The sequence below is a fragment of the Salinivibrio sp. MA440 genome, from assembly GCF_001996265.1.
Lineage (GTDB): Bacteria > Pseudomonadota > Gammaproteobacteria > Enterobacterales > Vibrionaceae > Salinivibrio > Salinivibrio costicola.
Genome location: NZ_MUFI01000015.1, coordinates 1 through 56,805, shown reverse-complemented (window position 1 = coordinate 56,805; position 56,805 = coordinate 1). Strand labels below are relative to the sequence as shown.

The following is a 56,805-nucleotide window of genomic DNA, read 5'->3' as shown; positions in this document are numbered from 1 at the left end:
AAGGGTCGATTTTCCCGCGCCCGACACGCCCATTAGCGCAATCGACTCACCCGCCTCGATTTGTAGCGAGACATCCTGCAAAATGGTAAGCGGCTGTTCGCGTGTCACGACATGTTTTGCAATTTTTTCGGCTCGAATAACAGGAGAGGCCATGTTACGCATCCTTACTTTGTTGTGTTTTTTGTGGGTGAGCAGTGCCAGTGCACAAACGCTCCTCGTCCTCGGTGATAGCCTAAGCGCTGGCTACCAAATGGCAGCTGAACAAGCCTGGCCTGCCAAGCTACCGCGCGCGCTGCAAGATCGCGACCTTGATGTTAAGGTGATCAATGCCAGTATATCGGGTGACACCACAGGCAATGGCCTACAACGTTTGCCGCAACTGCTTGAGCGCCACCAACCTGAGTGGGTGCTGATCGAGCTCGGCGGCAATGATGGCCTGCGGGGTTGGCCGTTCAACCGTATACGAGACAACCTTAAGCAATTGATCACTCAGGCACATACGGGCGATGCCAAGCCGCTGTTAGTACAAATCCAGATCCCGCCCAATTACGGCCAGCGCTATGCGCAAGGGTTTGCTGATATTTATCCTACACTGGCAGAGCAAACACAAACCCCCTTACTGCCCTTTTTTATGGAGTCTGTGATCCAAAAGCCTGAATGGATGCGTGATGATGGCATTCATCCGATGCCGGCCGCCCAAACGTGGATTGCCGAGTTTATGGCAGAGCAACTGGTACCGTATCTGTCACAGCCTGACAGTTAATCAACAATAATCAACCAATAGAGATAACGATGACAGCCACCCCCCCTTTAAAAAACGCGATCCTTATCACCGGTTGTTCAACAGGGATCGGTTTTGCCTGTGCCAACGCCTTGCATGCTCAGGGCCACACGGTGATCGCAAGCTGCCGAAAAGCGGAGGATGTCACACGGTTGCAGCAACAAGGATTAACCTGCATTCAGTTAGATGTCTCGGACAGCAACAGCATTGATCGCGCGGTGGCCACGATTGATGAAATGACCGGTGGGATCTTGTTTGGCCTCTTTAATAATGGCGCTTACGGCCAACCTGGCGCGCTGGAAGATTTGCCCACCGATGCGCTGCGCGCTCAGTTTGAGACCAATGTATTTGGCTGGCACCATTTAACCCAAGCCTTATTGCCGATGCTGCTCAGTCATAGCGGGGGACGGATTGTGCAAAACAGCTCGGTGCTTGGCATTGTCGCGCTCAAATACCGTGGAGCCTACAATGCGAGTAAATTTGCGCTTGAAGGCTGGACCGATACCCTGCGTTTAGAGCTGAGCGATACGCCGATTAAGGTGAGCTTGATTGAGCCTGGCCCGATTGAAACGGCGTTTCGTGCCAATGCGCTCAGCGCCTTTAAACACTGGGTCGACCCGAATAAAAGTCGCCACCAGCAAGCCTATCAAAGCCAAATCGACCGTCTTGCTGCAGACGAAGGTGGCAACAAATATACCCTACCCGCCGACGCGCTGGTTGCGCCACTGACGCATGCCTTGTTCTCGCCTCGCCCCAAGGTGCGTTATCGCGTCACTCAACCCACCGTATGGATGGCGATTCTCAAGCGAGTGCTCCCTAGCGGTTGGCTGGATCGGGTCTTGCTCAAAGGCAGTTAATGCAACAATAAGCCGTCACGGTAAAAAATGTGCTGACTGCCTCATTTGTCATACTTTTGTCACAGAGGTGGGCTAATCTAATTTGTAATGACGACAAAGGCTTTGGGCAACGGGGCCTTCTTGTTAACAGGTAGCATTATAAAGACAAACACAACAACAGGAGCCGGCGGATGACCTTACATCAGTTAAACTGGCTCTGCTTGAGCGTCGCATTGTGCGTGGTGCTCTTGTTCTAACCCGCACGTGTTATTGTTAAAACGTCGCTTGTTTGCAGACCGACGAAATAGGCCACCAAAAGGTGGCTTTTTCGTTTCTCGCCCCCTTGTCGGCTTTGCACATTCCATCGAGCTTAAACACGCAATTACAGGGCCAGTTGCTTGAATTTCTGCGCGTTTGCCCCCACCCTTAGTGAAAATCCATATCGTCAGGATCCATGATGAACGCAAACTATATCGTCGAATTAACCGAGCATAATTTTCAGCAAATTCTCGAATCATCGTCACGCACGCCTGTGCTGATTTACTTTTGGGCCAATATGATGCCCGAAAGCGTGGAGCTAAAACCCACCGTCGAACAAATTGCTCACGACAGTCATGGCACCTTTACCCTTGCAACCATTGATTGTGAAGCGCAACAAATGATTGCCGCCCAATTCGGTGTCCGTGCGCTTCCAACGCTGGCATTGTTCAAAGATGGTCAGCCAGTGGACGGTTTAGCTGGCCCACAAAACTACGACACAGTGCGCGAAATGCTTGATAAGCACCTACCTAGTCAAGAGAGCCAAGCCTTTGATCAGGCGCGCCAGTTAATGGCAGAGGGCAATTATACCGATGCGCTTGTGATCATTAAGCCGCTGGAGTCCAGCCTTGGCGATAAAGCGGAATACAAGCTTGCCCTTGCAGAATGCTTGGTAGAAACCCACCAGTTTGATGCCGCACAAGCCATTCTTGAGACCATTTTGCTGCAAGATCAAGACGCGACTTATAAGTCATTGATCGCAAAAATTGAATTGCACCATCAAGCCGCAGATGGCCCCGAAATTCGACGCCTGCAAGCGGCGCTTGAAGAAAATCCAGGGGATGCAGGTGTCGCGTACGAGCTGGCTTTGCAGTTTAATCACATTAACCGCAGTGAAGATGCGCTTGAACTCTTGATGGGTATTTTGCGTCGCGATCTTAATTACGCCGACGGTGAAGCCAAGAAAACCTTTATGGATATTTTAGCAGCACTCGGCCAAGGCAACGAGATCGCCTCACGCTATCGCCGCCAGCTCTATTCACTGCTTTACTGATCGTTTAATTGACCGCTGGCGATTGGGTCCCCGATGCGCAACAACTTGTGGCATCGGCTTTTAAATCGCCTAGCTCACTGTCACCGCGCAGTGCTTCGATAATCGGACACTGCGCGTCACCATCGCCCGGACAAGCCTGAGTCAAGGCATGCAGTGTGGTTTTCATCGCCGCCAACTCTGCGATTTTTTCATCAATTTCAACCAGTTTACTCTCTGCTCGCGCTTTGACATCGGCACTACGCAAAGACGGATCGCGCGATAACGCCAATAAATCGCCACTCTCATCTAATGTAAAACCCACCAGCCGTGCACGGCGAATCATTTGTAGCTCACTGACATGCTGTTCGCCGTAATCCCGGTAACCATTATCGGCACGATGCGGCGGGGTGATCAGTCCTTTTTGTTCATAAAAGCGGATGGTTTTGCTGGTTAAGCCGGTTTTTTCGGCCACTTGTTGAATTTTCATATTCGTCGCTTGACCTTCCAGTAACTATAAGGTTTACAGTTTAGCTTAACTGAAATTGCGACAACCGCCAACATCTCACGATGAGAGGCTATCAAGGAGAAGCAATGACGACGACCGACACCAAGATCACCTATTACACACTGCCGTTAAGTGGCCTAAGCTGCCAAGGCTGTGTGAAAAAAGTGACGAAAGCGCTCGAGGATATCGACGGCGTTCGCATTGAGGACGTTGACACCCAATCACTCTCGCTTGAGACCTGGGGCGAAAGCGAACAATATTCTCTTCGCCAAGCCGTCTCAGCAATTGAATCGCTTGGCTATCATGTCGGCTACCGCCATCATTTCACGTTAAGTGGCTTAAACTGTGGCCGCTGTGTCGCTAAAGTAGAAGCAGCATTGGACGAGCAGCCCACCGTGTTTACACACGCCGTCAGTAAAACCCATGCCGAGGTGCACACGAGCTTGAGTGCTGATGCACTGATTGAGATTATCCACCAGCTGGGTTATCAAGCGGCGCGCGTATCTGATAATGACGCAAACGTGAGCACTGACAACGAATCACCAGCGCAGACAGACGCACGTAACGCGAATCCAGAAACCTCAGAAGCATCAGAAGCATCGGAAGCCAAGTCATCCTCGGTCGATAATCCTGCAGATTCAAGCAAGGCCAGCCGTCAGCAATACGTATTATCCGGTATGACCTGCGCAAGCTGCGTGCAAAGCGTAGAAAACGCGATTAGCGGTGTGGATGGCGTGGCGAACGTGAGCGTTAACCTAGCCGAGCGTAGCGCGATTGTTAAAGGCAGTGCATCGTCAGACGCCATTGTTGCGGCAGTAGCAAACGCTGGCTATGGCGCGGAAAAAGTCGAAGACGATAATGATCGGCGTGAGCGCCAGCAAACCCAGCAAGCCAACGAGCTAAAAAACTTTAAACGCAGTACGTTCGCAGGCTTAGGCTTGGGGGCGCCACTGATGGCTTGGGGCGTATTCGGTGGCAGTATGACCATTCAATCGAGCCAAGATCAGTGGGCGTGGGGCGCCATTGCGGTGGTAACCCTCTTGCTTCTTGCAACCGGTGGCCGTCACTTCTTTGCCAATGCCTGGCAAGCGCTGATGCACAAACGTGCCACCATGGATACGTTGGTGGCGCTCGGTACCGGTGCCGCGTGGCTGTATTCCACCGCGGTGGTCATCGCGCCTGCATTATTCCCAGAGCAAGCCCGTCATGTGTATTTTGAAGCCTCAGCCATGATCATTGGTTTGATTAGCTTAGGCCATGCGATTGAAGCACGTGCCCGTGCCAATACGTCTAAAGCACTCGACCAATTACTTGATTTACAGCCACCTACAGCCTTAGTCATTGAAAACGGACAAGAAACAGAGCGTCCGCTTGATGAAGTGAAACAGGGAATGACACTGCGGGTTAAACCTGGCGCTAAGGTACCGGTTGATGGTGAAGTGGTTGATGGCAGCAGCTATATCGACGAATCCATGCTGACCGGTGAGCCTGTGCCTGTTCATAAAACAGCGGGGGACACGCTTCATGCCGGGACCGTGAACCAAAAAGGTGGCTTAACCTTTAAAGCCACTGGTGTGGGCAGCGATACCATGTTGGCACGTATTATTGATTTAGTGCGCGAAGCGCAAAGTAGTAAGCCTGAACTGGCGAAGCTTGCCGACCGTATTTCAGCGGTATTTGTGCCTATCGTGGTCGCCATTGCCATTGTTACCGCGGCTATCTGGTATTTTGTCGGTCCAGAGCCGTCGGTCAGCTACATGCTGGTCACCGCGACCACGGTGTTGATCATCGCCTGCCCCTGCGCGCTTGGCTTGGCGACCCCTCTATCCGTTACCGCTGCGGTGGGTCGCGCCGCCGAAGTCGGGGTCTTAATCCGTGATGCTGATGCGCTGCAAACCGCGGCAAAACTGCACACCTTGGTGTTTGATAAAACGGGCACACTGACCCGCGGCCAGCCCGAAGTCACGCATGTGAATGCTATTCACGGCGACCAAGAGCGCCTCATGGCAATTGCTGCCTCACTGGAGCAACACTCCGAGCACCCATTGGCCCAAGCGATTGTTGGCTATGCCAAGCAGCAGACACTTGCGTTGCCGACATCAAATGACTTTAACAGTGAATCTGGCAAAGGGATCCAGGCCAAGATCGAGGGTGAACGTTACTACATCGGCAACCAAGCGTGGATGCAGGCACAAGGGATAGATACTGACGCCCACCAAACCGATATCGACGCCATGACTCAGCGTGGCGAAACGGCGATTTACCTTGCCAATGCGGACAGCGTACAAGCGCTTATTGGTGTCAGTGATCCGATTCGTGATGATGCCATAGACGCTATCGCTCGCCTGCAACAACAGGGGCTTGAAGTGATCATGCTCTCTGGCGACCACCCAGATACCGCCAATGCCATTGGCCGTCAGCTGGGCATTGATCACGTTATTGCCGGTGTTCTGCCTGATGGAAAATCGGAACAAATCCAGTCTCTCCAACAGCAAGGTAAATGCGTTGCCATGGTCGGTGATGGTATCAATGATGCGCCGGCACTTGCGCAAGCCGATGTCGGTGTGGCGATGGGCAGCGGCAGCGATATTGCGATAGAAAGCGCGCAAATTACGCTGATGCACCAACACCTTGGCGCCTTGGCAGACGCCATTGGGCTATCTCAAGCCGCGGTACGCAACATGAAACAAAATCTCTTTGGTGCCTTTATCTACAATACCTTGGGGATTCCGATCGCTGCCGGCATCCTTTACCCCTTTACCGGCATGTTGCTCAGTCCGGTGATCGCGGGTGGCGCAATGGCGCTCTCTTCGATCACGGTGGTGACCAATGCAAACCGATTACGTTTTTTCAAAATAAAATCAGACGATAAGTAACAAGGAGCGATAATGAAGCGTTTACAACTACTTGTAGCAACAGTAGGCCTAATGAGTGCCTCGGCGATGGCCGCGAGCGGTGTGGTGTATAAATCCCCCAGCTGTGGCTGCTGCGACGATTGGGTTGAGCATATGGAGCAAGCCGGCTTTGAGCTAGAGGTAAAACCGCATGACAACATGGCGTCAGTCAAGCAAGACATGGGCGTCCCAGCTGATATGCAGTCATGTCATACCGCACGTATTAATGGCTATGTGATTGAGGGACACGTTCCTGCCCAAGAGGTGAAAAAGCTCCTGGCCACCAATACGGGGTTAGAAGGACTGGCCGTTGCAGGCATGCCGATTGGCTCACCAGGTATGGAATACGGCGATCGTCAACAGCCTTATACGGTCATGGCGTTTGATAAGGCAGGCAATACCCAAGCATTCCAGCACTACCCTAAGCCTTAAGTGCTGGACCGAGAAAACGAAAAAACCCCAGCCAAAAGGCTGGGGTTTTACGTTGGTCGGTGAAGAGGGGTTCGATTGGACCGGCTCCCGGCCCCCGACCAAATACGCTCTCCACTACCTGAATAGTGGTCGGTGAAGAGGGATTCGAACCCCCGACCCTCTGGTCCCAAACCAGATGCGCTACCAAACTGCGCTATTCACCGTTAATGCTTTTTACGTCAACCAAGTAATCTTAGTTTACTCAGTTTTAAAATAGTGGTCGGTGAAGAGGGATTCGATTGGACCGGCTCCCGGCCCCCGACCAAATGCGCTCTCCACTACCTTAATAGTGGTCGGTGAAGAGGGATTCGAACCCCCGACCCTCTGGTCCCAAACCAGATGCGCTACCAAACTGCGCTATTCACCGACATATGACAAGTTTTACGAACTGATGTTCGCCTTGTCAAGCACAGAGCTATGCGATCAAATGCATCCCCGTGCTGAGGTCGACTATCATACTCAAGCATCACGAAACCTCAAGCCCTAATCACGTATTTTTTCTCCCCTCTCAGTTAAACGGTGAAAGTCGCATCAGTTGCGAGCAAATTGTGATCGCATCGTGGTTAACAAGTGTTGATAAATTGTTCGACATTTCTATTGATCTTGATCAGTATTCAACACAGTTCCTATTGGCATTCTGACCCTACATTAACGGACACGAGGGTACAGACTATGGACTTTTGGCTTGATCTACTTTTCGGCAACGCCGTGGGCTTGTCATCCATGATTGTCATCATCTGTACATTTGCCCTGATCAGTTTCTTTGGCGGCTATTTTGTCTACAAAGTGATGACATCTAAACCTCAATAACCTGTTTTATTGCCTACCTATCTTTAAGCAAACTTGCTTAACCTAGTGTTACACGGTTGGTCACAGAGTGTGGCGCTAGGTTTCTTTTTTTATTTTCGTTTATACTGTCCCAAATGACTCCACGACGTAGATGGCCCTGTAGTGATGAGTGATAAAAACGAATTTGAGCTATTCCGAGAAATGATGTCTGACGTGGCGCCAATCGAACAGGACACGGTTGAGGACCAAGCCGGACCACACTCGCCGACTGAAGCGCAACTTGCCCGTCAGTACGCAGCGCAAAGGTTAGCTCACAGTGATCCTGAGTATCTATCACTGGATTATGCCACCATGGTTAAACCCGACGACGTCATGGCTTATAAGCGGGATGGCGTGCAAGACGGGGTCTTTCGTAAGCTACGCTTGGGTAAATATGACATTAATGCTCGACTTGATCTGCACAAGATGTCGTTGGAAAAAGCCCGTGATGAAATTCTCCGCTTCCTAAAGCAGTGCCAACGAATGGACGTGCGTACCGTGATTATCGTTCACGGTAAAGGCGAAAGGAGCAACCCACCGGCAATGATGAAAAGCTATGTCTGCCAGTGGCTGCAACAAATTTCTGACGTGCTCTGCTTTCATTCTGCTCTGCGGCATCAAGGCGGATCGGGTGCGCTGTATGTGATGCTCAAAAAGAGCCAAGAGAAAAAGTTAGAAACCCGCGAACGACATCTCAGTCACCGTGCCTGAACAACAAAAAGACTGGCGAGTTGCCAGTCTTTTTGCTTTATTGCTTTGTTGCTTTGTTGCTTTATTGCTTTATTGCTTTACTGCAGCGTAAATACCACGCGTATTGCTAGCGCGATTAAAACCACCCCTGACAGCTTGTCAATCCAAGCGCCACGATGACGGATTTTGTCAACAATGGTGGGGCTTGAGAGCAAAAATGCCACCAATGTATACCAAAGCCCGTCAATCAATAACGGGGTTAGCACAATCACACTGCGACTGAATAAGTCAGACCCTACTGCGACGAATTGACTGAATAAGGCAATAAAAAAGAGCGCCAGTTTAGGGTTTAGCATGGAAATCATCGCGCCATCACGCGCCGCTTCGCTAAGGCTTGCGGTTTTGCCCGCCTCTAGCTTTGCCGCGACGCCGCCTTTGCTCAGGAGTGATTTGATCCCTAACCAACCGAGATACGCCGCCCCTGCGTAGGCGATAATCGTGAACAAGATAGGCGATTGTTTAAAGATAACCGCTAACCCTAACATGGTAATTAACGCATACAGGCCAACACCAAACGCATGGGCCCATGAGGCGACAATGCCATGTAGGCGGCTGTTAGCGAGGCTATGTTTTGCCATCACCACCAAGCTGGGCCCTGGTGACATCACTCCCAGCATACAAACTAAGGCTAACGATGCCCAAGTGGTCAATGTCATGCTTGTTTATCCTCTTTTTTACTCGCCAATCGCGGCATACTGCCCCGCGGTTAACGTCATCAGATCGTCCGGGGATAGTTCAATTTCTAAACCGCGACGGCCCGCGCTAACGCACAGGGTTGAAAACTGTTTTGCTGAGGCATCTAAAAACGTCGGTAGACGCTTTTTCTGTCCGAGCGGACTAATGCCACCAACAAGGTATCCGGTTGCGCGTTGTGCCACCTGAGGGTCGGCCATGGTTGCTTTTTTCCCGCCCGCGGCTTTTGCGGCGGCTTTAAGGTTTAAGCTTCCTTTTACCGGCACAATAGCAACGGCCAGCTGTTTACTGTCACCATTGATACAAAACAATAAGGTTTTAAAGACTCGGGCCGGATCCTGCCCCAACGCTTGAACCGCTTCATCGCCAAAATTTGGATTATTTGGATCATGCGCATATTGATGAACCGAGAAGGCAATCCCCTGTTTTTCTGCCAATTTTATTGCTGGCGTCATAATGTTTCTCTGCTACTCCAACACCGCATTATCATTACATAAAAAAAGCGGCACTGCATCGGTGCCGCTTTATCTTTATCGCCATTTTATCCGGTTTTATTTGTAAACAATCTCACCTTGTGGCGCATAATCGTTGACGTCGATAGGGCTGTTTGCTTCAAGGTAGTCTTTAAGCACTTCCGCATCGACAAAACCTGTGTTGACGTTACCTGGGTGGTTAGTCAGTTTTGGATAACCGTCACCGCCGGCCGCATTAAAGCTTGGCACGGTAAAGCGATAGGTTTTTTCCATATCAATCGGTTCGCCGCCAATTTTCACATCGTGAACGCTGCCGTTTTCAACCACCATTGAAACGCCGGCAAATTGGACATACGCGCCAGAGTCTGCAGGTTTGGTGCCAACCACATTGAGGTAATCCATCACTTCTTTACCGCTCATGTCGGTGTAAGTGACCATGTTGCCAAATGGCTGCACTTTAAGCACGTCTTTGTAAGTGATATCACCGGCGATAATAGAGTCACGCACACCGCCTGAATTCATCACCGCAAAGTCAGCGTTAGCGCGTTCCATATGCGACTTAGCAATTAAGCGGCCTAGGTTGGTTTGCTGGAAGCGCACCACATCACGATCGCCTTCTAGCTTGCCGTTACTCTCAGCAATCTTAACGTTGAGCTTCTCTTGGCCTTTGTCTTGGTATGGCTTCAAGAAGTCATACAAAGCTTGGTCTTTTGCGATTTCATCTTGAATAAAGACGCGCTGGCTCTCACCATCAACCTTGATTTTCTTTTTCAGGTTCACAGGAATAAGATCGTAGCTGACAAGATTTAAATCGCCATTCTGGAATTCAAACTCGGCTTTACCGACATATTTACCCCATTCATGGGCTTGCATGATCCACGCGCCGTTTTGCTGGTCTGGGGTACACGCATCACCGGGCTCGAAACTCTCGTTATACGTGTTCGGTCCTTCCATACAAACCGGCTCTTGTGAATGGCCGCCGATGATAAGGTCAAGGTCGCCATCATCCATATAGCGCGCCAACGCCACATCACCCGGGGCGTTTACACCGCTTTTGCCATCGGCATAGTGGCCCATATGGGTTGCCGCAATAATGATATCCGGCTTTTCGGTTTCTTTGAGCTTGGCGATCACTTTTTTCGCTTCTGCTTTCGGATCACGGAAATCAAGCGAGCCAATGTACTCAGGGTTACCAATTTTCGCGGTATCTTCTGTGGTCAGACCGACAACCGCAATTTTTAAGCCATTGCGCTCAAACATCTCGTAGGCCTGGAATTTACGCTCGCCCGTTTCTTTATCGTAAATGTTGGCAGACAGCATTGGAAAATCGGTCCACTGCATTTGCTGCTCGAGCACGCTCAATGGGTTATCAAACTCGTGGTTACCAATTGCCATGGCGTCATAACCGATGCGCGTCATCCCTTTAAAATCCGGTTCCGCGTGGAGTAGATCAGACTCTGGGACACCGGTATTGATGTCACCGCCTGAGAGCAGTAGCACTTCACTGCCTTCTGCTTGTGCTTCTGTACGCAGCTCATCGATCAGCGTTTTGCGCGCGGCCATGCCGTATTCGCCATAGCGGTTGTGCCAGAAACGACCGTGATTGTCGTTGGTATGAAGAATGGTGAGTTTATAAGTGGTATCTGGCGCCCAACCTTGCTCTGGTGTCTCAGAGCCTGAGTTGGCACACCCTGCCAATGATGCAATTAACGCAGCACTAACCGCTGCCTTTAAACAAAGACGTTCCTTCATGATCATAGACCTTTTTAGCGAGGGATAAACCACCATCGACATCATTGTCGGTGGTTAGAAAACGCTGTCTAGTCTAAAAGAATTGTTGCTATAGCGCTGAGCCATTTCATATTTTTGTTGCGATGATCACTATACGATATCCAAAATTACTGACTTTGGTGATCGGGGCAAAATTTCTAGAGCCAAGACTCTAAGCCATTAAAAAACGGTGCAGCCTTTGCTTATCTAATGAGACAGGCAAAGCCAGCACCGTGGTTTTATCAAATGACGGTTACGCGCGGCGCGCTTGCCACCAATGACGACTACTGACAGCAATTAAGGCAGAAGCGGCTAAAAAGAAACAGTAGTAAGAATGGCTGACAATCACTAAAGGAGATAGCCCAAAGCTTGCACCGAGTAACAGAATTTGTGCGCCATAAGGAATCATGCCCTGCACGACACATGAAAAGATATCCAACAAGCTTGCACTTCGCTTAGCCGGTACGGAATGCTCAGTTGCTATATTTTTAGCCACTTGGCCCGATACAACAATGGCCACGGTATTATTGGCCGTACATAAGTTAGCGAAAGACACTAACAAGGCGATGCCAAACTCGCTCGCACGAGAGTGATGCTGACCTTGGTTTTTCTGAAAGCGGACAATCACTTTATTGACTGTGTTGGTCAAAAAGCTTAATCCACCTTGGCAACGCATCAATTCAGCAATACCACCAATCATTAACGAGAGTACGAAGATTTCTTGCATGCTGGCAAAGCCGTCTTTGACCTCTTGGCTAAACGTCATCAAGGTAAAGTCAGGCGTGCTCATCAGACCCACACCCATCGCCAGCAAAATACCTGAAGTCAGGACAACAAACACATTTAGTCCCGCCAGTGCCAATACGATGATCGAAAGGTAAGGGATAACCGCCAAGTAGTTAATGCTCTCAGGCGCTTCAACTGGCGCACTTTGATTATTAAATACAAACAGAATGATCGCAGCGATGGCAGCAGGAATGGCAATGCCAACGTTCTCTTTAAACTTGTCACGCATGCTACAGCCTTGTGAGCGCGTGGCCGCGATTGTGGTATCAGAGATAAACGATAAGTTATCGCCAAACATCGCGCCGCTCAGCAATACACCTGCCATGACAGCGGGCGATTGACCGGTTGCAGTGGCCATGTTCAATGCAAAAGGCGCAAGCGCGGCAATGGTGCCCATCGAGGTGCCCATTGCGGTGGAAATAAACGCCGCAATCACAAACAAGCCCGGCAGAATAAGGCTTTCGGGGATCAGCGCTAACCCAAGATTGACCGTGGCTTCCACGCCCCCGGTTGCATCCGCCACCGAAGAAAACGCACCAGCCAGCAAATAGATTAAACACATGGCAATAATATCACCATGTCCCATGCCACGAATGAGCTGCTCAATGGCCGTATTCAGGCGCTCACGGCTTAGGCCAATGGCCAAGATCACCGCGGGTAAAATCGCGACGTGTGCAGGCAATTGATAAAATGCGTAGTCGACACCTTCTAAGGTAAAATACACGCCCGATCCAATAAAAAGGATTAAAAATAAAATCAGGGGAAGCAGTGCAAGCGCAGAAGGCTTCGGTGTGGTGTTTGCTGATGTTGTCATGGCAGTTTTGTTATACCTCTTATAAAACTGTCAACAAGATTACAGCCCTCTAGCCGTCCAGTCAACAAATAGACGTCTAAACATCTAAAAACCTCAACGGCTCGTACTCACTGCTAGACAGTGTTTCGCAACCAAAGCTGATCTTTCCCGCAAGGCGACCCTGAACAAATGACACTGTGGCAGACGAAAAGACAGCGACAATAGCCGAATGCATCGGACAACGCTGTTTGTCGGTCAAGCTACTTGAACTTATCAGGAAGGATAGCGAAGGAAGCGGCAGTACACCGCTCCCATTTTGCGTGGTGACTATCGAGCGGGAGTTAGTCTTCGAGCGAGAGGATCACTACGGCTGCCAATGCTAAAAAGCCGGTCATCACAATAAAGGCATCGTTGTACGCCATAATCGCGGCGTCACGTTGCATCACACTCAACACGCTGGCTTGTGCTTGATGCAACGCAGTGGTGGCATCACTGCCTGTGGCGATAAACCAATCTGTTTGTTGGTGCAAACGCTGCCAACCTTGCTCGCTCACTGTGGACAAGGTGGCTTTGATGTTCGCCAAGTGCAAGCGTGTTTGGTTATCTAGCAAGGTAGCTATCATGGCAATGCTAAACGCACCGCCCAAATTACGCATCACATTGGTGAGTGTGGAGGCATCTGGCGTGTCATCACGCTGGATATGCTTCAGTGCCACTATCGACAAAGGCACCATAATAAATGGACTACCAATGGCACGCAGGATCATGGATAAAACCAGCTGCTGACCACCAAAGTCGACGGTCATGTGTGTATTGACGTAACAACTTAACCCAAACATTACAAAGCCAAATGTCACCATGTGAGTTGGGCGAAACACGCGCATTAACTTAGGCACGAGCGGAAAGAGTAACAACTGTGGCAGCCCCATCCACATCAGCACTTGGCCAATTTGCATCGCGTTGTAGTGTTGGATCTGGGTGAGATACAGCGGCAACACGTAAATCGAGCCAAGTAAGGCCATACCCAAAATTAAATAGGCAAAGCAGGATAAGGCAAATTGCTTGTCTTTCAGTAGCCGCAAGTTCACCAGTGGACGGGGGTGCTGCAGCTCGTTAATCACAAAGTAGACAATGTTCACCACGGAAATCGCACTGAGCGTGATAATAAATGACGAGCCAAACCAATCTTCACGATTGCCCTCTTCAAGAACCACTTCTAAGCAGCCGAGCCCTAACGCCATAGTGGCAATTCCGACCCAATCGGCCTTTTTCAGCAATGACAATGATAACGGCGAATCCTCAAGTCCGTAGCGGATCATGGCTATCACCAGCATTGCTGGTGGAATATTGATGTAGAAAATATAGTGCCACGACAGATTTTCCGTCAGCCAGCCACCAAAGGTCGGTCCAATGGCAGGCGCAAACGTCGCCGTGACACCGAACATCGCCATACCAATCGCCTGTTTGTTGGCGGGTAACAGTTGCACCACCAGCGAGAAAGCCAATGGGATCAGCGCGCCACCGCTAAAGCCTTGCATCGCTCGAAACACGATCATCGCGCTCATATTCCAAGACAGTGAGCATAAAAAAGACGAAAGCGTAAACACCGCAGTAGTCCATGTCAGATAGCGCCGTACGCCCAGCGCCCGCGACAACCAACCACTGAGCGGGATCGCAATCATCTCTGCCACCAGATAGGACGTCGAGATCCACGAGCTTTCGTCCAAGGTCGCCGACAGCGCCCCTTGAATATCTTTTAGCGATGCATTGGTGATTTGAATGTCGAGAATGGCCATAAAGGCCCCAATCAACCCACCCAAGAGAGCAATCCAGTTTTTGAGCGGCACCTGCTCGCTGTAGGCATCAGCCGTTAACGTAGTCGCGGTCATCTTCAGCCTCGTGTATCTACCGTTGCAATCACGGATAACCCTGGCAATAACTTGGCTTTAAGTGGCTGATCAGGGATCCGGACTTTAATCGGCACCCGCTGAACAATTTTCGTAAAGTTCCCCGTGGCATTTTCAGGGGGCAGCAGCGCAAACTGTGCGCCCGTGGCTGGCGAGAAGCTATCGATCACGCCATGTAGTGCTTGTCCGGGAAACGCGTCCACTTCAATATCCACCGATTGCCCCGGCTGGATATGCGCGATCTGTGTTTCTTTAAAATTCGCTTCAACCCACACCTTCCCTTGAGGCACCAAGCTGACTAACGGCATACCCGGCTGAACCAGCATGCCAACGCGCAAACTCCGTTTACCAATCACCCCATCAACAGGCGCATAAAGGCGGGTGTCATCCAAGTTAAGCTGCGCTTGTGTCAGCTTAGCGGTGGCATCATCAATCGCAGCTTGGGCTTGTTTCAGCTCACTGGCTAATACAGCTAATTGGTCACTGGCGGCATGATGCGCGGCTTTAGCTTGTTCCAACTGGGCGAGTCGTACTTTTTGCTGCGCAAGTTGGGCATCCAGTTCATCTTCAGAGGAATAATGTTGCGCGATTAAACGCTGGGTCCGGGCCACTTGCTGCTTGGCACGATCGTACTCGGCTTGCGCGGATGCCATCTGACTCGCGGCTTGACGGATCTTACTGTTCTGCAAGGTTTGTTGTGCGTGCAGATGCTCGACACTAGCGCTTGCCGAGGCGAGTGCTGCTTTAGCTTGTGAGACCGCGGTGCGATAATCGCGATCGTCAATTTCGGCCAGTAAGGTCCCGGCTTTTACAAACTGGTTATCGTCGACATATCGGGCAACGATATAGCCAGCGACTTTGGGACTGATGGTGACGATATCCCCTTTTAGGTAGGCGTTATCGGTCGAGACATGGTACTGCCCCTCCATCCACCAGTACCCGGCACCAAGCACACCAATCACGAGGAATATCAAGGTCGCCAATAGCGGCGCTTTAATGCGTTTCGAAGCGGTTGAGGCTGTCATGAGGTCTCACTAATGTTAGTTAAATCAATACCAAGCAAAGTATTTCGAATTGTAAACCAATCGTATTAATTAATAATCGCGCTATAATCAAAAACACTGTTGCAAAAATAAACTTAATTAGAGGAAGGATGTTGGACTTCAATGCGCTCGCTATCTTGGTGAAAGTGGTGGAATTAGGCAGTTTCACGCAAGCGGCTGAGGCACTGGGAATGACAAAATCGACGGTCAGTCGAAAAGTCTCTGATCTTGAGCGCAATCTAGGTGTGCGTTTGATCACGCGCTCCACGCGCAGTTTAAAGCTGACCGCAGAGGGCGAGCGCTTTTACCAATCGTGCCTGTTGGCGAAAGACATCATGGAACAGGCAGAAGTTGAAATCACCGCTCACCAAGAATTGATCCAAGGGGATTTAAATGTGGTGATGCCCGTTGAGCTCGGTCATCAGGTATTGGGGCCTTACATCAACGAGTTCATCAAACTGCATCCGCATATCCGCGTGCACCTTGAGATGAGTAACCGTGAAGTCGACATTATTGGTGAAGGCATTGACCTCTACGCGCAAGTGGGGACACGCAAAGACTCAAACCTCGTTTCACGCCTGCTCACCAATTCAACCCGTGTGGTAGCGGCAAGCCCAGCGTATTTAGCCGAAACTGGCATGGTGCAAAGCCCTGCCGATCTTCGTTCACCGCATCGCCAAGTCAAAGTGTATAACCAAGCGGTGAAGCTGTTAGCGTGGGAGTTATTTGACAAGCAGGGGCAGAGTTTTAGTGTCGACCTCCCCTATCAGCTGCGGGTCAACACCATTACAGCCTCGTTGCAGGCATGCCTTGATGGCCTCGGCATTGCGGTATTGCCGACGTTCTTATGTCGTCCTCACTTTGAGTCAGGTCGTTTGGTCCAACTGCTTAGCGACTGGCAAATGCCGACGGTACCCATCAGCTTGGTGTATGCCAATCGTACCTTGATGCCCAAACGACTCCGCACTCTGATTGATTATTTAGTAACGCGCCTAAACGAAGACATGCAACAAGGTGTGACTCCTTGAAAAACTGTCTAGCCAGTTCAACATAAAAATAAATTACTGGACAATAAGTAAAAGTGTGCTAAAAACTTTGTCTATTTTTTTCTACGCTACAGGAGTAAAAATGAAAGGGGTAATAAAGAGCTTTGACAATACAAAGCGCGAAGGTCTGATCACCGGTGAAGACGGTATTGAATATAATCTAACAATGGACGAGTGGAAATCTGGCACGCTACCAGAGACTGGTATGAATGTTGATTTTGCGCTATCCAATGGAAAGGCTACCGCTGTATTCGGTGAAGCAGTATCCTCGACCAGCTCAAAGAAAATACCAGCAGCCTTGTTGGCTTTCTTCTTTGGGGCATTTGGCGTACATAAATTCTATCTTGGCTATACCAAAGAAGGCCTAATCATGTTGTTAGCCTTCCTATTTGGCTTTATCTTGCTTGGTATCCCTAGCATAGTTATAGGGATTATTGCTTTTGTTGAATTCATCATTTATCTGATCAAAACAGATAAAGAGTTTGAAGCGACCTATGTAAATGGCCACAAAGGCTGGTTTTAACAGTACTCTCTGACTACACGTTGTCACCTTTACAGCATCATATTTACTTATGAGTCCAAAAAAGCTGCCAATAGGCAGCTTTCTGGGTCTCGGTCATTCGCCAATTAGCGAATATCGATATCTGCAAAGCTTTTGATCACATCATCCAGGGCTTTCATTTGCGCGAGGAAAGGCTCGAGTTTATTAAGCGGCAGGGCTGAGGGGCCATCACAACGGGCATTATCTGGGTCTGGGTGCGCTTCGATAAACAAGCCGGCAATTTTAGTGCCTAGACCTGCACGTGCTAAATCAACGGTTTGCTGACGACGGCCGCCGGATGCAGCGCCTTGCGGATCGCGGCACTGGAGCGCGTGGGTGACATCAAAAATAATTGGGCTACCGTTTGAGGCTTTTTTCATCACATCAAAACCCAGCATATCAACGACCAGGTTATCGTAACCATGGCAGCTACCACGCTCACACAAAATCACCTTCTCGTTGCCGCACTCAGCAAATTTATCAACAATGTTGCCCACTTGCCCCGGGCTCATAAATTGAGGCTTTTTCACGTTAATCACCGCATCAGTTTTGGCCATGGTTTCGACCAAATCGGTCTGGCGAGCCAAAAACGCCGGTAACTGAATCACGTCGGCGACTTCCGCCACGGGCGCAGCTTGGTATTGCTCATGAATATCGGTGATCACTTTGACGCCAAAGGTACGCTTGAGCTCTTCAAGAATCTTTAACCCTTCTTCCATCCCTGGGCCACGATAAGAGTGCACCGAGGAGCGATTCGCCTTATCAAACGACGCTTTAAAGACGTAAGGAATGCCAAGTTTGTCAGTCACTTTGACGTAATGCTCACAAATTTGCATCGCTAAATCACGTGACTCCAGCACATTCATGCCAGCAAACAAGGTGAACGGGCGATCATTCGCAACAGGTGTATCGCCAATATGGACGGTTTTTTGCGTCATAGGGGTATCCTTTATCATGCGTTAATACGCATTAATGTAACGTCGGTTGCTCTTCGTTAAGCGCTTTCACTTGCATTTTTAACAGCTCAGCGGCCGGATCGTCCGGGCACTGCTCAATAAAATATTCATAGTCGGTCGCCGCTACGCGATCGCAATCCAACTGCTGAAAAATATAGCCACGATCACGAATTTCGTAAGGATCGTCTGGGCTAAAGGTCAACGCAAGCTCACTACAACGCAGTGCCAGGGCGTACTTTTCTTCGCGTAATAAAGCACTTTTGGCCACCGTCAGCCAACGACCAATAATGGTTGGATTGTCGCTCGGCAATAAGTGTGAATCTTCAAGCTCCGCCAGCGGCCCTTGGCTCCCTTTTAACCAGCCGCGTAAAGTACGTTGGCTCACACGTTCGCCATTGAAGGGGTTAATAAACACAGGAGCGTTATCCAGTTGATCAATTCTCAACACTAATTGACTGGGAAAAGCGATGGGTTGAACGGGTAAAGATAAGCGCTCACAGAGGTATAAAAACACTGCCCCCAGTGAAGCGGGGATCCCGGTTTTACGCGCTAAGACTTTATCCAAAAAGACATTATCGGAAGAAAAGTACTGTTCGATATCGCCTTTAAACTGCCATTGGTGATAAAAAAGACGGCATAATCCCTCAAGACGCAGCGCCATATCGGGCTCGGCGCCGAGCTGATGCTCCGCTTCATCCGCGAGACGATCGAGAGAGGCCTTCACTTGATGAGCGTCGATCGACGCATCAATGGCATGGTTGAGGCTGATAGCCCCTTCTGCCAGTGTTAGCGAATCTAATTGTTGATCGGTTAATGGCATCATATTTATCCCATTAGGTGTGGAACTTTAATCAGTGCTAAGTTAGCGGCGGCATAGGCCCACCCTAATGCACCAAAAAACGCCAGTGTCCGGAACAGTTTGCCGCGGCTGTAGTGTAAAGCAACAAAGCCTAATGCAATGTAAGCCAGTACACAGGTCAGCTTTTCGGTTAACCACGCACCAGACTCTGTAAACGGTATAAAACCGGTGACAAAAATCAATGCGACACCGGTGGTCAATAACAAGGTGTCGACCACGTGCGGCGTGACCTTGACCCATTTTTTGTTCATCATCTCGCTATCACGCATCACCCATACGAAACGGATCACGAATAAAGAGAGGCTTAATACCACGGTCAGTAAGTGGGTGTGCTTGAGGGCCATGTAGATCATAATGATTCCTGCTTCCTGTCAGTCTCAATTAACGTCGCTGTGCCAAGGTGATTCTATCGAGCCCAGCGTAATCTTGTTGGGTTTGGAGATTGTGCCAACCCGCTTCTTTCCATACACGACGCACCGCTTCTCCCTGGTTGTAGCCGTGTTCGACCATCAACCAGCCAGAGGCGACTAAGTAATCGGGGGCGGATTGACCAATATAACGAATATCTGCCAACCCACTGTCTTCAGCCACCAGCGCACTCATGGGCTCAAAACGAACATCCCCTTGTTGCAGATGCGGATCCGTCTCATCGATGTAAGGCGGATTACTGACAATCAGATCAAACCGATGCATATCGCTTAACGCCTTAAACCAGTCACTTTGAATAAAGTGGACGTTGTTAATTTGATGCGCATCCGCGTTTCGGCTTGCCAACATCACTGCTTCTGGCATCAAATCAACGCCCACAACGGTGATATCGGGGCGCTCACTGGCAATGGCTAATGCCACCGCTCCCGTGCCGGTGCCTAAGTCTAACACCCTACAAGGGGTCGCTGGCAGAAGCGCTAACGCCTGCTCTACCAAGAGTTCGGTTTCTGGACGCGGGATCAACGTCGCTGGCGACACATTCAGTCTCAGGGTCCAAAAGTCACGGTAGCCGAGAATGTATGCAATCGGCTCTCCTTGCAGTCGGCGGGCAAACAGCTGACGAAATTGCGCCAGTTGTGCCGCGGTGAGTTTGCGCTCGGGCCAGGTGTAGAGATAGCTGGTAGGTTGCGCTAACACATGGCAGAGCAAGGCTTTGACATCAATGCCCGCTGAGCCACCGGATAATGCGGTGAGCTCAGTGGTGCTATCGGCCAGCAACGCGCCTATCGTGACTGTCATTATGGGTGCTCAGACAAGGCCGCTAATTGATCCGCTTGATGCTCTTGAATCACAGGATCCACCAAGCTATCGAGATCCCCTTGCATCACATCGTCTAAACGATACAAGGTTAAGTTAATGCGATGATCGGAGACGCGACCTTGCGGATAGTTATAAGTCCGAATCCGATCGGAACGATCGCCCGAGCCAAGCAGGTTACGACGGGTTGAGGCTTCCTCGGCAGCGCGTTTTTCTTCTTCCGCTTTAATCAAACGTGCTGCCAGTACTGACATGGCTTTGGCGCGGTTTTTATGTTGTGAACGCTCATCTTGGCATTCCACCACAGTGCCGGTCGGCAAGTGAGTAATGCGAATCGCAGAGTCCGTGGTGTTGACGTGCTGCCCGCCCGCTCCTGAGGCTCGGAAGGTGTCAACTTTCAAGTCGGCCGGATTAATTTCAGGGGCTTCCGTTTCTGGCACTTCAGGCAAAATCGCCACGGTACACGCTGACGTATGGACGCGACCTTGCGACTCGGTGGCAGGTACGCGTTGTACACGGTGACCGCCAGATTCAAATTTCAGCACACCGTAGGCGCCTTCGCCAGCCACACGTGCAATGACTTCTTTAAAGCCGCCGTGCTCTCCTCCACTGGCACTGATCATTTCCAGCTTCCAACCGCGTTGCTCGGCATAACGGCTATACATGCGGAACAAGTCACCCGCAAAAATCCCGGCTTCGTCGCCACCGGCCCCAGCACGAATTTCCAAAAAGCAGTTACGGTCATCGTTCGGGTCTTTCGGCAACAATAAGATTTGCAGCTGATCGGTCAACGCAACAATGCTTTGCTCGGCTTGCGCGACTTCTTCTTGCGCCATCTCGCGCATGTCAGGATCATCTTCGTTAGCCATTTCTTGCGCAGCCGCGAGGTCTTCTTTGGCTTGCTTAAACGCCGTAAAACATTTGATCACTTCTTCCAGCTGCGCGTACTCTTTCGACAGCGCACGAAATTTGTTCTGCTCACTAATGATTTCAGGCGTTCCGAGCAGGTGTTGTACTTCCTCGTAGCGCTCCGCCAGCGATTCTAGCTTCGCTAATATTGATGCTTTCATAAATCTCTTCGTTAGTTGTCGCTGTCCAGCCCCAAGCACGTACGCATCACGGCCAGTTTATCGGGCTCACCATTTTGGGCAGCCTGCTGCATCGCTTGTGTAGGAGGGTGGATCAGTTTATTGGTCAGGCGGTTACTAAGCTGGCGTAATACGCTTTCTGCGTCAGCCCCATTGGCAAGGGCTTGAATACTCTGCGCCAGCTCCGCCTGTTTAATGTGTTCGGACTGTGTCCGGTATTGCTTGATGCTATCTACCGCTTCGCGTGAACGTAACCAGCGCATAAAGTCGGCGCTTTCTTCGGTGACAATGGCTTCTGCTTGGATCGCGGCCAACTTTCGTTGTTCTCGATTGTGCTCCACGATGGATTGTAAGTCATCCACACTGTACAAATAAGCATCCGATAAGTTGCCAACTTTCTCGTCTATGTCTCGTGGTACCGCGATATCGATTAACAGCATGGGTTGGTGGCGTCGCTGTTTCAAGGCTTTTTCAACCATCGCTTTTTCAATCAAAGGCATGGGCGCCGCCGTTGAACTGATCACGATATCGGCGTGGCAAAGCTGCTCGGGTAACGCGTCTAAGCCAATCACTTTGGCATCAAACTGTTCAGCTAAACATTGAGCGCGCGATTGCGTACGGTTCGCAAAGATAATTTGGCTGCATTGATGCTCATGCAAATGTCTCGCAACCAGTTCAATCGTTTCTCCCGCGCCAACCAACAATGTGGTGACGTCCGCTAAGGATTCAAAAATCTGGCGGGCCAACGTACAGGCCGCAAATGCAACAGATACCGCGTTGCCACCAATTTCGGTCTCGGTTCGTACCCGTTTTGCCACCGCAAAGGTTTTGTGGAACAATTTTTCCAACGAGCCGGAAATCATATCGGCATCACTGGCACTCGCGTACGCTTGTTTAACTTGACCTAATATCTGCGGCTCACCTAACACCAAAGAATCTAATCCACAGGCAACACGCATCAGATGCTTCACCGCAGATTGTTCCTCGTGATAATAAATGCTTGCCATCAAACTTTCGCCACTGAGTTGATGAAAGCGTGTGAGCCATTCAACCAAGACCCCGACACCAGGTTGGTTTAACTCGGCGTAGATTTCGGTGCGATTGCAGGTTGAGACAATCACACAGCTGCGCACCTGCGGATGCTCGGAAAGCTGCCCTAACGCCTGCTCCAGTTGTTGCGGCGAAAAGGCGACCTTTTCCCGCAGCTCGACGGGGGCCGTTTTGTGATTGATTCCGAGAACTAACAGGCTCATGAAGCGTTGTTACCGACAGCACCAGTAAGGATTGGAGCGGGGGATTTTACTTGATGCCCCCCGTGAATTAAAGCGAACATTGTATCGCAGTATTTTCGTGGTGCGGAAATGTGAAGCCTCACGAGATTGATGACAGACTGGCCAACAACAACTATACCCATTCTTTCCTCCCGCACGGCTAAGTGCCTAACTGACTTCTCTCACCTCGGCGCTTATGGCAAAGTAATGCCAAATGCTGTTCACTGTCTGTTGACGTTATAAAAGGATACTCGCTTTCATGTTCTCCTGTATACGTACTGTTTTCTCTTGTATACGCGCTGGTTTCTCTTTTATGCGTACTGGCTTCCCTTGTATACGCGCTGGTTTCTCTTGTATACGAATCAGTATGTTGACGGTCGTCTTTGCGGTGCTCTCTGGCTGTGCAACGGCGCCGGCTCCTACCACAGAATGGCAAACGCATCGCGCATCGCTTGAGACCATAGACAGTTATACCGCACGCGGTAAGGTGGCTTTTATCGCACCAGATACGCGCTTTTCTGCCAACCTTTACTGGCGCCATTCTCCGACTGAATCGACACTGCGGCTAACGAATTTTTTGGGAACCACCCTGTTGTCTCTAACCATGAATGCGCAAGGTGCGACCTTGGTTGATGATCAGGGCAAGCAATACCAAGACCCTAATCCAGCCCGTTTGATCGCCTATTTGACCGGCGCCCATTTACCCGTTGATGCGCTTGCCCCTTGGTTGATTGGCCTACCACGCGCACAAGACCGCTTTTCACTCGGCCCCGATAACCGCTTGGCCGCCCTCGACGACACACAAGGTTGGGATATCGATTATCAAGGCTACAGCGCCGAGACCCAGCCTGCGCTTCCAACTCGAATCACGCTCAGTAACGACCAGCAAACGATCAAACTGATGATTTCTACTTGGACACTCGATAATGACTGAAACAACCTACTGGCCAGCGCCAGCGAAACTTAACTTATTTCTTTATATCAATGGACGCCAAGCCAATGGTTATCACGAACTGCAAACCTTGTTTCAGTTTTTAGATCACGGCGACACCTTGGCTATTACGCCTAATCACAGCGGCACGATCAACCTTAGCCCCGCCATTGACGGCGTCGATGAGGAAGACAATCTGATTATCAAAGCCGCCAAGGCGCTGCAAAACCATACCGGATGCTCACAAGGCGCAGATATTCATCTGGAAAAACATTTGCCCATGGGCGGCGGGCTGGGCGGAGGCTCATCAGATGCAGCCACGACCTTGGTGGCGTTGAATCATTTATGGCAAACCCAGGTGAGCCAGACTAAACTAGCGGACATTGGCCTAGGCTTGGGGGCTGACGTGCCTATTTTCATTCACGGCCATGCGGCGTTGGCGGAAGGCGTTGGCGAAAAATTGACGTCTGTATGCCCTGATGAGAAATATTACTTGGTGGTTAAGCCTGACGTGTCTATTTCGACCGCTGCAATTTTTACTCATCCAGACTTGCAAAGAAGTACGCCAAAGCGCACAGTTTCTGAGCTAATGACACAGAAACACGAAAACGATTGCGAAAAGATAGCCCGTAAACAATTCCCCGAGGTTGATAAGGCTGTTTCGTGGCTGCTAGAATATGCGCCGTCTAGGATGACTGGGACAGGCGCGTGCGTGTTTGCCGAGTTTGACACCGCACATGATGCCCAGAACACACTCGACACTATGCCTAACTGGCTGACAGGGTTTGTTGCACGAGGGTTGAACCGATCGCCCCTACTCGATGCGCTACAGCAACTCGATGCACGACAGCAACACACTGTGAGCCAGTGACTATTAAATGGATGCAACCCGAGGTTTCCACCGTGCCTGATATGAAGCTGTTCGCTGGTAACGCGACACCCGTTCTCGCCCAACGTATCGCAAACCGTCTTTACATGTCACTGGGTGACGCCACTGTTGGCCGTTTTTCTGACGGTGAAGTGTGTGTTCAGATTAACGAGAACGTGCGCGGTAGTGACGTGTTCGTCATCCAATCTACCTGTGCACCGACCAATGACAACTTAATGGAATTGGTCGTGATGATAGATGCGTTCCGACGTGCGTCGGCTGGCCGCATAACCGCAGTTATCCCCTACTTTGGTTATGCCCGTCAAGACCGCCGCGTACGCTCCTCCCGTGTTCCTATCACCGCAAAAGTTATTGCAGATTTCCTTTCTAACGTTGGCGTTGACCGCGTACTCACTGTGGACCTCCACGCAGAACAAATCCAAGGCTTTTTCGACGTCCCTGTTGATAATATCTTCGGTACCCCTGTGCTGCTTGAAGACATGCTGGCGAAAAATTTAGAAGACCCCGTGGTCGTTTCTCCTGATATTGGCGGAGTTGTGCGAGCGCGTGCGACGGCCAAACTATTGGATGACACTGACATTGCCATCATTGATAAGCGCCGTCCGCGTGCTAACGTGTCGCAAGTCATGCACTTGATTGGCGACGTTGAAGGCCGTGACTGCATCATTGTTGATGACATGATTGATACCGGTGGCACCCTGTGTAAAGCCGCCGAAGCCCTGAAGAACCGTGGCGCTAAGCGTGTATTCGCCTATGCAACGCATCCGGTATTCTCGGGGGATGCAGCGAAGAATATCGCTGAGTCCGTCATTGATGAAATTGTGGTCACTGACTCCACACCATTGAGCGCCGAAATTCAAGCAACCGGGCGTGTGTCTCAATTAACACTGTCGGGCATGCTGGCAGAAGCGATTCGCCGTATCAGTAATGAAGAGTCGATCTCTGCAATGTTTAATTCTTAACGCATTGTCATAGACCGACAAGAAACACCCTGCCCTTGTGCAGGGTGTTTTTTTATTGCCCATTTTGAATGGCTGACTCGATCCTTTAGCCATATCAATGGTAGGATATGGCGCCTTTTTGCGTGGGCTCGATGCTCACCGGCTACGATAAGTAGATAGATAGCGAGAAACGTCGTGAGTAATCAAATCCGCTTACTAGTGGGATTGGCCAATCCAGGCCCTGAATACAGCCAAACGCGCCATAATGCCGGTGCTTGGGTCGTTCAGGAGCTAGCACGTATTCACAACGTGCCGCTAAAAGAAGAGAAAAAGTTCTTCGGCTTAACCGGCCGTATCAATGTACATGGACACGATCTCCGTGTGTTGATCCCGACCACGTACATGAACTTGTCGGGTAAAGCGGTGCAAGCCATGGCCAACTTTTACAATATTCCCGTCGACGCCATCATGGTGGCGCATGACGAGCTAGACTTACCACCCGGTGTGGCCAAGTTTAAGCAAGGTGGTGGACACGGTGGCCATAATGGCCTGCGTGATACCATTAGCAAACTTGCAAATGACAAATCGTTTTATCGGCTTCGGATAGGCATCGGTCATCCGGGTCACAAGGATAAGGTAGCGGGATACGTGCTTACCAAAGCCCCCGCTAATGAGCAGAGCCTGCTAGAGCAGGCCACTGACGAGGCAGTACGCAGCCTCGAGATTCTGCTCAAAGATGATCTCGCCAAGGCGCAAAATCGTCTACATACCTTCAAAGCACAGTAATTTTGATTAAAGGGTTACCATCTCATGGGTTTTAAATGTGGCATCGTGGGTCTACCAAACGTAGGCAAATCCACTCTGTTTAATGCACTGACCAAGGCCGGCATTGATGCGGCTAACTTTCCATTTTGTACGATTGAACCCAATACGGGCGTGGTCCCTGTCCCTGACCTACGCTTGGATGCGCTGGCGAAAATTGTCAATCCACAGAAAGTGCTCCCCACCACGATGGAGTTCGTTGACATCGCCGGCTTAGTTGCCGGCGCATCGCGCGGTGAAGGTTTAGGGAACAAGTTCCTAGCGAACATCCGTGAAACCGATGCGATTGGTCATGTGGTACGTTGTTTTGAGAATGACAATATCGTTCACGTGGCTGGTAAAGTGGATCCGGCTGATGATATCGACGTGATTAACACCGAGCTTGCGCTGGCTGATCTTGAAAGCTGTGAGCGTGCGATGCAGCGCAACGCCAAAAAAGCCAAAGGTGGCGATAAAGATGCCAAATTTGAGCTAACCGTGCTTGAAAAACTGCTCCCCGTCCTAGAAGAAGGCAAGATGTTGCGCTCGGTCGAACTGAGCAAAGAAGAAGCCGCAGCAGTACAATACCTTAACTTTTTGACGCTTAAGCCGACCATGTACATTGCCAACGTTAATGATGATGGTTTTGAAAACAACCCATACCTCGACAAAGTGCGAGAGATTGCCGCCCAAGAAGACGCAACCGTGGTGGCCGTGTGTGCGGAGATCGAAGGCGAGATTGCCGAGCTAGATGCCGAAGAAGCGGCGGCTTTCTTGGATGAAATGGGGCTAGAAGAGCCAGGCCTAAACCGCGTGATTCGCGCCGGTTACGAGCTACTCACTCTGCACACCTATTTTACCGCAGGCGTGAAAGAAGTACGTGCTTGGACGGTGCCGATTGGCTCGACCGCGCCACAGGCGGCGGGTAAAATCCATACCGACTTTGAAAAAGGCTTTATTCGTGCCGAAGTGGTTGGCTATGATGATTATATCGCTAACAATGGTGAAAACGGCGCCAAAGATGCCGGTAAATGGCGCTTGGAAGGGAAAGAATATATCGTTAAAGATGGCGATGTGATTCACTTCCGTTTCAACGTTTAATACGCACATACGTTATGCTTTAGGGTGCGTTGTCGAGACCCCATCCTATTGATATTTAGACCAGCCTCCGGGCTGGTTTTTTTATTCTCATCATTCAACGTTCTCCGCCACCTACTCGGTAGGCTTTGCCGTTAAATTGTTCAAAATGGCGATTATTGCAGCCAATGAATGCAAAATCACAAAAAAAACAATAACCAGACCTTGACGACTTTCGCCCAGATCCGCATAATTCGCAGCGTCTTAAGGCACTATGCCTGACAGAGTGGCTACGTAGCTCAGTTGGTTAGAGCACATCACTCATAATGATGGGGTCACAGGTTCGAATCCCGTCGTAGCCACCATTAATTTTATAATTCGGCATGATGTTTTAATAGCCGGGTTAGGTAACACCTACTGGGGTATCGCCAAGCGGTAAGGCAACGGGTTTTGATCTCGTCATTCCCAGGTTCGAATCCTGGTACCCCAGCCATATTAAAAAGCCCACACCATGTGGGCTTTTTTGCGTTTATCTACAAGCCTAACGCATACTTCAATACATGTTTTTTCACCGGGCCGCTGTGTTCAGCCAGTTTAAACACCGCATTACGTGCCAGTTTTAAAGGCGTGATTCGGTTACTAAACGCGGCATAAAACACATCCATCCCGGTTTGCATCATCATGTTATCCGTACGGCGTGCTTTTTCGTACGCCACTAACGTTGACTCGGCTTGCCATTGTGCGCCTGCATCGGCACAGGCATCCAGCAACGCGCTCACGTCTTTGAAGCCTAAGTTCACCCCTTGCCCCGCGAGCGGGTTAATGGTGTGGGCGGCATCTCCCATGACTACTACGCCGTTACGATGGTATTGCTGGGCATGACGACGCGTTAGCGGAAATGCGCCCCAGTTGATGGGGGTGACGTCACCCACTTGTGGTGGGAAATGGCTCACTATCTCGGCTTTAAGCTGCTCAGCATTGAGCTGACACAACTGTTGAACTCGCGCCGGGCTGTCATACCACACTAATGAGGCATTGTTGCCGCACAATGGCAGTAATGACCGCGGCCCTGAGGGAAAGAATTGCTGCCAGGTAATATCTTGTTGGGGCGCGGCCGTTTCGACATGAATTAACATGCAATGCTGACGATAATCCCAGCTGGTAAGACCGATTTGCGCGTAATCTCGCACTTTCGAGTGGGCACCGTCGGCACCAATCAACCAGGGCGCTTCTAGTGTTTCGCCACTGTCTAATTGGAGTTGATGCAGACCGCCCGCCTGCGCCATACCCGTGATCGAGGCCGGTGAGACAAGGTGCAAATTGTCAAAACGAGCAAACTGTTGCCACAAGCCGAGTTGAATCAAGCGGTTCTCGACCATATATCCTAACTGTGGTAATTCGAGTTGGTCGGCACTGAAACACACACGGCTGTCTTCTGCTTCCCAGGTTTCTAATCGTCGATAGGGACAGACTCGCATGGCTTCAATGTCGGCCCATGCGCCTAAGTCTTGAAGCAAACTGACAGACGCATGAGATATCGCAGACACTCGTAAATCCATCGGTTGTGACGCATGGAAAGGATCCGGTTCTTGGCGTTCTATCAATGCCACCTGCCGACCTTGGCGGGCAAGTCCTAATGCGGCAGCGGCACCGACCATGCCACCGCCGACAATAATAATTTCAAATTGATTCATGACTGTCTCTTTGTCCCGTTAATGCCAGCATTCTACTGAAGGTAAACGAGAATTCGATATCAATCCGATCAAAGTGGGGGCAAATTCGCTTTTCCGATCTCGTTTTGCGGCGTCGGCTCAATCACTTATCCAGATTGACACCATTTCTCCCAGCCTGTGATCTGGTCAGCGATATAGGAAAGCAGTACAATACGCGGCTTGCCAAGCTGATTGACTGATTAAAAACCATACAGCTTGAAAGGGTAATGTCGACCATAAGATTAATAATGAGCGTGAAGTTACATGGCTAAGAAACTGCTGATCAAAACCTGGGGTTGCCAAATGAATGAGTATGACTCATCCAAGATGGCAGATCTGCTAAATTCTGCCGGTGGCTATGAGCTGACCGAACAACCAGAAGACGCAGATGTTCTCCTCCTCAATACCTGTTCAATTCGTGAAAAAGCACAAGAAAAGGTATTCCACCAACTGGGGCGTTGGAAAACACTCAAAGACAAGAATCCAGAGCTGGTGATCGGCGTTGGTGGTTGTGTGGCAACCCAAGAAGGCGATCACATCCGCGAGCGTGCGCCTTATGTGGACGTCATTTTTGGCCCCCAAACGCTACATCGTCTACCTGAAATGATAAAACAATCACGTGGCGACAGCGGCACAGTGATGGACATTACCTTCCCAGAAATTGAGAAGTTTGACAGTCTGCCTGAGCCGCGTGCCGATGGCGCGACAGCGTTTGTCTCCATTATGGAAGGCTGCTCGAAATACTGTACGTTCTGTGTTGTGCCGTATACGCGCGGCGAAGAAGTGAGCCGTCCGCTCGACGATGTGCTGTTCGAAATTGCCCAGCTTGCCGAGCAAGGTGTGCGTGAGGTAAACCTGCTAGGTCAGAATGTGAATGCCTATCGCGGTGAGACCCATGATGGCGACATCTGTACCTTTGCTGACTTATTGCGCTATGTCGCCGCTATCGATGGTATTGATCGCATTCGCTACACCACCAGTCATCCGGTTGAGTTTACCGATGATATCATTGAGGTGTATCGTGATACGCCAGAAGTGGTGAGCTTTTTGCACTTGCCGGTACAAAGTGGCTCTGATCGAATCTTGACCATGATGAAACGCCCGCACACGGCGATTGAGTACAAATCCAAGATCCGTAAGTTGCGTCAGGCACGTCCCGATATCACCATCAGCTCAGACTTTATCGTCGGCTTCCCGGGAGAAACCGAGCAAGACTTTGAAGCGACCATGAAGCTGATTACCGATATCGACTTTGATATGAGCTTCAGCTTTGTGTATTCACCTCGCCCAGGGACGCCAGCGGCAGATATGCCTGACGACACACCAGAGCAAGTGAAAAAAGAACGCCTGTACCGTTTGCAGCAGCAAGTGAACAGCCAAGCGATGCGCTATTCACGTATGATGCTAGAAACCGAACAACGTATCTTAGTCGAAGGGCCATCGCGTAAGAATCTTATGGAGCTGCGCGGCCGTACTGAGAATAACCGAGTGGTCAACTTTGAAGGCTCTGTCGATTTGATTGGCCAATTTGTTGACGTAAAAATTACTGAAGTGATGCCAAACTCGCTCCGCGGTGAGCTGGTTCGTACCGAAAAAGATATGGACTTGCGTGTCGCCGTCTCGCCAACCGAAATCATGGCGAAGACGCGCAACGAAAACGAGCTTGGTGTTGGTGTATACACGCCATAACGCGTTCATCAATTCAACGGCGTCGGGTGACCGGCGCCGAAAGCGAGGATAATCTTGTCTAAAATCATCTCTCTTGACCTTACATTAGAACCTGCCGACAACACCCGTCTTGCCAACTTATGTGGCCCGTTTGACGATAATATCAAACAACTAGAGCGCCGCTTGGGTGTTGAAATTAGCCACCGCCATAATGCCTTTACGGTGATGGGCAAACCTCACACCGCCAACGCCGCCGTCGACATCTTAAAGCGGCTGTATGTGGATACGGCCCCCGTGCGTGGCAGTTCGCCCGACATTGAGCCCGAAGCCATTCATTTGGCGATCAAAGAGTCTGGCGTGTTAGAACAGAACACCGAATCGAGCATCCCTTACGGTAAAGAGATTAACATCAAGACCAAAAAAGGGGTGATTAAACCGCGCACGCCAAATCAGGCGCAATACATCGCCAATATGGTCAATCATGACATTACTTTTGGCATTGGTCCGGCGGGCACAGGTAAAACCTACCTCGCCGTCGCAGCCGCGGTAGACGCGCTGGAACGCCAAGAGATTCGTCGGATTTTGTTAACACGTCCAGCGGTTGAGGCGGGTGAAAAGTTGGGCTTTTTACCTGGCGATCTCAGCCAGAAAGTCGATCCTTACTTGCGTCCACTCTACGATGCCTTGTTTGAGATGCTCGGTTTCGAGCGGGTCGAAAAACTGATTGATCGTAATGTGATCGAGGTAGCACCGCTGGCTTATATGCGTGGCCGAACCTTGAATGATGCTTTTATCATCTTAGATGAAAGCCAAAACACCACGGTCGAGCAGATGAAAATGTTCCTGACTCGGATTGGCTTTAATTCACGGGCCGTCATCACCGGTGACGTTACCCAAGTCGATTTACCGCGCAATGCCCGCTCAGGGCTACGCCATGCGATTGAAGTGCTGTCTGACGTGAATGAAATTAGCTTTCACTTCTTCCAAGCCGACGATGTGGTGCGCCACCAAGTGGTTACCCGTATTGTTCAGGCCTATGATAAGTGGGAAGCAGAAGATGCGAAGGCACGCAAAGAGGCTGAAGCACGTCGCCGAGAAGCGCGTGAAGCACAGCAAGTCGCGGTGCAACCAACCTCTATCCCACCACAGGACCCATCATGAGCTATTACGTCGATGTCCAGGTCGCCTGTGATGACGAACAGGGGCTGCCCAGTGATGACCAGCTTCAAGCTTGGTTTGAACATGCAATACGCGAAGCCAAGCCTCAAGCGGAAGTGACGATCCGGATTGTGGATGAAGGTGAGAGCCAGAGCTTAAATCGCGACTATCGTGGCAAAGATAAACCGACGAATGTGTTATCTTTCCCCTTTGAAGCACCTCCTGGGGTAGACATAGATTTACTCGGTGATCTGGTGGTATGTCGCCAAGTTGTTGAGCAAGAGGCACAGCAGCAAGGCAAAACGCTGATGGATCACTGGGCACACATGGTCGTCCATGGTAGCTTACACTTATTGGGCTACGACCATATTGAGGATGATGAAGCCGAGCAAATGGAAGCCTTGGAACGAAAGATCCTGGCAACCATGGGGGTCAGTGACCCTTATGCGAATGACTTCATTGAGCGTTAACTAACTGAATGAAATTGAATGAACGACGATAATTCGCAAAACGCAGACGGTCCGAGTAGGAAGACCTTCTTCGAACGGCTGGGTCAGTTTTTCCAAGCTGATCCAAAAGACAGACAAGAACTGGTGGACGTATTTCGCGACTCAGAGCAAAACGCCCTGATCGATCAGGACACCCGGGATATGCTGGAAGGTGTGATGCAAATCTCTGACATGCGTGTGAGAGATATCATGATACCCCGTTCGCAGATGGTAATCGTTGAACGATCGCAGTCATTGGAAGCGATCATTAATATTATTATTGATGCCCAACACTCACGTTATCCTGTGATCAGTGATGACAAAGACCATGTTGAAGGCATCTTGCTTGCGAAAGATTTGTTGCGCTATCTGCGCCCCGATGCTGAAGATTTCGACATCGAAAAGGTCTTACGCCCTGTTGTGGTGGTACCAGAAAGTAAGCGGGTTGACCGTCTACTTAAAGAGTTCCAAGAAGAACGCTACCACATGGCGATCGTCATCGATGAATTCGGCGGGGTATCGGGCGTTGTCACCATTGAAGATATTCTCGAAGAAATTGTAGGCGAGATCGAAGACGAGTATGACGATGAGGAAGAGCAAGAGATTCGCCAACTCAGTCGCCATACCTTCTCGATGAAAGCACTGACCACTTTAGAAGACTTTAACGAGCATTTTGGCGCCCAGTTCCAAGATGACGTGGTAGACACTATCGGTGGGTTGGTTATGACCAGTTTTGGTCATCTTCCTGATCGTGGTGAAGAAGTCGACATTGGTGATTACCATTTTAAAGTGACGGCCGCTGATAGTCGTCGTATCATTCAGCTACAAGTCACCATTCCAGACAGTAGCGAATCGAACAGTGAAAACGCCTAAGCGTTTACGCCCATTGGGGCAGCCATTATTGGCTGCCCTTTTTGGTGCGCTCGCCACCCTCGCCTTTTCCCCTTTTTCCTATTGGCCCTTTATGTTGGTCGCGCTCTGGGGCTTGTTGCTTCTTCTGCAAGTTGCTTCCTCGCCCAAACGTGCGGCTTGGATAGGTTTTAGCTGGGGGCTCGGCCAGTTTACAACTGGGGTAAGCTGGGTGTATGTCAGTATTGACCATTTTGGCGGGATGCCTGTGATCGCAGGCCTGTTTTTGATGGCACTGCTTATCGTCTATTTATCGCTTTACCCCGCGCTATTTGGCTGGCTGATACATAAATCACCCATCAAGCAAGCGGGCATAAAATGGACGATGCTGGCACCTGCCTTGTGGTTAGTGGTTGATTGGCTAAGAGGCTGGGTATTTACCGGTTTTCCCTGGTTATGGCCAGGTTATAGCCAAATAGACAGCCCGTTTGCGGGTATCGCCCCGGTACTGGGTGTTCAAGGGATCACGCTCGTCTTGGTGTCGCTTGCGGGCTTAGCCGCCTTGGTGACCCCCCATTGGGGGCAATGGCAGGGGCGTGCTCGCCTCTTCGGTATGATCGCTATCATAGGTTTTTTTGCCGTCAGTGAAGGGCTCGGGTCGGTCAAGTGGACAACCAAAACCGATCAGCAGCAAACGGTCTCACTGATCCAAGGCAACGTCCCTCAAGCACTCAAGTGGCGCGCCGACCAACGCTGGCCAACCTTGATGAAGTATCTGGATTTAACCCGTCAACATTGGGACAGTGACGTGGTGATTTGGCCAGAAGCCGCCATTCCCGCATTAGAGCGAGATCTTCCCCGCTTTTTTTCGCAGTTAGACCAAGCGGGCAAGCACAATCAAACCACGGTGATCACGGGGGCGCTCGATCAGCGTGAGGATGGCACCTATTTTAATAATGTGCTCGCGCTCGGTGCAAAAACGCCGCGCTATCAGTATCCAGCACCCGCCCAGTACAGCAAACATCACTTACTCCCCTTTGGCGAGTTTGTGCCGTTTGAGTCACTGCTTCGTCCTTTGGCGCCGATTTTTAATCTGCCCATGTCGTCATTTTCTCCAGGCGAAGCGATTCAACCGGCTTTGCCTGCGAACGGCTGGGAATACATTACCGCCCTGTGTTATGAAATTGCGTTTCCCGCGCAAATCCGTGAAAACCTCACCGCCAGTAGCGACGCCATTATTACCCTCTCGAATGACGCTTGGTTTGGCCGCTCTATTGGGCCTTGGCAACATCTAGAAATTGCGCGTATGCGCGCGCTCGAGTTCGGATTACCCGTGATCCGAGCCACCAATAACGGGGTGACGGCTTTAGTCGATGAACGCGGCCAGATTGACGCCTCATTGCCACAATTTGAGACGCAAGTTTTAACCACACAAATTACTCAAACACAGGGGCTGACACCCTACCGTCAATGGGGAAACGGACCGCTTTGGATGTGGATTGTTATCAGTGGCCTGGTGAGTCTGATTGCTTGGCGTCGTGCTACTTATCCACAAAAAGGCTAGCGGTCGTCGCTAGCCTTTAGGTTTGACTATTGCTTTTCAGGTCAGATTAAGACGTCCACACAAACCACAGGCGTTGATTGTCGGTTGAATCGGCATCGCGGCTATCCGTCAGTGCTGGGGTAGCAAACAACAACTCGGTTGTCTGCTTGTCACTATCAGTGTCGGATACAGCAGTCTCACTCTTGTCCTCTGACATCGTGCTGTCTTGCTCTTCAGCGGGTGCCATCATACGTGCCTCACGCTCTTGAGGCGTCATCAAGCGAATATGTCGATTGGCGGTGAGCTCGTTGATTAGTGCTTGTTGAGAGGCCGCTAAACGTACATCGAAAATCAGGGTATCATCGTTTAATTCTGCTAAGTGCACCTGTTGTAGCGCATTTAACCCCGCTAATGTGCGCTCAAGATCGACATAGTCATCGCCGTTATCCATGCCTGCAATGGCAATTTGAAGCGATGCACGCTCATCATCGTTATCGAGTACCACACCAGTTTGCTCGGCATAGTAATCAGCAATAGTATCAATCATGGCTTGGGCATTATTGGCTTGCCCGCGAGTTTGATCTGATTGCATGTCACTGGTATCGGGGAAGAATTGCCAACGGATCCCTTGCTCAGTCAACTTTCCGATCACAATGCCATCGGGCTGGTAGCGCTGACTGGCTTGCTCAACAGGATCAATAAAGCCGCCCCACAGATCACTGCTAGAGATCGCCATCAAATCATCAAAGTCACCCACCGGAATTAACACCGGCAGGCCGCGTATGGCCGCTGCATCACGTAGTTGGTCAATCACAGGACGCCCACTTTGCTCCCAAATAATTTGCCGGTCGCCATCACGGTCATCGACGAGCCACACTAATACCGCTGGGCGAGGACTCCCCCATAAGGGCAACCCTGCCTGGCGCAGCACGGCGCGAATTTTTTGACTATCAAACCCGACTTCGAGTGTTCGCTGTGCGGCACCATCAGATTGATCCTTGCTTTCTCCATATCCGAGCTGAGAGATGAAACCATCAACGTCTTGCTGCGCTTGCTCGACCGCAGGATTATCCGACACCTCGCGTTGTCCCGAGACTTTAGTCAGTACCGCGATCAGCGCTTGTTTTTTTGCCGCTTGTTGTGAGGTTTGCGCGCCATTATCCAGCGGGATACTGGCATGATAAAGGGGGCTTGCCATCGCACTTGGCAACCAAACACAGGCAATAAGGGCCAACAAAAATCGATTCATAGTTTTTCCACATGGATAAATGGGCGTCTAGCGATCATAAGCGGATAGCGCTAGGTTCAGCAATCCTCAATTGTAAAAAAGAGAGGACAAAGGGGGTCGCACCACCAGCAAACACCATTGATTCGATGCCATCAAGGCGAGCAAGCGATCATGAGGCTGACTATGTTTGCATATGGATTAAAATGAAATCCGTTACATCATTTATTTGCTACCGATCTCACATTTAAAAACATGATGGGAATCACATAAACGCTTTGTGCTAGCATTGCGCGATTTTTTTTGGAGGTGAGATTATGTTGCAAGTTTTACAAGGGGCACAAATGCTGTTCGTCGCATTTGGTGCCTTGGTGTTAGTGCCACTGTTAACCGGGCTCGACCCGAACGTCGCACTCTTTGGGGCCGGGATCGGTACCCTGATATTCCAAGTCATCACCCGCCGCTCCGTCCCTATCTTCCTTGCCTCTTCCTTCGCTTTTATTGCTCCCATTTTGTACGGCGTCAACAATTTTGGTATTCCCGCCACCATGGGTGGCCTCATGGCAGCCGGTGTGATCTATTTATTGATGGGCGCCATCATTCGGATTAAAGGCGTGGATATTATTCACAAGCTCCTGCCACCGGTTGTAGTTGGCCCTGTGATTATGGTTATCGGCCTTGGGTTGGCTCCCACCGCCGTGAATATGGCACTCGGTAAAACTGGCGATGGGAGTGAGCAGTTAATTGCGGGGGACATGGCTATCTGGATCTCTTTGCTGTCATTGCTCACGACCATTGCAGTGAGTGTCTTTGCGAAAGGCTTTTTCAAATTAGTCCCGATTATGGCAGGGATTGTGGTGGGCTATGTTGCCAGCCTCGTCGTTGGTATTGTTGACTTTACTCAAGTTGCGAATGCGAGCTGGTTGATGATGCCTGCTTTTACCCTCCCAGAGTTTAACATCAATGCCATCTTATTTATGATCCCTGTCGCCATCGCGCCTGCCGTTGAGCACGTAGGCGATATGCTGGCCATTTCTAATGTCACCCGTAAAGACTACCTGAAAAAGCCAGGCCTACACCGCACGATGGCCGGTGATGGTGCCGCAACCATTGCCGCTTCACTGTTCGGCGCGCCACCCAATACCACGTATAGTGAAGTGACGGGCGCGGTAATGCTGACCAAAGCGTTTAACCCCAAAATCATGACCTATGCGGCGGTCACTGCCATCGTACTCGCCTTTGTGGGTAAGCTCGGGGCAATGCTGCTTACCATTCCTTTACCAGTGATGGGCGGGATTATGATCTTGCTGTTTGGCTCTATTGCGACCGTCGGGCTCAATACCTTGATTCGTAATCAAGTCGACCTACATGATTCGCGTAACCTTGCCATTGTTGGTGTCACCTTGGTATTTGGTATCGGCGGCATGGCGTTTGGCATTGGCGATTTTAGCCTGCAAGGTATTAGCCTGTGTGGTGTGGTAGCGATTGTGCTCAACTTGGTACTCCCGCGCCAAATGGGCGAAAACCATATTGTTGACAGTGCGCAAATGGAAGAAGAAAAGCACTAATCCCCCAACCTTCATCCATTAAAAAGGGCGCTGACATTCAGCGCCCTTATCTTTTGTCATCAGACTAACGTACTTAGTCTTCAAGATAACCGGATTTAGCTTTGTGCTGCGCGCGCTTCAACCAGCTTGATCGCTTGGTCGATGCGGGCAACTACCCGATCTTTACCAATCAGGTGCATCACCGCATCAACAGATGGGGATTGACCGCCACCCGTGACTGCAACACGCAATGGCATGCCGACTTTACCCATACCAACGTCTAGCTCTGCACATGTATCGGCAATCACCGCTTTCAGGGCATCAACCGTCCAATCATCCAGCGCTTCAATCTTGCCTTTTGCCACTTGCAACGGCTCTAAAGCGACGGGACGCAGATGTTTTTTCGCGGCGGTCGCGTCTATTTCATCAAAGTCTTGGTAGAAGTAACGGCTTTGTGCGGCTAATTCCACCAGGGTGTTGCAGCGCTCGCCAACCAATCCAATGACGTCCGTCAAGGCAGGGCCTTGGCTAGCGTCAATCTGTTGTTGATCAAGATGCCACTGCAAGTGCTTAGCGACCTCGTCCGGATCACCATGCTTAATGTAATGGTTGTTCAACCAATGCAGTTTCTCCGTATTGAACGCTGACGCCGACTTGCTGATCGCTCCTAATGAGAAAAATTCAATCATTTCTTCCATTGAAAATATCTCTTGGTCACCGTGCGACCAACCAAGACGCACAAGGTAGTTACGCAACGCTTGCGGCAAGAAGCCTTGATCACGGTACTGCATGACGCTGACCGCACCGTGGCGTTTAGACAATTTGGCGCCATCGTCGCCTAGAATCATCGAGCAATGAGCAAACTCAGGAACGGGCGCGCCCAGTGCCTCGTAGATATTAATCTGGCGCGGCGTGTTGTTAATGTGATCTTCGCCGCGGACAACTTGGGTGATCCCCATGTCCCAATCATCCACGACGACGCAGAAGTTGTAAGTTGGGCTGCCATCCGTTCGACGAATAATCAGATCGTCAAGCTCGCTGTTGGCAATCTCAATACGACCACGAATTTTATCGTCAAAAACAACCTTACCCTCTTTCGGGTTGCGGAAACGGATCACATGCGGGTCATCCGCCTTGGCTTGGCTGTTTGCTTCAACCACTTTGGGGTGATTAGCATCGTAACGTGCCTTTAAGCCATTCGCTTTTTGCTCTTCACGAATGGTGTCCAAAAGATCTTTGGGCGCATAACACTTGTAGGCTTTGTCTTCGGCCAGCAACTGATCGACTAATTCGTTATAACGATCAAAGCGCTTGGTTTGGTAGTACGGCCCTTCATCCCAATCAAGACCTAACCATTCCATGCCGGTTAAAATAGCATCAACCGCTTCTTGGGTTGAACGTTCGATATCAGTATCTTCAATTCGCAAGACAAATTGACCGCCTTGGCTGCGTGCTGCTAACCAAGAATACAGTGCGGTACGTGCACCGCCCACGTGCAAAAAGCCGGTTGGGCTGGGGGCAAAGCGGGTTTTGATAGTCATTAGGATCCCTATCCCAGTGCTGAGAATGATGAGTAACGGTTAGTTTACCAGTCCAGGTAAATTCCACAATCAGGCCATGTGCAGAGGCTGCACATGGCCATGTAAACTACTGGTTGATTAAGGCGATCATCGCGTCTTCGTCGAGGACTGTTACGCCAAGATCTTGTGCTTTCGTCAGTTTAGAGCCAGCCGCTTCACCGGCGATCAACATATCGGTTTTTGCCGAGACACTGCCGGTCACTTTCGCGCCCAGTGCCTGTAACGCCGTTTTGGCATCGGTGCGTGACATTTGCGATAGCGTACCGGTCAGCACAATGGTTTTCCCCGCCAGCGGTTGTGCCTGTTCGTCTGATGGCGCACTCACCGCTGGCCAGTGAATGCCGGTGTTGAGCAGCGCATCTAAAACCGCTTGGTTATGTGGCTCAGCAAAAAAGCGAACGATATGGCCCGCGACAATGGCGCCCACATCAGGCACCGCAATCAGTGCTTCTTCATCCGCTGCTCGCAGAGCGTCTAAGGTTTTAAAATGCAGGGCAAGATTTTGCGCAGTGGCTTCACCGACTTCTCGGATCCCAAGCGCATAGATAAAGCGTGATAACGTCGTCGCTTTGGCTTTTTCTAACGCATCAACCAAATTTTGCGCCGATTTCGGCCCCATTCGATCTAGTTGAGTCACACGCCCTGGGGTTAAGGTGAAGAGATCGGCAGGCGTTTCAATCAGCTCTTTTTCAATTAACTGCTCGACAATTTTATCGCCTAGGCCGTCAATATCCATTGCCTTGCGTGAGGCAAAGTGTTTGATCGCTTCTTTACGCTGAGCCAGACAAATAAGCCCGCCGGTGCAGCGTGCGACCGCTTCACCCTCAATGCGGGTCACGGCTGACTCACAGACCGGACAGGCGTCGGGAAACACAATCGGTTTCGCCTGCGCCGGACGCCGGCTTTCCACGACGCCAACCACTTGTGGGATCACATCACCCGCACGGCGAATGACCACAGTATCGCCAATGTGCACGCCTAAACGTTCTATTTCATCACCGTTATGTAAGGTCGCGTTGCTCACCGTCACGCCCCCGACAAAAACAGGTTCAAGCTTCGCCACTGGGGTGATAGCGCCCGTGCGGCCAACTTGAAATTCAACATCGTTGAGGCGGGTGATTTCTTCTTGTGCCGGAAATTTATAGGCAATCGCCCAGCGTGGTGCCCGTGCAACAAATCCGAGCGTTTCTTGGCTGGCTATCTTGTCCACTTTGATCACCACCCCATCAATTTCATAGGGCAGATCATCACGGCGAGCCAAGATATCTTGGTAGTAGGCTTTAACGCCCTCAAGCCCCGACACTTGTTTTACTTCTGGGCTCAGGGCAAGCCCCCATTTTTTAAGCCTATTTAAGCGCTCGCTCTGCCCTTCTCCGAACGGTGTCGACATCACGCCCACCGCATAGGCATAAAAGCTCAGCGGTCGATTGGCGGCGACTTTCGAGTCAAGTTGACGCAGGCTACCCGCCGCAGCGTTCCGTGGGTTAGCGAAGGTTTTATCGCCACGCTTTAACGCTGCCTCATTAAGCGCTTCAAAACCTGCTTTCGGCATAAACACTTCGCCACGCACTTCTAAACGCTCAGGCCAATCCCCTGCTTGCAAGGTCAATGGGACATTGCGAATCGTTTTTACATTGTGCGTAATGTTCTCGCCCGTGGTCCCATCGCCTCGCGTCGCGGCCTGCACCAATACACCGTTTTCATAAATCAGGCTGACAGCCAAGCCATCAAGCTTTGGTTCACAGGTATAGGTGACGGGTTCAGTGTTACCGAGTCTGTCTTTGACTCGGCGCTCAAAATCGACGAGATCATCATCACTGAACGCGTTACCAAGCGACAACATCGCCAGCTCATGGGTAACGGTTTCAAAAGCGCTCAGTGGCGCGCCGCCTACACGCTGGCTAGGCGAATCTGACGTCACCCATTCAGGATGCTCAGCTTCAATGGCCAGCAACGTTTGCATCAAACGATCGTATTCGGCATCGGGCAGCTCAGGACTGTCTTCAACGTAATAACGGTAGGCGTGATAGTTGAGCTGATGCTTAATGTCATCAAGTTGTTGTTTACTGTAAGCCATGGTTTGGTTCGTCGTATCAGCAGAGTTGCGGACAAGTATATCGATAAATCGCCAACAGCGGGAGCCATGTCCCGCTGTCCGTCTAAGCAATCATCAATCGGTGTTAAGCGCGTTACGAGGCGTTGAAGGCTTTCACTCGCTCACGGTATTCATCAAGGCGTGATGGTGTCATCATTGAGCGGGCATCATCTAATACCAATCCACCCAACTCATCCGCAATTTGTTGTGCCGTTTGCAGCATCAATTTAAAGTTTTGCTCTGGCTCACCGTAGCAAGGTAGCGTCATAAAAAAGCTGATCCCTGGCGTTTCAAAGCTCTCTGAGTGACTCACATCAAAGGTGCCGGGCTTGACCATATTCGCGACGCTGAATAGAACCTTACCACTGCCAGATAAGTCTGAATGACGATGATAAATCCCCATATCACCAAAGCGCAGTCCATATTGCTCAAGGGTCGGAATTAAGTCCAAACCACTAAATACCGCATTATTATTGGCATGCACGTGTAAGACTAATACTTCGGTATCGTCGGGCTCATCGGCTTGGGTTGCCGTTTTTTCTGACCCACGCTCGTGGCTTTCATGCTCATCAACCTCAGCTTGAGTCGCCTCGTCGGTATGCATTGTTTCCGCTTCTGGTTGCGCGGAGGCGATATTGGCAGCTTCTGTCTCTCCTGTCTCGTCGCCATCATTGGAGGCAATCGACGCAGAGGCAAAGCTAGGATCATCATCGGTTGCCGACATTGACGGGTAAAGCGTTTGTTCTGAGTCAGACGCCACCTGAGTGTCACCGGCAAATAGAGGATCAACATCAGGCTTGTCGCCGAAGCTGACAGCAGGCTCCTGACGCGCGGGCTTTTCATTGCCATGCTTAGTATTGCTGACCACTCTCACCGCACCAATACCGTCTTGGTCAAACTTTTGCGCGTCGTTATCGTCTTCCAGTTTTCCCAAGGGCTTTTCGCCGAACTTGGTCGTCTTTTCTTTCTTGTTTGTCCAGAGACCATGCAAAAGCAAAGCTGCAATTGCTAATGCTCCCAAAACAATCAGTACAAGGCGCAATTCCTGCATCATTGATTCTCAAATCTATCTATGTTCAGCGTTTTGATTAGCTTATGTCACAACGCCGACAGCTTTGCAAACGTTAGTGGAATCATAAGCGGGGCCCGATGGCTGACGCAATGCGTTAATGGTCAACTTAGTTAACTGTATCAAAAGTTGGGAAGAATTTAACGAATCGAGACACACAAATCCGTAAACTTTCCCATTATGGGGTCATTGTCATCGCCATGGCTCCCCCCATACTATAACCGCAAACCGTCAGTCGATACCGTAAACCGTCAGTCGATACCGTAAACCATCAAGGAGAAACAATGAACAACGCGACACGCCCTCGTCCTCAAAGCGGCGCGGGCTACCTTTTTCAGGGGTTTTCATTAATGATGACACCCGGATTACGCCGCTTTGTGATCATTCCGATCCTCGTGAATGTGCTGCTACTCGGCGGGGCGTTTATCTATTTACTCTCACAATTTAGTGAATGGCTCGATCACTGGATGGCTATGCTACCTGAGTGGTTATCCTGGCTCTCGTTTGTGATTTGGCCTTTGGTCGTGATTGCGATTTTAGTGGTGTTCTCCTACGCATTCAGTACTCTCGCTAACTGGATTGCGGCGCCATTCAACGGCTTATTGTCTGAGCATCTGGAAGCGAAACTCACCGGTGCCCCCGCGCCCGACGATGGGATCACGGGACTTATCAAGGATGTACCGCGTGTTATGAAGCGCGAGTGGCAAAAGCTAACCTATTACATACCCAAAGCACTCGGATTATTGTTATTGCTTTGGATCCCCGCCATTGGCCAAACCTTAGGCCCTGTGCTTTGGTTTTTATTTAGCGCTTGGATGATGGCCATTCAGTATTGCGACTACCCGTTCGATAACCATAAGGTCGCTTTCCCAACCATGCGCGATACTCTCAAACAACAGCGAGGCACCTCGTTGAGCTTTGGCGCAGTCGTCATGTTGTTTACGATGACACCTTTACTGAATCTCATCGTCATGCCTGCCGCAGTATGTGGTGCAACCGCCATGTGGGTCGATCGCCATAAAGAGCAGTTGGGGCGTAATTAGCGCCCTTTACGCTTTCACACTCACAATAAGATATAACCAACCGATCCTTTCAAAAACAGGCATTAGCGATATGCTTGGAGCAGTGATTTAAATCGGTGTCATGAAGGAACGATACAATGGGCAAGATTTACGAAGACAATACGCAAACAATTGGCCATACCCCACTGGTACGCCTAAACCGTGTTGCTAAGCCGAATGTGTTAGCAAAAGTAGAAGCACGTAACCCAAGCTTTAGTGTGAAGTGCCGCATCGGTGCCAACATGATCTGGGATGCGGAAAAAAAAGGCACCCTGAAACCAGGCATTGAGCTGATTGAACCTACGAGTGGTAATACCGGGGTTGCGCTGGCTTATGTTGCCGCAGCGCGCGGGTATAAATTGACGCTTACCATGCCAGAGTCGATGAGCCTTGAGCGTCGTAAGCTACTTAAAGCGATGGGCGCGACATTGGTGCTCACCGAAGCGCCTAAAGGGATGAAAGGCGCAATTGCGAAAGCAGAGGAAATCATGGCGCAAGCGCCTGGTAAATATCTTATGCTCCAGCAGTTCGACAACCCAGCCAACCCAGAAATTCACGAAAAGACCACAGGCCCTGAGATCTGGGAAGATACTGACGGTGAAATCGATGTGTTTGTTGCCGGTGTCGGCACCGGGGGGACACTGACCGGTGTGAGCCGCTATATCAAAAACACGCAAGGGAAAGCCATTACCACCGTCGCAGTGGAGCCCGCGGAGTCACCCGTGATTGCTCAAACAATTGCTGGTCAAGACGTACAACCGGCCCCTCATAAAATTCAGGGCATCGGCGCCGGCTTTGTCCCAAAAAACTTGGATATTAAGTTGGTTGATCAGGTCGTTTCTGTGAGCTCAGATGAAGCGATTGCCATGGCACGCCGTTTGATGGAAGAAGAAGGTATCCTAGGTGGGATCTCATCAGGCGCAGCCGTTGTCGCCGCGAACAAAATTGCCGAGCTCCCCGAGTTTGCGAATAAGACGATTGTCACAATTTTACCAAGTGCCGCCGAGCGTTATCTCAGTTCGCCACTATTTGCTGGCATGTTCACTGAGCTGGAAACAGAGCAGTAACAGCAGGTTAGCAATCTTCAACTGGTTTCTTCCCACAACAAAGGCCCAAATTGGGCCTTTTTTGTTTGATTTTTATATTAAGCTTTAGTAAAACACAGCAACATTTTTATTTTCCGCATCAAAATAAAAGCCTTTGAGGCGAGTGAGTGGAAGGTCAAAAATGAGAGAAAGATGACATGAAATTGACATGGATTAAGCTATCTGGTCGATTTCTTGGTTAGGTTAGCGTCAACGGATAGCGAAATCGCCCGTTAGCGGTTAAGCTAACCTTATATTTAATACATAGATTTAAAAAAATACAGAAACGGGGTGAATCATGTATCAGAAGCAAGTTGAAATTAGTGCAGAAAACGGCCTACACACTCGTCCAGCGGCGCAGTTCGTCAAAGAAGCAAAAAGCTATGACGCTGACATCACTGTTGAGTCAAACGGTAAGAGCGCGAGCGCGAAAAGCCTATTTAAACTGCAAACCCTTGGCTTGACCAAAGGCACCAAGGTGACTATCTCTGCTGAAGGTGCGCAAGCACAACAAGCCGTTGATCACCTGGTAAAACTGATGGACGAGCTGGAGTAATCCGGCTCTTTTTCTATCGGTTTTAAGTTGGATAAACGTAAGGTAAAGCTATGATTTCAGGCATCCTGGCATCACCTGGTATTGCTTTTGGTAAAGCACTGCTGTTGCAAGAAGAAGACGTTGTCATCAATAAAGATAAGATTGATGCGTCTCGAATTGAAAAAGAAATTCAGCGCGTATTGGATGCTCGCGAACAGTCTAAGACGCAACTCGAAGCGATCAAAGACAAAGCAAGGGAAACCTTCGGCGAAGAGAAAGAAGCGATCTTCGAAGGTCACATCATGCTGCTAGAAGATGAAGAGCTGGAAGACGAGATTGTCAGCTTCATCAAATCTAACCATGCCACTGCAGATCATGCGATTTACGCTGTGATTGAAGAGCAGGCGGTGACGCTTGAATCTCTGGATGATGATTATCTGAAAGAGCGTGCGGCAGATATCCGTGATATTGGTTCTCGTTTTGTTAAAAACGCACTCGGCATCAACATGGTGTCTCTGAGCGCGATCAACGAAGAAGTGATCCTGGTTGCGAATGATCTGACGCCTTCAGAAACAGCACAGGTTGACCTGAATTATGTGCTCGGTTTTATCACCGATATCGGTGGTCGCACCTCGCACTCGTCGATCATGGCACGCTCGTTAGAGCTTCCAGCGATTGTGGGCACTAACAATGCCACCGCCAATGTTAAAAACGGTGACATGTTGGTGCTTGATGCGATTAACAACCAAATTGTCGTTAATCCTTCTGACGACGAGCTCAACAAGTTTAAAGCGATTCGTGATCAACACATCGCGGAAAAAGCCGAGCTCGCGAAGCTCAAAGACTTACCTGCTATCACATTAGACGGCCACCACGTCGAAGTGTGCGGCAACGTGGGCACAGTAAAAGACTGTGACGGTGTGAACCGTAACGGTGGTGAAGGTGTGGGTCTTTATCGCACTGAGTTCTTGTTCATGGACCGTGACTCGCTCCCTACTGAAGAAGAGCAATATCAAGCGTATAAGGCGGTCGCAAAAGCGATTGATGGTCACCCAGTGATCATTCGCACCATGGACATTGGCGGTGACAAAGATCTGCCTTATATGGATCTGCCTGAAGAAATGAACCCATTCTTGGGCTGGCGAGCCGTCCGTATCAGTCTTGACCGTCGCGAAATTCTCCGCGATCAGCTACGTGCGATTCTACGCGCATCGGCACACGGTAAAATTCGTGTCATGTTCCCGATGATTATTTCTGTCGAAGAAATCCGCGAGCTAAAAGAAGCGATTGAAACCTACAAAGCAGAGCTACGCCAAGAAGGCCTCGACTTTGATGCTGATCTTGAAATCGGTGTAATGGTTGAGACACCGGCCGCGGCTGCAATCGCTCACCACCTCGCGAAAGAAGTGGAATTTTTCAGCATCGGCACTAACGATTTGACCCAATACACCTTAGCGGTCGATCGTGGTAATGAGCTTATTTCGCACCTGTACAATCCACTGTCTCCTGCAGTACTAACGGTTATCAAGCAAGTGATTGATGCCTCACATGCTGAAGGAAAATGGACGGGGATGTGCGGAGAGCTTGCAGGTGATGAGAAAGCAACGTTACTATTGATGGGAATGGGTTTGGATGAGTTCAGCATGAGTGCCATTTCTATCCCTCGCATCAAGAAGATTATCCGTAATGCCAACTTTGCTGATGTGAAAGCGATGGCCGACACAGCGCTCACTTTGCCAACTGCGGCAGAAATCGAGGCCTATGTCGAAAAATTTATTGCGGAAAAAACCGCTTGCTAATATACAATCAGCAAAGAATTACTGCTTAGGAGCAACACTATGGGTCTGTTCGACAAACTGAAGAAGTTGGTGTCTGAAGACAGCAACGACGCTAGTGCTATTGAAATTATCGCCCCATTGTCGGGTGAGATCGTCAACATCGAAGACGTGCCTGACGTTGTGTTTGCTGAGAAAATCGTCGGTGATGGTGTTGCGATTAAGCCATCTGGTGACAAAATGGTAGCGCCAGTAAACGGCACTATCGGTAAGATTTTCGAAACCAACCACGCTTTCTCAATTGAGTCAGACGATGGCGTCGAGCTTTTTGTTCACTTTGGTATCGACACCGTCGAGCTGAAAGGCGAAGGCTTCAAGCGCATTGCCGAAGAAGGTCAAACGGTTAAAGCCGGTGATACCGTGATTGAATTTGATTTAGCGACACTCGAAGAGAAAGCGAAATCAACACTGACACCTGTTGTGATCTCGAATATGGATGAGATCAAAGAGTTGACCAAACTATCAGGTGCCGTCACTGTGGGTGAAACCCCAGTATTACGCGTCACCAAGTAATAAACCGTCTCTGGTTTAGACAAACGCAGCCAATTGGCTGCGTTTTTTTTAAGCCATCGCTCGGCCATCACTCGTAAACTGAAAAAAGAAGCGTTTGACGCGTCGGCTTCTTGCCCAATAAAGGCTTGCCCAAGCTAGCCAAAGGCCGTGTAAAGCAAGCAGCCAATCAAACTGCCCCCCAGTGACGATGAACGTTTGCCAGACTTGATAAGCTTCCCATAGCCATAATAGCCAAACCCACCAATAGCCAATGTGCCAGTGTTGTCTTAGCCATTCAGGCGCTCTGTCGCAGTTACCGACTAATAACAACAACCCGAGCGGCACCACGCCAATTGCCAAGCTTATATAAAACGCCTTTAACTCAGGATAAACCAGCGCGAGCAACTCACTACCCTGCTCTCTACTCACGCCAGCCATTGCCAATAGCCACCACGCGCGGCTTAATAACAGTAGACACAACACGGCAATCTGCGGTGCCTTGATATACCCTTTGTCGTCGAAGTGATGAAATGTATCCATAAGCTTATTGATTGAGAAGTCACATATTTACCATGGCGACATGCAATAAAAACTGCAAGCCTAAAAGTAAAATTTGTTATCCTTGGGTGGAGTTATTTATTAAGCGTTACATGGAGCCCTTATGGCCAAAGCCAAAGCCAACGCGACGATTTCGCCAGAAACGCAACAAGACGCCATGCGCGTTGCGAAAGCCACGCAAAAACCGGGACAAACAAAAGCGCAGACCAAACTGATTGCACAAGGGATTGAAAAAGGGATTGCCCAATATAAAAAGGAACAAAAAGCAAAAGCACGCGAGCAGGATAAAGCACGAAAAAGACAACAAAATAAACCATCAAGCGCCGCGCCTGTAAAAGCATCTCAAGCCCCGGTCAATGATCTTACCCCCGCTGAACCTGGGTTAGATAAAAGCTACAGCAGTCTCCCATGGCTTTTACTTGTGATAAGCTGGATAGGGTTCATTGGCTATATATTGGTGAGGGCGTAATGTGGAAGCGACTGATAACGGTTATAGGGATCATCACTTTGGCTGGCTGCAGCAAAGGAGAAACGATGGCTAAACATCCGCCAGTGACGGCCTGTGGCGATAGTCCCAACTGTGTGTCCACGGCAGATACCCGAGAAAAATTCCAGCTGGCACCGCTTTATATCGCCAACGACAACGTGACGTTTTCAGCCATTGTCGCGCATATCGCCGCCATGCCTCGTGCTGAGGTCGTCACCTCGCAAGATAATTACGCACACTTACGCTTCACCACTAAGGTGCTGCGCTTTGTGGATGATGTTGAAGTCTCGCTTGAGGGCAACCAACTCGCCCTTCGCTCCGCATCTCGGATTGGCTACTATGACTTTGGCGCTAACCGTCAACGTGCCGAAGTCATTCGCCAACGTTTAACCGACGCTGAGCTTATCACGCCTTAGGCGAGCAGCTAGTTGATATAAGAGCGAATATCGCGCTTTTTATCTTCGACCCAATCACGGCGGAACGGTCCCCAGTCTTTAAGCTGGTAGTAACCATCGTTATGACGCTTTCCATCTTGGATAAAAGTCATATCAATACCGAGCCCAGACAGTGATTTCAATACATCTTGGATCGTACGACGGGGCCAGCCTGTCGCCTCGATAAGGCGTGGCACATTTGGGCGTTCCATTTCTTCTACCAACACGGCAAGATAGAGACGCCGGGCGAATACCGGGTTTAGTTCCATATGAACCTCCAACAGTTACGAATGTTCCCATTATTCATGCCGCCTGCGAAGAGGCTTTGCGTTTGATCAAAAGGCCATCAAATCGACGTGCTGCAGACTCATTTAGTGGCACATTTCACACGCTTCATCCCTTATCGCATCGCCAAACGGCCCCTTCCCCACTATTGCGTTCAATGTTGAGCGATGTCACTCTTAATTGTCCGTAAATAATGATGATAACGACCATGACAACTGTATTTGGCATTAAAAACTGCGACACCCTAAAAAAAGCCCTTAAATGGTTGGATAACCAAGGCATTAACTATCAGTATCACGATTACCGCAAGACGGGGTTAGATGCCGAGATGTTACAGACCTTTGTTGCCGAATTAGGGTGGGAGCCTTTGATTAACAAGCGTGGCACCACTTATCGCCAGCTAAGTGACGAACAAAAAGCCAGTTTAGACCAACCCCGTGCGATTGCGATCATGTTAGACAATCCAGCGATCATTAAACGCCCTTTACTCGTACACGAAGGGAAGTACTATCTTGGCTTTAAAGAGAGCCAATACGCTGAGATTTTCGCGTAATGTAAGCACTTATTTACTGTTGCTGTAAGGAAACTCCAATGACTGATACTGCTACGCTGGCTTTGGCAAAAGACTTGATCAATCGTGAGTCGGTCACACCGGAAGACGCGGGTTGCCAAGCTCAAATGATTGCTCGATTAGAAGCCCTGGGCTTTACGATTGAAACCATGGTGTTTGACGATACCACCAACCTTTGGGCGCGACGGGGCACTGATGGGCCGCTCTTCACGTTTGCGGGCCACACCGATGTCGTCCCCGCTGGCCCGCGCGATCAATGGCATACGCCGCCATTTGAAGCCACTGTCATTGACGATCACCTTCATGGACGTGGCGCCGCGGACATGAAGGGCTCACTCGCCGCCATGGTTGTGGCTGTTGAGCGCTTTATTGCCGAGCATCCAGACCACTCGGGTTCACTCGCGTTTCTGATCACGTCGGATGAAGAAGGACCCTTTATTAATGGCACCACCCGCGTCGTCGATACGCTGATGGCTCGAAATGAGAAAATCGACATGTGTATTGTCGGTGAACCCTCAAGTACGAATCACGTCGGTGATGTGGTCAAAAACGGTCGTCGCGGCTCCATCACTGGCGATTTGTACGTTAAAGGAGTACAAGGCCATGTCGCCTATCCGCACCTTGCAAGTAATCCTGTCCATCAGGCCATGCCAGCGCTAACAGAGTTAGTGCAAACAGTGTGGGATAATGGCAATGCTTTTTTTCCACCGACAAGCTTTCAAATCCCAAATATTGAGGCAGGTACCGGCGCAGCCAATGTGGTCCCGGGTGAGTGTCATGCGCAATTTAACTTCCGCTTTAGTACCGAGCTAGATAGTGAAACCATCAAACAGCGAGTTTATTCTATTCTGGACGCGCACGGGCTCGACTACACCTTAGAATGGACCCACAGTGGCGACCCGTTTTTGACCGATGAAGGTACCTTGCTTGATGCAGTTGTGGCCGCGGTTGAAGAGGTGAATCATCAAACGCCGCAATTACTGACAACCGGTGGCACCTCCGATGGTCGTTTTATCGCCCAGATGGGCGCTCAAGTGATTGAGCTGGGTCCGGTCAATGCCACGATTCATAAGGTCAATGAGTGTGTGAGTATTCCTGACTTGGAAAAGCTGACCGACATGTACCAAAAAGTGCTGGAAAAGGCGCTACCGTGAGCCTACGCGCAGCACAGTTGACTGGGCAAGACGCTTCAGCCCTTCAACCAATGAACGCGCAACCTGGGGCGCCCTGTTTGCATCAGGATGTGTTATCTGACGTCGCCGCCTTACAAAAGGCGGCGAGTCGTGCTGGGTTCGCGTTGAGAGTCGCCAGTGGTTATCGCGCTTTTGAACGCCAGTTGGCGATCTGGAATGGTAAATTTAACGGCGATCTGCCTGTCCTTGATGCTCACAGCCAACCGATGGATATGACCCGCTTATCAGACCAAGAGCGGGTTCACGCGATCTTGCGCTGGTCGGCGTTACCCGGTGCCAGCCGACATCATTGGGGAACAGACATGGATGTGTATGATAAACAGTCTCTTATCCCCGATCAGCCGCTGGCTTTAACCCCACCCGAATACGACAGCGGCCCGCAAGCGGCCTTTTCTTCTTGGCTACATGCCAATGTATCAGCATTTGGTTTCTTTCTTCCTTATGCGAGATACCAAGGCGGGGTTGCCAGAGAGCCATGGCATATCAGCCATATTGCCACCAGTGCGTCAATGTTATCCGCTTTCTCTCAGGATATGCTCGCGGCTGCGATCACCCATGCGCCGATTTGTGGGAAAGACGCTATCCTCGGCCAATTAGATTGGATATATTCAACTTACGTCACCAACTTATGCGAGGTGGAAAGATGGAATGGCTAACCAATCCTTATGTGATTATTACCATTGTGGTCGCCGTGGTCGTGAGTAACATCATGGCGCTCAAATACACCGCCAACGCCAAGTTTGGGCTTAAATACAAAGACAAGCCTGATAAGCATCAACGTTCAGCGTCTGACGATGACGCACAAGCACAGTCAGATCAAGACAACGCTCCGCACCATCAACGTGATGACCAATAAGCGCTTGGCTGACTCTTCGTTGCTACAGCGACCTGGTTTGTTGAACAAGTCAATGGAACCATTCACCCAAGTTTACGCTCTGCTCCTATGAAGACCCAACCAAAGCAAACACATTGGACGAGATCGCAGTAACGTGCATGATGACAAACTTAATATCTATTATGATAAACGTGTTCCATTTTGATAAAATTTTTAGGGATTAATAGGCTGTGGTATCAGCCTTTTTATTTTTCTATAGAAAGCGAGGGAGTGATAAAATTTACTCGAAGTCTCACTAATATCAAGGCCTTCAGAGCAATTCACTAACTCGAGCATCTTTCATTTTGTCTATCTCCCAGGCTGTCTTTCATTAGCATTGGCTCAGGTTCTCGCGTTGACAGTATTTTTACTCGGGGGTATATTTCTTTTCGCATTAATTTACGGTTTATGCTTATAAATGAATAGTGCAGTTCATTAACTTTAATCTGTATAGTACGTCTTTAGGATCTAAATAGCATGAATAAAAAAAGTCTGTGTAAAAAATGGTGTCTTTTGTTAGTGGCGAGCTTGTTTGCTAATGCTTCATTTGCGCAAGATTGGCTAGAGGGTGTTTATATCAATCAAGACAAAGATTCTCTTATGGAAGAAGTGATTTTCTGTCAAGGTGGTAAAGCATATGCAGGTATGTCGCCTAGAAAGTATGAAATGACAACGAAGAACGATGAAAAGCTCGTTGTGCTAAAGTCAAACGGCGTATTTACTTTTAAAGTATCTGCTGATAACAAAGAACTGTTCCCTGTCGATGATTTCACCAAAAACTGGTTTACAGAAAAAACACTTCTTTTAGATAGTAATCGAACAGATACTTGTAAATAGAAGAGATCATCGTAGTTCCGGTGAGGTATTGTTCAGAATTCTGTGTCATTTCGTTCAACTATACTAAAAAGGGATGACACATGACCAAACCAACAGCCGATATAGATGCCGCCTTGCAAGCTTTGCGTGAAGATAAAGACCTCACCAGTAAAGATGGCATTTTAACACTACCGACGTTGTTTCCTAAATCATTGAATTTATCACTCTAGCGAGGCGTTGTTGAACAAATCATTCACCTAGCGCACTGTTCCCAGAGGAATAAATCCTATCGCTCAACTCGGTAACTAACAGGCATACTGAGTCTTATGACTTTGTTCATCGCTTTCACGTTGGTCAATGCTTCGCCAACTTGTGCATCGTAAATCTCAATTACGATGCAGATATCAAAGCAAAATGAAAACAGAACCGGGATGCAATGATCTGTTAGAGAGATCAAGTCTGACTGATATTAACGGATCAGTGATGAGTCAATAAAAGTGATTCTGTGATGATCTGGTCAGCAGAACTTTCTCCTTGTGCCTGTCAGATTTTAGGAGCAGATCCAAAAACAGTAAAAAATAAGAAACCAATTGATTTGTTATATGTGATGATGATTATCTTGGTCCTCATAAAAAAGATAAAGGTTTCAATGTATTACCGTATTTTCAAGTCATTGCCTGTTGTCGCTGTGTTAGTAGCAACCAGTGGATTCAGTGCTCACGCAGAGTCGATTTATCCGTATAAAACAGCTGAACAAAATGTCATTTATCAACGATTCAGTAATCGTCCGGCACAGCCGTTAGCAAATGCCAAAGCCGCAGATTTTCAGTTGTTGTATAAAGGGCAGGACATTGCTGTCGGCTACTCCTCCGGCAATTATTATTGTAATGCAGAGCAGTTACCTACCGGGCTGGATACGGACTCTGCACGTATCATAGGCAGTTTCCTTGTAACAAATGTAGGGTCATTCGCTTTGTGTAAGCAAACTGTAGATATCGACCTGGAGCATTTTCAGGCTCTGAATCATCCGTTTTACCGAAATGGGAATACAATTTTACTGATTAGCGGCAAGGTACTGAAAGGCGCAGACGGTAAAACATTTAAGAGTGCCTACGGGCACGGATATGATGCAAAAAATTATTTCTATGTAGCGGAAAAAACGGTCAAAATACCCTATCAACATCAGGTGAAAATTTCTGAAGACTGTCGAGGTTGGGCTACGATTGATGGGAAAAGCTATTACTCCGGCGAGCTACGCAATGATGTGGATGCATCTAGTTTTAAATGCCTGAGTTTTAATGCTGCCGCAGATAAAAAAGGGTTTCTGATTGCAGGGAAGCGGAGTCTGGAATTTCCTGCTGACGTTGACATGAAAGCGCTTAAAGTGCTTGAAGGTAATTTTGTTTCGGATGGTCATTATGTCTGGTTTGCCGGTATTGAACCTTACTCATTTAAGGGTATTTCGGCGAAAACAGTGAAAGTGAACGGAACGACCATTTCTGATGGAAAGCAGAGCTGGCAGTGCGAAACTTATCACTCCAGTGGGCAGCCAATGTGTCAGAAAACTCAATAATGCAATCATCGGTTTATCTTCACTTTTCTGGAAGTACATTAACCAGCGAGGCCTCATTTGGCCTCGCTGAAGTCAATATTCCACAGCAGTACATCTGACAGAACTGAAATAGCGTTGTGATTGCCCGTGGTAATGGCCCCATACCGCTTGCTCGCCCCGCCAGACGATATCACCTTGCTCATTACACAGCTCTTGCGGTGTGCCCGCGTGGTCGGTCACGATGTAATGCAGTTCGCTGCCTTGCTCATGGTGGGTCACTTGCGCCATCGGGCGGAAGCTGCCGGGCTCGTAGAGGTATTCGGTTTGCTGTAGAACTTGCCCATCAGCCGTGGCCTGTTGTTGCTGCACAATGTGCGCGCCGTCCCACAGGTAGTGAGTCTGTGTTTGGCTGTGCGCACATTCTTTGGCGATACGTCGCCCAAAGGGGTCGTAGCGGTAGCGATACCGCGTGCCAGCTAAACTGGGTTACTCAGTCCTCAGCTGACACTACGTGATTACAACGTACAAACTGGCGAAATATCGGCCAACGTGAAAGCGATGAACGAAGCCATAAAACTCGGCATGTCTATCAGTCATCGCGCTGGGTACTATGAATAACCACCCTTAGGATCAGTGCATTAGGTGACTGATTTGACCACCAACGCCTTTAGAGGTGTCGGAGGCACAGGGCTACAGACACCTTATGTTTAAGACTGCAAAACCATATAAACGCGCTTAGTAGTTTTTTCCCCAAAAAAATAGATCGCGTTTCCAGCAAAAAGAGAGTAGTCATCAATGTAAGAATCCCTAATACCGCTAGATTTTTCAAAATCTTCTATTTTTTGCTTGGGGGCACAGGAAAGCTTGGAAAAATACAGATCTGTTGAGGTTTGAAATAAAAAATCGATTTTTTTTCCGTCTAGTGTTGTCGGAGATTCGTCCTCAATAATCCAGTTAGGTGTCCCTCCTATAAAACCAAAAGCATTATCCGCTTCACTACGAAAAATCAAGGGTTTATACTCTATTATTTCTTTGTACTCATCTTTTACTTTACAAGATTTAAAATCTGATACGATAACTTTAAAGTAGTTTTGATTGAATTGCTGACAGTCGCTTCTAACATCATAGTTGGATCGATTATATTCAATCATTTCTGGAATAATATTTTCAGGATCATAGTCATCAGTCACGCAAAAAATAGAAATCAGCTGCCCTGCCCACTCATGAGTATCTGGCATTAGTATCTGGAAGAAAAAAGTCATCTGGCTCTTGGTCTTAGGGTGTTTAGGTATCTGAACACCATCTGGTAACATTGGTTTCCCACCTATATATGAGCTTGATAACTCCTGCGATGAAGAATACGATATATACATAGATTACCTCTAGTTAATAAATCTGCGGTGCATTTTTGTACCATCTTCAAATACTGCTGTGTAATCTAAAGATGCTGGCCTAGTAGATAAGCCTTCATAATTGGCTTTCAATGTTAATTTAGCAGATTGTCCTGTCTGGATAATACGCTCGGCTATAGTTTTTTCCATGACTCTGAACTGGCCTCTATTTACCCTAGGAGCCTGAGGGAATATATTATCTGTCTCCGTTCCCGTTCCGCCTAGTTTGCTTCCCAAAGCGTAGCCAGCATCGTCATTATGATTACCGATAGAGCGTGCATAATCCCTCGTTTTTTGGTTTGTTGGCGTACCTGTATTAATGTCTTCTGGGGAAACTTCAGAATCCCACTGTGTAATTCTACCTTGAGAATCTTTTTTTATTGTCGGACATTTCGCCAGCCCCAACGGATCCACCCACTCTAGTGGGTTGACAACATAGGCCTGCGGCCTTAATCCACCCGCAAACCCTATTGGGTCGGGGCTAAGATACTGGCCACTGTCTGCATCGTAATAACGGTTTACGTTATAGTAAAGGCCCGATTCCGAGTCTTCGATTTGCCCTTGGTAGCGAAGGTCACACTGTATGCTGTCGTTGGCCGCTTCTTCGCGTCGTTGCCAGTGCCGTTGTGATTGCCCGTGGTAATGGCCCCATAGCGCTTGCTCTCCCCGCCAGACAATATCACCTTGTTCATTACACAGCTCTTGCGGTGTGCCCGCGTGGTCGGTCACGATGTAATGCAGTTCGCTACCTTGATTATGGTGGGTCACTTGCGCCATCGGGCGGAAGCTGCCGGGCTCGTAGAGGTATTCGGTTTGTTGCAACACCTGCCCATCAGCCGTGGCCTGTTGCTGCTGCACGATGTGCGCGCCGTCCCACAGGTAGTGGGTTTGTGTGTCGCTGTGCGCACATTCTTTGGCGATGCGTCGCCCAAACGGGTCGTAGCGGTAGCGATACCGCGTACCGTTGGGCAGTTCAATGTGGGTTAAGGGCGTCTAGTACACGCCCTCCGCGGTCATGGCAGCGTATTTGGTACTGCACGCAGTGTATTGGAGGCATCATAAAAGTGGACACCTCCGGTGCAGAATTGGAGCGTGACGCTGCCGCAGCTAATCAGCAACGTCGAAGATCGACTGGATGATCACATATACCTATGAAAAATTGGCTGACACAGAATTATGAACACCCTCAATGACACAAAACTATGAATACTCTAATACCCTTGTTATCTCAAATAG

The 56,805-nt window shown here is 49.6% G+C and carries 58 protein-coding genes and 4 tRNA genes (1 of these 62 only partly in view); 36 read left to right on the top strand and 26 right to left on the bottom strand.

Features of this window, described 5'->3' with window-relative positions; translation table 11 throughout:
• Positions 1-153, bottom strand: the 5' portion of a protein-coding gene (locus tag BZG80_RS06770) for an ABC transporter ATP-binding protein (RefSeq protein WP_077660765.1). 534 nt of this gene lie to the left of the window's left edge; only the first 153 of its 687 coding nucleotides appear in the window; its start codon is at positions 151-153; its stop codon lies beyond the left edge, outside the window.
• Here BZG80_RS06770 and tesA point away from each other — a divergent pair.
• The 3 genes from tesA (at position 152) to BZG80_RS06755 (ending at position 2,929) form a co-directional block, all read left to right on the top strand.
• Positions 152-763 carry a multifunctional acyl-CoA thioesterase I/protease I/lysophospholipase L1 gene (gene tesA / locus BZG80_RS06765; RefSeq protein ID WP_077660764.1) on the top strand — a complete coding sequence of 204 codons (612 nt, stop codon included), beginning with the start codon at positions 152-154 and terminating at the stop codon, positions 761-763. The two genes, BZG80_RS06770 and tesA, sit on opposite strands and share 2 nt — an antisense overlap.
• Positions 764-792: 29 nt before the next feature.
• Positions 793-1,638, top strand: a complete 846-nt coding sequence (locus tag BZG80_RS06760; RefSeq protein WP_077679015.1) for an SDR family oxidoreductase — start codon at positions 793-795, stop codon at positions 1,636-1,638.
• A 436-nt stretch (positions 1,639-2,074) separates the two neighbouring features.
• Entirely contained in the window at positions 2,075-2,929 is an 855-nt protein-coding gene (locus BZG80_RS06755; protein ID WP_077460075.1) for a co-chaperone YbbN, read from the top strand.
• A 4-nt stretch (positions 2,930-2,933) separates the two neighbouring features.
• Here the strand turns inward: BZG80_RS06755 and cueR are convergent, their stop codons facing one another.
• On the bottom strand, positions 2,934-3,395 hold the full coding sequence (cueR, locus tag BZG80_RS06750) for a Cu(I)-responsive transcriptional regulator (RefSeq protein ID WP_077575919.1): 462 nt from the start codon (positions 3,393-3,395) through the stop codon (positions 2,934-2,936).
• A 104-nt stretch (positions 3,396-3,499) separates the two neighbouring features.
• On the opposite strand from cueR, the gene BZG80_RS06745 reads away from it, so the two are divergent.
• Both BZG80_RS06745 and BZG80_RS06740 read left to right on the top strand, forming a co-directional pair.
• Positions 3,500-6,289, top strand: a complete 2,790-nt coding sequence (locus BZG80_RS06745; protein ID WP_198532928.1) for a cation transporter — start codon at positions 3,500-3,502, stop codon at positions 6,287-6,289.
• Positions 6,290-6,301: 12 nt separating this feature from the next.
• Positions 6,302-6,739: a DUF411 domain-containing protein gene (locus BZG80_RS06740; RefSeq protein ID WP_077460072.1), complete on the top strand. Its 438-nt coding sequence runs from the start codon at positions 6,302-6,304 to the stop codon at positions 6,737-6,739.
• Positions 6,740-6,865: 126 nt separating this feature from the next.
• Here BZG80_RS06740 and BZG80_RS06735 read toward each other — a convergent pair.
• Together BZG80_RS06735 and BZG80_RS06730 are read right to left on the bottom strand one after the other, a co-directional pair.
• A tRNA-Pro gene (locus BZG80_RS06735) sits at positions 6,866-6,942 on the bottom strand.
• Positions 6,943-7,068: 126 nt separating this feature from the next.
• Positions 7,069-7,145: transfer RNA gene (locus BZG80_RS06730), tRNA-Pro, on the bottom strand.
• Between the two features lie 305 nt (positions 7,146-7,450).
• Here BZG80_RS06730 and BZG80_RS06725 point away from each other — a divergent pair.
• Together BZG80_RS06725 and smrA are read left to right on the top strand one after the other, a co-directional pair.
• The gene (locus BZG80_RS06725) at positions 7,451-7,588 is read left to right on the top strand and encodes a DUF3149 domain-containing protein (RefSeq protein ID WP_025675231.1); all 138 of its coding nucleotides are present in this window, start codon (positions 7,451-7,453) and stop codon (positions 7,586-7,588) included.
• 144 nt (positions 7,589-7,732) lie between these two features.
• Complete coding sequence (gene smrA / locus BZG80_RS06720; protein ID WP_025744495.1) at positions 7,733-8,317, top strand: DNA endonuclease SmrA; 585 nt, start codon at positions 7,733-7,735, stop codon at positions 8,315-8,317.
• 77 nt (positions 8,318-8,394) lie between these two features.
• Here the strand turns inward: smrA and BZG80_RS06715 are convergent, their stop codons facing one another.
• From BZG80_RS06715 to BZG80_RS06690, 6 genes are all read right to left on the bottom strand, one after another.
• Positions 8,395-9,012, bottom strand: a complete 618-nt coding sequence (locus BZG80_RS06715) for a LysE family translocator (protein ID WP_077679013.1) — start codon at positions 9,010-9,012, stop codon at positions 8,395-8,397.
• Positions 9,013-9,030: 18 nt separating this feature from the next.
• Positions 9,031-9,504, bottom strand: coding sequence for a Cys-tRNA(Pro) deacylase (gene ybaK / locus BZG80_RS06710; RefSeq protein ID WP_025744494.1), 474 nt, complete (start codon positions 9,502-9,504; stop codon positions 9,031-9,033).
• Positions 9,505-9,600: 96 nt separating this feature from the next.
• Positions 9,601-11,274: a bifunctional UDP-sugar hydrolase/5'-nucleotidase UshA gene (ushA, locus tag BZG80_RS06705; protein ID WP_077660760.1), complete on the bottom strand. Its 1,674-nt coding sequence runs from the start codon at positions 11,272-11,274 to the stop codon at positions 9,601-9,603.
• Between the two features lie 271 nt (positions 11,275-11,545).
• On the bottom strand, positions 11,546-12,892 hold the full coding sequence (locus BZG80_RS06700) for a Na+/H+ antiporter NhaC family protein (protein ID WP_077660759.1): 1,347 nt from the start codon (positions 12,890-12,892) through the stop codon (positions 11,546-11,548).
• A gap of 320 nt (positions 12,893-13,212) precedes the next feature.
• Entirely contained in the window at positions 13,213-14,760 is a 1,548-nt protein-coding gene (locus tag BZG80_RS06695) for a DHA2 family efflux MFS transporter permease subunit (RefSeq protein ID WP_077679012.1), read from the bottom strand.
• 2 nt (positions 14,761-14,762) lie between these two features.
• Positions 14,763-15,803: an HlyD family secretion protein gene (locus BZG80_RS06690; protein WP_077460065.1), complete on the bottom strand. Its 1,041-nt coding sequence runs from the start codon at positions 15,801-15,803 to the stop codon at positions 14,763-14,765.
• Between the two features lie 131 nt (positions 15,804-15,934).
• Here BZG80_RS06690 and BZG80_RS06685 point away from each other — a divergent pair, with 131 nt between their 5' ends.
• Entirely contained in the window at positions 15,935-16,849 is a 915-nt protein-coding gene (locus tag BZG80_RS06685; RefSeq protein ID WP_077640475.1) for a LysR family transcriptional regulator, read from the top strand.
• A gap of 100 nt (positions 16,850-16,949) precedes the next feature.
• Positions 16,950-17,390, top strand: a complete 441-nt coding sequence (locus tag BZG80_RS06680) for a TM2 domain-containing protein (protein WP_077640413.1) — start codon at positions 16,950-16,952, stop codon at positions 17,388-17,390.
• Positions 17,391-17,494: 104 nt separating this feature from the next.
• Here BZG80_RS06680 and kdsA read toward each other — a convergent pair whose 3' ends face one another.
• The 6 genes from kdsA to hemA are packed head-to-tail and all read right to left on the bottom strand — an operon-like array spanning position 17,495 to position 22,809.
• Positions 17,495-18,346 carry a 3-deoxy-8-phosphooctulonate synthase gene (gene kdsA / locus BZG80_RS06675; protein ID WP_077679011.1) on the bottom strand — a complete coding sequence of 284 codons (852 nt, stop codon included), beginning with the start codon at positions 18,344-18,346 and terminating at the stop codon, positions 17,495-17,497.
• A gap of 31 nt (positions 18,347-18,377) precedes the next feature.
• Complete coding sequence (locus BZG80_RS06670) at positions 18,378-19,187, bottom strand: SirB1 family protein (protein WP_025744492.1); 810 nt, start codon at positions 19,185-19,187, stop codon at positions 18,378-18,380.
• A gap of 2 nt (positions 19,188-19,189) precedes the next feature.
• On the bottom strand, positions 19,190-19,573 hold the full coding sequence (locus tag BZG80_RS06665; RefSeq protein ID WP_025673295.1) for a SirB2 family protein: 384 nt from the start codon (positions 19,571-19,573) through the stop codon (positions 19,190-19,192).
• Between the two features lie 31 nt (positions 19,574-19,604).
• On the bottom strand, positions 19,605-20,450 hold the full coding sequence (gene prmC / locus BZG80_RS06660) for a peptide chain release factor N(5)-glutamine methyltransferase (protein ID WP_077669039.1): 846 nt from the start codon (positions 20,448-20,450) through the stop codon (positions 19,605-19,607).
• Positions 20,450-21,538, bottom strand: a complete 1,089-nt coding sequence (gene prfA, locus BZG80_RS06655; protein WP_077575927.1) for a peptide chain release factor 1 — start codon at positions 21,536-21,538, stop codon at positions 20,450-20,452. The genes prmC and prfA overlap by 1 nt, the downstream gene beginning before the upstream one ends.
• Before the next feature lie 11 nt (positions 21,539-21,549).
• Positions 21,550-22,809, bottom strand: a complete 1,260-nt coding sequence (hemA, locus tag BZG80_RS06650; protein WP_077460061.1) for a glutamyl-tRNA reductase — start codon at positions 22,807-22,809, stop codon at positions 21,550-21,552.
• A gap of 385 nt (positions 22,810-23,194) precedes the next feature.
• Here hemA and lolB point away from each other — a divergent pair, with 385 nt between their 5' ends.
• From lolB to BZG80_RS06615, 7 genes are all read left to right on the top strand, one after another.
• Positions 23,195-23,761, top strand: a complete 567-nt coding sequence (gene lolB / locus BZG80_RS06645; RefSeq protein ID WP_025744489.1) for a lipoprotein insertase outer membrane protein LolB — start codon at positions 23,195-23,197, stop codon at positions 23,759-23,761.
• Positions 23,754-24,629 carry a 4-(cytidine 5'-diphospho)-2-C-methyl-D-erythritol kinase gene (ispE, locus tag BZG80_RS06640; RefSeq protein WP_445177060.1) on the top strand — a complete coding sequence of 292 codons (876 nt, stop codon included), beginning with the start codon at positions 23,754-23,756 and terminating at the stop codon, positions 24,627-24,629. The genes lolB and ispE overlap by 8 nt, the downstream gene beginning before the upstream one ends.
• 32 nt (positions 24,630-24,661) lie before the next feature.
• Positions 24,662-25,609, top strand: a complete 948-nt coding sequence (locus BZG80_RS06635) for a ribose-phosphate pyrophosphokinase (RefSeq protein WP_025673291.1) — start codon at positions 24,662-24,664, stop codon at positions 25,607-25,609.
• Between the two features lie 174 nt (positions 25,610-25,783).
• Complete coding sequence (pth, locus tag BZG80_RS06630; protein WP_077460058.1) at positions 25,784-26,374, top strand: aminoacyl-tRNA hydrolase; 591 nt, start codon at positions 25,784-25,786, stop codon at positions 26,372-26,374.
• Between the two features lie 24 nt (positions 26,375-26,398).
• A complete protein-coding gene (gene ychF, locus BZG80_RS06625) occupies positions 26,399-27,490 on the top strand; it encodes a redox-regulated ATPase YchF (protein WP_025744486.1) in 1,092 nt (363 codons plus the stop codon).
• Between the two features lie 264 nt (positions 27,491-27,754).
• Positions 27,755-27,831 (top strand) — tRNA-Met (locus BZG80_RS06620).
• 53 nt (positions 27,832-27,884) lie between these two features.
• A tRNA-Gln gene (locus BZG80_RS06615) sits at positions 27,885-27,959 on the top strand.
• Positions 27,960-27,999: 40 nt separating this feature from the next.
• On the opposite strand, the gene BZG80_RS06610 is transcribed toward BZG80_RS06615, so the two are convergent.
• Entirely contained in the window at positions 28,000-29,160 is a 1,161-nt protein-coding gene (locus tag BZG80_RS06610; protein WP_077679009.1) for a 2-octaprenyl-3-methyl-6-methoxy-1,4-benzoquinol hydroxylase, read from the bottom strand.
• A gap of 282 nt (positions 29,161-29,442) precedes the next feature.
• Here BZG80_RS06610 and miaB point away from each other — a divergent pair, with 282 nt between their 5' ends.
• Genes miaB through lnt form a run of 5 tightly spaced genes read left to right on the top strand, consistent with a single transcriptional unit; the run spans position 29,443 to position 34,905 of the window.
• Positions 29,443-30,867 carry a tRNA (N6-isopentenyl adenosine(37)-C2)-methylthiotransferase MiaB gene (gene miaB, locus BZG80_RS06605; protein ID WP_077461589.1) on the top strand — a complete coding sequence of 475 codons (1,425 nt, stop codon included), beginning with the start codon at positions 29,443-29,445 and terminating at the stop codon, positions 30,865-30,867.
• 54 nt (positions 30,868-30,921) lie between these two features.
• Entirely contained in the window at positions 30,922-32,007 is a 1,086-nt protein-coding gene (locus BZG80_RS06600; RefSeq protein ID WP_077461590.1) for a PhoH family protein, read from the top strand.
• A complete protein-coding gene (gene ybeY / locus BZG80_RS06595; protein WP_025744482.1) occupies positions 32,004-32,474 on the top strand; it encodes an rRNA maturation RNase YbeY in 471 nt (156 codons plus the stop codon). The genes BZG80_RS06600 and ybeY overlap by 4 nt, the downstream gene beginning before the upstream one ends.
• Before the next feature lie 18 nt (positions 32,475-32,492).
• Positions 32,493-33,365, top strand: a complete 873-nt coding sequence (gene corC / locus BZG80_RS06590; RefSeq protein ID WP_025744481.1) for a CNNM family magnesium/cobalt transport protein CorC — start codon at positions 32,493-32,495, stop codon at positions 33,363-33,365.
• Positions 33,352-34,905, top strand: a complete 1,554-nt coding sequence (gene lnt / locus BZG80_RS06585) for an apolipoprotein N-acyltransferase (protein WP_077679008.1) — start codon at positions 33,352-33,354, stop codon at positions 34,903-34,905. Before corC ends, lnt begins: the two co-directional genes overlap by 14 nt.
• A gap of 46 nt (positions 34,906-34,951) precedes the next feature.
• On the opposite strand, the gene BZG80_RS06580 is transcribed toward lnt, so the two are convergent.
• The gene (locus BZG80_RS06580) at positions 34,952-36,133 is read right to left on the bottom strand and encodes a DUF2066 domain-containing protein (protein WP_077679007.1); all 1,182 of its coding nucleotides are present in this window, start codon (positions 36,131-36,133) and stop codon (positions 34,952-34,954) included.
• 293 nt (positions 36,134-36,426) lie between these two features.
• Here BZG80_RS06580 and BZG80_RS06575 point away from each other — a divergent pair, with 293 nt between their 5' ends.
• A complete protein-coding gene (locus BZG80_RS06575; RefSeq protein WP_077647135.1) occupies positions 36,427-37,677 on the top strand; it encodes a uracil-xanthine permease family protein in 1,251 nt (416 codons plus the stop codon).
• A 95-nt stretch (positions 37,678-37,772) separates the two neighbouring features.
• On the opposite strand, the gene gltX is transcribed toward BZG80_RS06575, so the two are convergent.
• The 3 genes from gltX to zipA all read right to left on the bottom strand — a co-directional run bounded on the left by gltX (position 37,773) and on the right by zipA (position 42,385).
• The gene (gene gltX, locus BZG80_RS06570; RefSeq protein WP_077575935.1) at positions 37,773-39,197 is read right to left on the bottom strand and encodes a glutamate--tRNA ligase; all 1,425 of its coding nucleotides are present in this window, start codon (positions 39,195-39,197) and stop codon (positions 37,773-37,775) included.
• A 106-nt stretch (positions 39,198-39,303) separates the two neighbouring features.
• Positions 39,304-41,313, bottom strand: a complete 2,010-nt coding sequence (gene ligA / locus BZG80_RS06565) for an NAD-dependent DNA ligase LigA (protein ID WP_077679006.1) — start codon at positions 41,311-41,313, stop codon at positions 39,304-39,306.
• Between the two features lie 112 nt (positions 41,314-41,425).
• Complete coding sequence (gene zipA, locus BZG80_RS06560) at positions 41,426-42,385, bottom strand: cell division protein ZipA (RefSeq protein ID WP_077679005.1); 960 nt, start codon at positions 42,383-42,385, stop codon at positions 41,426-41,428.
• A gap of 299 nt (positions 42,386-42,684) precedes the next feature.
• Between zipA and cysZ the strand changes: the two genes are divergently transcribed.
• From cysZ to crr, 5 genes are all read left to right on the top strand, one after another.
• A complete protein-coding gene (cysZ, locus tag BZG80_RS06555) occupies positions 42,685-43,443 on the top strand; it encodes a sulfate transporter CysZ (protein ID WP_025744477.1) in 759 nt (252 codons plus the stop codon).
• Between the two features lie 116 nt (positions 43,444-43,559).
• A complete protein-coding gene (gene cysK, locus BZG80_RS06550; protein ID WP_077461598.1) occupies positions 43,560-44,528 on the top strand; it encodes a cysteine synthase A in 969 nt (322 codons plus the stop codon).
• Between the two features lie 316 nt (positions 44,529-44,844).
• Positions 44,845-45,102, top strand: a complete 258-nt coding sequence (locus tag BZG80_RS06545) for an HPr family phosphocarrier protein (RefSeq protein WP_025673281.1) — start codon at positions 44,845-44,847, stop codon at positions 45,100-45,102.
• A 50-nt stretch (positions 45,103-45,152) separates the two neighbouring features.
• Positions 45,153-46,880 carry a phosphoenolpyruvate-protein phosphotransferase PtsI gene (gene ptsI / locus BZG80_RS06540; protein ID WP_077679004.1) on the top strand — a complete coding sequence of 576 codons (1,728 nt, stop codon included), beginning with the start codon at positions 45,153-45,155 and terminating at the stop codon, positions 46,878-46,880.
• A 39-nt stretch (positions 46,881-46,919) separates the two neighbouring features.
• Positions 46,920-47,429 carry a PTS glucose transporter subunit IIA gene (gene crr / locus BZG80_RS06535; RefSeq protein WP_025744475.1) on the top strand — a complete coding sequence of 170 codons (510 nt, stop codon included), beginning with the start codon at positions 46,920-46,922 and terminating at the stop codon, positions 47,427-47,429.
• A 48-nt stretch (positions 47,430-47,477) separates the two neighbouring features.
• On the opposite strand, the gene BZG80_RS06530 is transcribed toward crr, so the two are convergent.
• Positions 47,478-47,948 carry a DUF2919 family protein gene (locus tag BZG80_RS06530; RefSeq protein WP_077679003.1) on the bottom strand — a complete coding sequence of 157 codons (471 nt, stop codon included), beginning with the start codon at positions 47,946-47,948 and terminating at the stop codon, positions 47,478-47,480.
• A gap of 121 nt (positions 47,949-48,069) precedes the next feature.
• Here BZG80_RS06530 and BZG80_RS06525 point away from each other — a divergent pair, with 121 nt between their 5' ends.
• Both BZG80_RS06525 and BZG80_RS06520 read left to right on the top strand, forming a co-directional pair.
• Positions 48,070-48,435 (top strand): DUF2956 domain-containing protein, encoded by a 366-nt coding sequence (locus BZG80_RS06525; RefSeq protein ID WP_077679002.1) that lies wholly within the window; start codon positions 48,070-48,072, stop codon positions 48,433-48,435.
• 65 nt (positions 48,436-48,500) lie between these two features.
• The gene (locus tag BZG80_RS06520; RefSeq protein WP_158009947.1) at positions 48,501-48,869 is read left to right on the top strand and encodes a DUF1499 domain-containing protein; all 369 of its coding nucleotides are present in this window, start codon (positions 48,501-48,503) and stop codon (positions 48,867-48,869) included.
• An 8-nt stretch (positions 48,870-48,877) separates the two neighbouring features.
• Here BZG80_RS06520 and BZG80_RS06515 read toward each other — a convergent pair whose 3' ends face one another.
• Positions 48,878-49,156, bottom strand: coding sequence for a winged helix-turn-helix domain-containing protein (locus BZG80_RS06515; RefSeq protein WP_077461603.1), 279 nt, complete (start codon positions 49,154-49,156; stop codon positions 48,878-48,880).
• Positions 49,157-49,380: 224 nt separating this feature from the next.
• On the opposite strand from BZG80_RS06515, the gene BZG80_RS06510 reads away from it, so the two are divergent.
• The 7 genes from BZG80_RS06510 to BZG80_RS06485 all read left to right on the top strand — a co-directional run bounded on the left by BZG80_RS06510 (position 49,381) and on the right by BZG80_RS06485 (position 54,199).
• Positions 49,381-49,725, top strand: coding sequence for an ArsC family reductase (locus BZG80_RS06510; RefSeq protein ID WP_077575941.1), 345 nt, complete (start codon positions 49,381-49,383; stop codon positions 49,723-49,725).
• A 38-nt stretch (positions 49,726-49,763) separates the two neighbouring features.
• Positions 49,764-50,897: a succinyl-diaminopimelate desuccinylase gene (gene dapE, locus BZG80_RS06505; RefSeq protein WP_077575942.1), complete on the top strand. Its 1,134-nt coding sequence runs from the start codon at positions 49,764-49,766 to the stop codon at positions 50,895-50,897.
• Positions 50,894-51,592, top strand: coding sequence for a M15 family metallopeptidase (locus BZG80_RS06500; protein WP_241833873.1), 699 nt, complete (start codon positions 50,894-50,896; stop codon positions 51,590-51,592). The genes dapE and BZG80_RS06500 overlap by 4 nt, the downstream gene beginning before the upstream one ends.
• Positions 51,580-51,792, top strand: coding sequence for a DUF2897 family protein (locus BZG80_RS06495; RefSeq protein WP_077679000.1), 213 nt, complete (start codon positions 51,580-51,582; stop codon positions 51,790-51,792). Before BZG80_RS06500 ends, BZG80_RS06495 begins: the two co-directional genes overlap by 13 nt.
• Positions 51,793-52,287: 495 nt before the next feature.
• A complete protein-coding gene (locus tag BZG80_RS06490; protein ID WP_077678999.1) occupies positions 52,288-52,647 on the top strand; it encodes a hypothetical protein in 360 nt (119 codons plus the stop codon).
• An 80-nt stretch (positions 52,648-52,727) separates the two neighbouring features.
• Positions 52,728-52,856, top strand: coding sequence for a hypothetical protein (locus BZG80_RS16220; protein WP_255565805.1), 129 nt, complete (start codon positions 52,728-52,730; stop codon positions 52,854-52,856).
• Positions 52,857-53,131: 275 nt separating this feature from the next.
• Positions 53,132-54,199, top strand: a complete 1,068-nt coding sequence (locus BZG80_RS06485) for a hypothetical protein (protein ID WP_131827545.1) — start codon at positions 53,132-53,134, stop codon at positions 54,197-54,199.
• Between the two features lie 72 nt (positions 54,200-54,271).
• On the opposite strand, the gene BZG80_RS06480 is transcribed toward BZG80_RS06485, so the two are convergent.
• The 3 genes from BZG80_RS06480 to BZG80_RS06470 form a co-directional block, all read right to left on the bottom strand.
• Positions 54,272-54,547 carry an RHS domain-containing protein gene (locus BZG80_RS06480; protein WP_241833872.1) on the bottom strand — a complete coding sequence of 92 codons (276 nt, stop codon included), beginning with the start codon at positions 54,545-54,547 and terminating at the stop codon, positions 54,272-54,274.
• 338 nt (positions 54,548-54,885) lie between these two features.
• Positions 54,886-55,491 (bottom strand): hypothetical protein, encoded by a 606-nt coding sequence (locus tag BZG80_RS06475; RefSeq protein WP_077678996.1) that lies wholly within the window; start codon positions 55,489-55,491, stop codon positions 54,886-54,888.
• A 69-nt stretch (positions 55,492-55,560) separates the two neighbouring features.
• A complete protein-coding gene (locus tag BZG80_RS06470) occupies positions 55,561-56,427 on the bottom strand; it encodes an RHS repeat-associated core domain-containing protein (RefSeq protein WP_241833871.1) in 867 nt (288 codons plus the stop codon).
• Between the last annotated feature and the right edge of the window lie 378 nt (positions 56,428-56,805).

Bases quoted from the DNA above. Each gene is read 5' to 3' on its own strand.
- BZG80_RS06690 (WP_077460065.1), bottom strand. From the start codon at position 15,803: ATGACAGCCTCAACCGCTTCGAAACGCATTAAAGCGCCGCTATTGGCG.
- BZG80_RS06525 (WP_077679002.1), top strand. From the start codon at position 48,070: ATGGCCAAAGCCAAAGCCAACGCGACGATTTCGCCAGAAACGCAACAA.
- ptsI (WP_077679004.1), top strand. From the start codon at position 45,153: ATGATTTCAGGCATCCTGGCATCACCTGGTATTGCTTTTGGTAAAGCA.
- zipA (WP_077679005.1), bottom strand. From the start codon at position 42,385: ATGATGCAGGAATTGCGCCTTGTACTGATTGTTTTGGGAGCATTAGCA.
- BZG80_RS06545 (WP_025673281.1), top strand. From the start codon at position 44,845: ATGTATCAGAAGCAAGTTGAAATTAGTGCAGAAAACGGCCTACACACT.
- miaB (WP_077461589.1), top strand. From the start codon at position 29,443: ATGGCTAAGAAACTGCTGATCAAAACCTGGGGTTGCCAAATGAATGAG.
- lolB (WP_025744489.1), top strand. From the start codon at position 23,195: ATGTTGACGGTCGTCTTTGCGGTGCTCTCTGGCTGTGCAACGGCGCCG.
- BZG80_RS06725 (WP_025675231.1), top strand. From the start codon at position 7,451: ATGGACTTTTGGCTTGATCTACTTTTCGGCAACGCCGTGGGCTTGTCA.
- prfA (WP_077575927.1), bottom strand. From the start codon at position 21,538: ATGAAAGCATCAATATTAGCGAAGCTAGAATCGCTGGCGGAGCGCTAC.
- ispE (WP_445177060.1), top strand. From the start codon at position 23,754: ATGACTGAAACAACCTACTGGCCAGCGCCAGCGAAACTTAACTTATTT.
- BZG80_RS16220 (WP_255565805.1), top strand. From the start codon at position 52,728: ATGACCAAACCAACAGCCGATATAGATGCCGCCTTGCAAGCTTTGCGT.
- prmC (WP_077669039.1), bottom strand. From the start codon at position 20,450: ATGACAGTCACGATAGGCGCGTTGCTGGCCGATAGCACCACTGAGCTC.
- ushA (WP_077660760.1), bottom strand. From the start codon at position 11,274: ATGAAGGAACGTCTTTGTTTAAAGGCAGCGGTTAGTGCTGCGTTAATT.
- BZG80_RS06495 (WP_077679000.1), top strand. From the start codon at position 51,580: ATGGAATGGCTAACCAATCCTTATGTGATTATTACCATTGTGGTCGCC.
- ligA (WP_077679006.1), bottom strand. From the start codon at position 41,313: ATGGCTTACAGTAAACAACAACTTGATGACATTAAGCATCAGCTCAAC.
- BZG80_RS06760 (WP_077679015.1), top strand. From the start codon at position 793: ATGACAGCCACCCCCCCTTTAAAAAACGCGATCCTTATCACCGGTTGT.
- BZG80_RS06740 (WP_077460072.1), top strand. From the start codon at position 6,302: ATGAAGCGTTTACAACTACTTGTAGCAACAGTAGGCCTAATGAGTGCC.
- ybaK (WP_025744494.1), bottom strand. From the start codon at position 9,504: ATGACGCCAGCAATAAAATTGGCAGAAAAACAGGGGATTGCCTTCTCG.
- ybeY (WP_025744482.1), top strand. From the start codon at position 32,004: ATGAGCTATTACGTCGATGTCCAGGTCGCCTGTGATGACGAACAGGGG.
- smrA (WP_025744495.1), top strand. From the start codon at position 7,733: ATGAGTGATAAAAACGAATTTGAGCTATTCCGAGAAATGATGTCTGAC.
- BZG80_RS06475 (WP_077678996.1), bottom strand. From the start codon at position 55,491: ATGTTACCAGATGGTGTTCAGATACCTAAACACCCTAAGACCAAGAGC.
- BZG80_RS06510 (WP_077575941.1), top strand. From the start codon at position 49,381: ATGACAACTGTATTTGGCATTAAAAACTGCGACACCCTAAAAAAAGCC.
- dapE (WP_077575942.1), top strand. From the start codon at position 49,764: ATGACTGATACTGCTACGCTGGCTTTGGCAAAAGACTTGATCAATCGT.
- BZG80_RS06755 (WP_077460075.1), top strand. From the start codon at position 2,075: ATGAACGCAAACTATATCGTCGAATTAACCGAGCATAATTTTCAGCAA.
- BZG80_RS06580 (WP_077679007.1), bottom strand. From the start codon at position 36,133: ATGAATCGATTTTTGTTGGCCCTTATTGCCTGTGTTTGGTTGCCAAGT.
- BZG80_RS06530 (WP_077679003.1), bottom strand. From the start codon at position 47,948: ATGGATACATTTCATCACTTCGACGACAAAGGGTATATCAAGGCACCG.
- BZG80_RS06575 (WP_077647135.1), top strand. From the start codon at position 36,427: ATGTTGCAAGTTTTACAAGGGGCACAAATGCTGTTCGTCGCATTTGGT.
- corC (WP_025744481.1), top strand. From the start codon at position 32,493: ATGAACGACGATAATTCGCAAAACGCAGACGGTCCGAGTAGGAAGACC.
- BZG80_RS06680 (WP_077640413.1), top strand. From the start codon at position 16,950: ATGAAAGGGGTAATAAAGAGCTTTGACAATACAAAGCGCGAAGGTCTG.
- BZG80_RS06670 (WP_025744492.1), bottom strand. From the start codon at position 19,187: ATGATGCCATTAACCGATCAACAATTAGATTCGCTAACACTGGCAGAA.
- gltX (WP_077575935.1), bottom strand. From the start codon at position 39,197: ATGACTATCAAAACCCGCTTTGCCCCCAGCCCAACCGGCTTTTTGCAC.
- crr (WP_025744475.1), top strand. From the start codon at position 46,920: ATGGGTCTGTTCGACAAACTGAAGAAGTTGGTGTCTGAAGACAGCAAC.
- BZG80_RS06515 (WP_077461603.1), bottom strand. From the start codon at position 49,156: ATGGAACTAAACCCGGTATTCGCCCGGCGTCTCTATCTTGCCGTGTTG.
- BZG80_RS06610 (WP_077679009.1), bottom strand. From the start codon at position 29,160: ATGAATCAATTTGAAATTATTATTGTCGGCGGTGGCATGGTCGGTGCC.
- hemA (WP_077460061.1), bottom strand. From the start codon at position 22,809: ATGAGCCTGTTAGTTCTCGGAATCAATCACAAAACGGCCCCCGTCGAG.
- BZG80_RS06520 (WP_158009947.1), top strand. From the start codon at position 48,501: ATGGCTAAACATCCGCCAGTGACGGCCTGTGGCGATAGTCCCAACTGT.
- kdsA (WP_077679011.1), bottom strand. From the start codon at position 18,346: ATGACGCAAAAAACCGTCCATATTGGCGATACACCTGTTGCGAATGAT.
- BZG80_RS06715 (WP_077679013.1), bottom strand. From the start codon at position 9,012: ATGACATTGACCACTTGGGCATCGTTAGCCTTAGTTTGTATGCTGGGA.
- cysK (WP_077461598.1), top strand. From the start codon at position 43,560: ATGGGCAAGATTTACGAAGACAATACGCAAACAATTGGCCATACCCCA.
- ychF (WP_025744486.1), top strand. From the start codon at position 26,399: ATGGGTTTTAAATGTGGCATCGTGGGTCTACCAAACGTAGGCAAATCC.
- BZG80_RS06490 (WP_077678999.1), top strand. From the start codon at position 52,288: ATGAATAAAAAAAGTCTGTGTAAAAAATGGTGTCTTTTGTTAGTGGCG.
- tesA (WP_077660764.1), top strand. From the start codon at position 152: ATGTTACGCATCCTTACTTTGTTGTGTTTTTTGTGGGTGAGCAGTGCC.
- BZG80_RS06695 (WP_077679012.1), bottom strand. From the start codon at position 14,760: ATGACCGCGACTACGTTAACGGCTGATGCCTACAGCGAGCAGGTGCCG.
- cueR (WP_077575919.1), bottom strand. From the start codon at position 3,395: ATGAAAATTCAACAAGTGGCCGAAAAAACCGGCTTAACCAGCAAAACC.
- BZG80_RS06745 (WP_198532928.1), top strand. From the start codon at position 3,500: ATGACGACGACCGACACCAAGATCACCTATTACACACTGCCGTTAAGT.
- BZG80_RS06700 (WP_077660759.1), bottom strand. From the start codon at position 12,892: ATGACAACATCAGCAAACACCACACCGAAGCCTTCTGCGCTTGCACTG.
- cysZ (WP_025744477.1), top strand. From the start codon at position 42,685: ATGAACAACGCGACACGCCCTCGTCCTCAAAGCGGCGCGGGCTACCTT.